General features: G+C 71.3%; 56 protein-coding genes (1 of these 56 only partly in view). 17 read left to right on the forward strand and 39 right to left on the reverse strand.

The features are described 5' to 3' along the window. Positions 1-235: 235 nt before the first annotated feature. Positions 236-997: a CDP-alcohol phosphatidyltransferase family protein gene (locus tag ACFY93_RS31460; RefSeq protein WP_391365303.1), complete on the reverse strand. Its 762-nt coding sequence runs from the start codon at positions 995-997 to the stop codon at positions 236-238. Positions 998-1,171: 174 nt separating this feature from the next. Here ACFY93_RS31460 and ACFY93_RS31465 point away from each other — a divergent pair, with 174 nt between their 5' ends. Continuing rightward, positions 1,172-1,753: a GNAT family N-acetyltransferase gene (locus tag ACFY93_RS31465; RefSeq protein ID WP_391365304.1), complete on the forward strand. Its 582-nt coding sequence runs from the start codon at positions 1,172-1,174 to the stop codon at positions 1,751-1,753. Here the strand turns inward: ACFY93_RS31465 and ACFY93_RS31470 are convergent. The 10 genes from ACFY93_RS31470 to ACFY93_RS31515 form a co-directional block, all read right to left on the reverse strand. Then, entirely contained in the window at positions 1,740-3,443 is a 1,704-nt protein-coding gene (locus tag ACFY93_RS31470) for a TraM recognition domain-containing protein (RefSeq protein WP_391365305.1), read from the reverse strand. The genes ACFY93_RS31465 and ACFY93_RS31470 overlap by 14 nt on opposite strands. Before the next feature lie 111 nt (positions 3,444-3,554). After that, the gene (locus ACFY93_RS31475) at positions 3,555-4,979 is read right to left on the reverse strand and encodes an ATP-binding protein (protein ID WP_391365306.1); all 1,425 of its coding nucleotides are present in this window, start codon (positions 4,977-4,979) and stop codon (positions 3,555-3,557) included. Between the two features lie 8 nt (positions 4,980-4,987). After that, positions 4,988-6,547 carry an SCO6880 family protein gene (locus ACFY93_RS31480; RefSeq protein WP_391365307.1) on the reverse strand — a complete coding sequence of 520 codons (1,560 nt, stop codon included), beginning with the start codon at positions 6,545-6,547 and terminating at the stop codon, positions 4,988-4,990. Next, complete coding sequence (locus ACFY93_RS31485; RefSeq protein ID WP_391365308.1) at positions 6,544-7,884, reverse strand: hypothetical protein; 1,341 nt, start codon at positions 7,882-7,884, stop codon at positions 6,544-6,546. The genes ACFY93_RS31480 and ACFY93_RS31485 overlap by 4 nt, the downstream gene beginning before the upstream one ends. Beyond that, positions 7,874-8,722, reverse strand: coding sequence for a hypothetical protein (locus ACFY93_RS31490; RefSeq protein ID WP_391365309.1), 849 nt, complete (start codon positions 8,720-8,722; stop codon positions 7,874-7,876). The genes ACFY93_RS31485 and ACFY93_RS31490 overlap by 11 nt, the downstream gene beginning before the upstream one ends. Positions 8,723-8,919: 197 nt before the next feature. After that, positions 8,920-9,228 carry a hypothetical protein gene (locus ACFY93_RS31495; RefSeq protein WP_018527881.1) on the reverse strand — a complete coding sequence of 103 codons (309 nt, stop codon included), beginning with the start codon at positions 9,226-9,228 and terminating at the stop codon, positions 8,920-8,922. Positions 9,229-9,508: 280 nt separating this feature from the next. Further along, positions 9,509-10,429, reverse strand: a complete 921-nt coding sequence (gene bla / locus ACFY93_RS31500) for a class A beta-lactamase (RefSeq protein ID WP_391365310.1) — start codon at positions 10,427-10,429, stop codon at positions 9,509-9,511. Then, positions 10,426-10,662, reverse strand: coding sequence for a DUF397 domain-containing protein (locus ACFY93_RS31505; protein ID WP_391365311.1), 237 nt, complete (start codon positions 10,660-10,662; stop codon positions 10,426-10,428). Before ACFY93_RS31505 ends, bla begins: the two co-directional genes overlap by 4 nt. Then, positions 10,655-10,849: a DUF397 domain-containing protein gene (locus tag ACFY93_RS31510; protein ID WP_391365312.1), complete on the reverse strand. Its 195-nt coding sequence runs from the start codon at positions 10,847-10,849 to the stop codon at positions 10,655-10,657. Before ACFY93_RS31510 ends, ACFY93_RS31505 begins: the two co-directional genes overlap by 8 nt. A gap of 9 nt (positions 10,850-10,858) precedes the next feature. Further along, positions 10,859-11,713, reverse strand: a complete 855-nt coding sequence (locus ACFY93_RS31515) for a Scr1 family TA system antitoxin-like transcriptional regulator (RefSeq protein ID WP_391365313.1) — start codon at positions 11,711-11,713, stop codon at positions 10,859-10,861. Positions 11,714-11,901: 188 nt separating this feature from the next. Between ACFY93_RS31515 and ACFY93_RS31520 the strand changes: the two genes are divergently transcribed. Then, the gene (locus ACFY93_RS31520) at positions 11,902-12,348 is read left to right on the forward strand and encodes an ATP-binding protein (RefSeq protein ID WP_391365315.1); all 447 of its coding nucleotides are present in this window, start codon (positions 11,902-11,904) and stop codon (positions 12,346-12,348) included. A gap of 61 nt (positions 12,349-12,409) precedes the next feature. Continuing rightward, the gene (locus ACFY93_RS31525) at positions 12,410-13,195 is read left to right on the forward strand and encodes a trypsin-like peptidase domain-containing protein (protein WP_391365316.1); all 786 of its coding nucleotides are present in this window, start codon (positions 12,410-12,412) and stop codon (positions 13,193-13,195) included. Here the strand turns inward: ACFY93_RS31525 and ACFY93_RS31530 are convergent. Next, positions 13,182-13,757: a hypothetical protein gene (locus tag ACFY93_RS31530; RefSeq protein ID WP_391365317.1), complete on the reverse strand. Its 576-nt coding sequence runs from the start codon at positions 13,755-13,757 to the stop codon at positions 13,182-13,184. The genes ACFY93_RS31525 and ACFY93_RS31530 overlap by 14 nt on opposite strands. Before the next feature lie 88 nt (positions 13,758-13,845). On the opposite strand from ACFY93_RS31530, the gene ACFY93_RS31535 reads away from it, so the two are divergent. Together ACFY93_RS31535 and ACFY93_RS31540 are read left to right on the forward strand one after the other, a co-directional pair. After that, complete coding sequence (locus tag ACFY93_RS31535) at positions 13,846-14,853, forward strand: NlpC/P60 family protein (RefSeq protein ID WP_391365318.1); 1,008 nt, start codon at positions 13,846-13,848, stop codon at positions 14,851-14,853. A 190-nt stretch (positions 14,854-15,043) separates the two neighbouring features. Beyond that, the gene (locus ACFY93_RS31540) at positions 15,044-15,748 is read left to right on the forward strand and encodes a phosphatase PAP2 family protein (RefSeq protein ID WP_391365319.1); all 705 of its coding nucleotides are present in this window, start codon (positions 15,044-15,046) and stop codon (positions 15,746-15,748) included. A 103-nt stretch (positions 15,749-15,851) separates the two neighbouring features. Here ACFY93_RS31540 and ACFY93_RS31545 read toward each other — a convergent pair whose 3' ends face one another. Together ACFY93_RS31545 and ACFY93_RS31550 are read right to left on the reverse strand one after the other, a co-directional pair. Then, entirely contained in the window at positions 15,852-17,420 is a 1,569-nt protein-coding gene (locus ACFY93_RS31545) for an FAD-binding protein (protein WP_391365320.1), read from the reverse strand. Between the two features lie 104 nt (positions 17,421-17,524). After that, positions 17,525-17,686, reverse strand: a complete 162-nt coding sequence (locus tag ACFY93_RS31550; RefSeq protein ID WP_391365321.1) for a hypothetical protein — start codon at positions 17,684-17,686, stop codon at positions 17,525-17,527. A gap of 150 nt (positions 17,687-17,836) precedes the next feature. Between ACFY93_RS31550 and ACFY93_RS31555 the strand changes: the two genes are divergently transcribed. After that, positions 17,837-18,763: a hypothetical protein gene (locus ACFY93_RS31555; protein ID WP_391365322.1), complete on the forward strand. Its 927-nt coding sequence runs from the start codon at positions 17,837-17,839 to the stop codon at positions 18,761-18,763. A 131-nt stretch (positions 18,764-18,894) separates the two neighbouring features. Then, positions 18,895-19,077, forward strand: coding sequence for a hypothetical protein (locus ACFY93_RS31560; protein ID WP_391365323.1), 183 nt, complete (start codon positions 18,895-18,897; stop codon positions 19,075-19,077). Between the two features lie 82 nt (positions 19,078-19,159). Here ACFY93_RS31560 and ACFY93_RS31565 read toward each other — a convergent pair whose 3' ends face one another. Next, complete coding sequence (locus tag ACFY93_RS31565; protein ID WP_391365324.1) at positions 19,160-19,561, reverse strand: metal-sensing transcriptional repressor; 402 nt, start codon at positions 19,559-19,561, stop codon at positions 19,160-19,162. A 293-nt stretch (positions 19,562-19,854) separates the two neighbouring features. Here ACFY93_RS31565 and ACFY93_RS31570 point away from each other — a divergent pair, with 293 nt between their 5' ends. Together ACFY93_RS31570 and ACFY93_RS31575 are read left to right on the forward strand one after the other, a co-directional pair. After that, a complete protein-coding gene (locus ACFY93_RS31570) occupies positions 19,855-20,475 on the forward strand; it encodes a DUF47 family protein (protein WP_391365325.1) in 621 nt (206 codons plus the stop codon). Between the two features lie 6 nt (positions 20,476-20,481). Continuing rightward, positions 20,482-21,480 carry an inorganic phosphate transporter gene (locus ACFY93_RS31575; protein WP_391365326.1) on the forward strand — a complete coding sequence of 333 codons (999 nt, stop codon included), beginning with the start codon at positions 20,482-20,484 and terminating at the stop codon, positions 21,478-21,480. A gap of 173 nt (positions 21,481-21,653) precedes the next feature. Here the strand turns inward: ACFY93_RS31575 and pstB are convergent, their stop codons facing one another. The 11 genes from pstB to ACFY93_RS31630 form a co-directional block, all read right to left on the reverse strand. Beyond that, entirely contained in the window at positions 21,654-22,430 is a 777-nt protein-coding gene (gene pstB / locus ACFY93_RS31580) for a phosphate ABC transporter ATP-binding protein PstB (protein ID WP_391365327.1), read from the reverse strand. Positions 22,431-22,552: 122 nt separating this feature from the next. Then, complete coding sequence (pstA, locus tag ACFY93_RS31585) at positions 22,553-23,620, reverse strand: phosphate ABC transporter permease PstA (protein ID WP_391365328.1); 1,068 nt, start codon at positions 23,618-23,620, stop codon at positions 22,553-22,555. Further along, a complete protein-coding gene (gene pstC / locus ACFY93_RS31590; protein WP_391365329.1) occupies positions 23,617-24,624 on the reverse strand; it encodes a phosphate ABC transporter permease subunit PstC in 1,008 nt (335 codons plus the stop codon). Before pstC ends, pstA begins: the two co-directional genes overlap by 4 nt. Before the next feature lie 111 nt (positions 24,625-24,735). Next, the gene (gene pstS / locus ACFY93_RS31595) at positions 24,736-25,863 is read right to left on the reverse strand and encodes a phosphate ABC transporter substrate-binding protein PstS (protein WP_391365330.1); all 1,128 of its coding nucleotides are present in this window, start codon (positions 25,861-25,863) and stop codon (positions 24,736-24,738) included. Positions 25,864-26,225: 362 nt separating this feature from the next. Then, positions 26,226-26,672, reverse strand: coding sequence for an NUDIX domain-containing protein (locus tag ACFY93_RS31600; RefSeq protein WP_391365331.1), 447 nt, complete (start codon positions 26,670-26,672; stop codon positions 26,226-26,228). Beyond that, complete coding sequence (locus ACFY93_RS31605; protein ID WP_391365332.1) at positions 26,669-27,988, reverse strand: CHAD domain-containing protein; 1,320 nt, start codon at positions 27,986-27,988, stop codon at positions 26,669-26,671. Before ACFY93_RS31605 ends, ACFY93_RS31600 begins: the two co-directional genes overlap by 4 nt. Beyond that, the gene (locus ACFY93_RS31610) at positions 27,969-30,200 is read right to left on the reverse strand and encodes an RNA degradosome polyphosphate kinase (RefSeq protein ID WP_391365333.1); all 2,232 of its coding nucleotides are present in this window, start codon (positions 30,198-30,200) and stop codon (positions 27,969-27,971) included. The genes ACFY93_RS31605 and ACFY93_RS31610 overlap by 20 nt, the downstream gene beginning before the upstream one ends. A 527-nt stretch (positions 30,201-30,727) precedes the next feature. Next, positions 30,728-31,753, reverse strand: coding sequence for a hypothetical protein (locus ACFY93_RS31615; RefSeq protein ID WP_391365335.1), 1,026 nt, complete (start codon positions 31,751-31,753; stop codon positions 30,728-30,730). After that, complete coding sequence (locus ACFY93_RS31620) at positions 31,750-32,703, reverse strand: hypothetical protein (protein WP_391365336.1); 954 nt, start codon at positions 32,701-32,703, stop codon at positions 31,750-31,752. The genes ACFY93_RS31615 and ACFY93_RS31620 overlap by 4 nt, the downstream gene beginning before the upstream one ends. Continuing rightward, the gene (locus ACFY93_RS31625) at positions 32,700-33,758 is read right to left on the reverse strand and encodes an ATP-binding cassette domain-containing protein (protein WP_391365337.1); all 1,059 of its coding nucleotides are present in this window, start codon (positions 33,756-33,758) and stop codon (positions 32,700-32,702) included. Before ACFY93_RS31625 ends, ACFY93_RS31620 begins: the two co-directional genes overlap by 4 nt. Further along, positions 33,755-34,144, reverse strand: coding sequence for a GntR family transcriptional regulator (locus ACFY93_RS31630; RefSeq protein ID WP_391365338.1), 390 nt, complete (start codon positions 34,142-34,144; stop codon positions 33,755-33,757). Before ACFY93_RS31630 ends, ACFY93_RS31625 begins: the two co-directional genes overlap by 4 nt. 254 nt (positions 34,145-34,398) lie before the next feature. Between ACFY93_RS31630 and ACFY93_RS31635 the strand changes: the two genes are divergently transcribed. The 5 genes from ACFY93_RS31635 to ACFY93_RS31655 all read left to right on the forward strand — a co-directional run bounded on the left by ACFY93_RS31635 (position 34,399) and on the right by ACFY93_RS31655 (position 39,284). Then, complete coding sequence (locus ACFY93_RS31635; RefSeq protein ID WP_391365339.1) at positions 34,399-34,941, forward strand: sigma-70 family RNA polymerase sigma factor; 543 nt, start codon at positions 34,399-34,401, stop codon at positions 34,939-34,941. An 88-nt stretch (positions 34,942-35,029) separates the two neighbouring features. Further along, on the forward strand, positions 35,030-35,914 hold the full coding sequence (locus ACFY93_RS31640; protein ID WP_391365340.1) for a zf-HC2 domain-containing protein: 885 nt from the start codon (positions 35,030-35,032) through the stop codon (positions 35,912-35,914). A gap of 70 nt (positions 35,915-35,984) precedes the next feature. Beyond that, the gene (locus ACFY93_RS31645; RefSeq protein WP_391365341.1) at positions 35,985-36,845 is read left to right on the forward strand and encodes an ATP-binding cassette domain-containing protein; all 861 of its coding nucleotides are present in this window, start codon (positions 35,985-35,987) and stop codon (positions 36,843-36,845) included. Next, positions 36,842-38,434 carry an ABC transporter permease gene (locus ACFY93_RS31650; protein WP_391365342.1) on the forward strand — a complete coding sequence of 531 codons (1,593 nt, stop codon included), beginning with the start codon at positions 36,842-36,844 and terminating at the stop codon, positions 38,432-38,434. The genes ACFY93_RS31645 and ACFY93_RS31650 overlap by 4 nt, the downstream gene beginning before the upstream one ends. A 139-nt stretch (positions 38,435-38,573) precedes the next feature. Further along, on the forward strand, positions 38,574-39,284 hold the full coding sequence (locus ACFY93_RS31655; protein ID WP_391365343.1) for an ABC transporter: 711 nt from the start codon (positions 38,574-38,576) through the stop codon (positions 39,282-39,284). Between the two features lie 101 nt (positions 39,285-39,385). Here the strand turns inward: ACFY93_RS31655 and mshD are convergent, their stop codons facing one another. Then, positions 39,386-40,405: a mycothiol synthase gene (gene mshD, locus ACFY93_RS31660; RefSeq protein WP_391365344.1), complete on the reverse strand. Its 1,020-nt coding sequence runs from the start codon at positions 40,403-40,405 to the stop codon at positions 39,386-39,388. A 338-nt stretch (positions 40,406-40,743) separates the two neighbouring features. Here mshD and ACFY93_RS31665 point away from each other — a divergent pair, with 338 nt between their 5' ends. Continuing rightward, on the forward strand, positions 40,744-42,552 hold the full coding sequence (locus ACFY93_RS31665; RefSeq protein WP_391365345.1) for a 5'-nucleotidase C-terminal domain-containing protein: 1,809 nt from the start codon (positions 40,744-40,746) through the stop codon (positions 42,550-42,552). A 124-nt stretch (positions 42,553-42,676) separates the two neighbouring features. Here the strand turns inward: ACFY93_RS31665 and gdhA are convergent, their stop codons facing one another. From gdhA to ACFY93_RS31690, 5 genes are all read right to left on the reverse strand, one after another. Next, complete coding sequence (gdhA, locus tag ACFY93_RS31670; RefSeq protein WP_391365346.1) at positions 42,677-44,029, reverse strand: NADP-specific glutamate dehydrogenase; 1,353 nt, start codon at positions 44,027-44,029, stop codon at positions 42,677-42,679. 186 nt (positions 44,030-44,215) lie between these two features. Continuing rightward, positions 44,216-44,575, reverse strand: a complete 360-nt coding sequence (locus ACFY93_RS31675) for a hypothetical protein (protein WP_391365347.1) — start codon at positions 44,573-44,575, stop codon at positions 44,216-44,218. After that, entirely contained in the window at positions 44,572-45,051 is a 480-nt protein-coding gene (locus ACFY93_RS31680; RefSeq protein ID WP_391365348.1) for a hypothetical protein, read from the reverse strand. Before ACFY93_RS31680 ends, ACFY93_RS31675 begins: the two co-directional genes overlap by 4 nt. 99 nt (positions 45,052-45,150) lie before the next feature. Then, entirely contained in the window at positions 45,151-45,456 is a 306-nt protein-coding gene (locus ACFY93_RS31685; RefSeq protein WP_391365349.1) for a hypothetical protein, read from the reverse strand. Further along, positions 45,453-45,785 carry a hypothetical protein gene (locus tag ACFY93_RS31690; RefSeq protein ID WP_391365350.1) on the reverse strand — a complete coding sequence of 111 codons (333 nt, stop codon included), beginning with the start codon at positions 45,783-45,785 and terminating at the stop codon, positions 45,453-45,455. Before ACFY93_RS31690 ends, ACFY93_RS31685 begins: the two co-directional genes overlap by 4 nt. A gap of 140 nt (positions 45,786-45,925) precedes the next feature. Here ACFY93_RS31690 and ACFY93_RS31695 point away from each other — a divergent pair, with 140 nt between their 5' ends. Both ACFY93_RS31695 and ACFY93_RS31700 read left to right on the forward strand, forming a co-directional pair. Further along, on the forward strand, positions 45,926-46,741 hold the full coding sequence (locus tag ACFY93_RS31695) for a Scr1 family TA system antitoxin-like transcriptional regulator (protein ID WP_391365387.1): 816 nt from the start codon (positions 45,926-45,928) through the stop codon (positions 46,739-46,741). Then, positions 46,738-46,941 (forward strand): DUF397 domain-containing protein, encoded by a 204-nt coding sequence (locus ACFY93_RS31700; protein WP_391365351.1) that lies wholly within the window; start codon positions 46,738-46,740, stop codon positions 46,939-46,941. Before ACFY93_RS31695 ends, ACFY93_RS31700 begins: the two co-directional genes overlap by 4 nt. 10 nt (positions 46,942-46,951) lie before the next feature. On the opposite strand, the gene ACFY93_RS31705 is transcribed toward ACFY93_RS31700, so the two are convergent. From ACFY93_RS31705 to ACFY93_RS31735, 7 genes are all read right to left on the reverse strand, one after another. Next, positions 46,952-47,815 carry an Imm49 family immunity protein gene (locus tag ACFY93_RS31705; protein WP_391365352.1) on the reverse strand — a complete coding sequence of 288 codons (864 nt, stop codon included), beginning with the start codon at positions 47,813-47,815 and terminating at the stop codon, positions 46,952-46,954. Between the two features lie 13 nt (positions 47,816-47,828). Then, complete coding sequence (locus ACFY93_RS31710) at positions 47,829-50,459, reverse strand: hypothetical protein (RefSeq protein ID WP_391365353.1); 2,631 nt, start codon at positions 50,457-50,459, stop codon at positions 47,829-47,831. Further along, the gene (locus ACFY93_RS31715) at positions 50,456-50,878 is read right to left on the reverse strand and encodes a DUF6507 family protein (protein ID WP_391365355.1); all 423 of its coding nucleotides are present in this window, start codon (positions 50,876-50,878) and stop codon (positions 50,456-50,458) included. Before ACFY93_RS31715 ends, ACFY93_RS31710 begins: the two co-directional genes overlap by 4 nt. A 183-nt stretch (positions 50,879-51,061) precedes the next feature. Next, positions 51,062-52,522, reverse strand: a complete 1,461-nt coding sequence (locus ACFY93_RS31720; protein ID WP_391365356.1) for an ATP-binding protein — start codon at positions 52,520-52,522, stop codon at positions 51,062-51,064. Beyond that, positions 52,519-53,250, reverse strand: a complete 732-nt coding sequence (locus tag ACFY93_RS31725) for a response regulator (RefSeq protein WP_391365357.1) — start codon at positions 53,248-53,250, stop codon at positions 52,519-52,521. The genes ACFY93_RS31720 and ACFY93_RS31725 overlap by 4 nt, the downstream gene beginning before the upstream one ends. 145 nt (positions 53,251-53,395) lie before the next feature. After that, positions 53,396-54,643, reverse strand: coding sequence for a trypsin-like peptidase domain-containing protein (locus ACFY93_RS31730; protein ID WP_391365358.1), 1,248 nt, complete (start codon positions 54,641-54,643; stop codon positions 53,396-53,398). Between the two features lie 166 nt (positions 54,644-54,809). After that, positions 54,810-55,518 carry the 3' portion of a substrate-binding domain-containing protein gene (locus ACFY93_RS31735; RefSeq protein ID WP_391365359.1) on the reverse strand. It continues 314 nt past the right edge of the window, so 709 of the gene's 1,023 nt are visible here — the last part of the coding sequence; the start codon falls outside the window, past its right edge — the gene reads right to left on this strand; it ends in the stop codon at positions 54,810-54,812.

Here is a 55,518-nt window from a genome sequence, read left to right on the forward strand (position 1 = left end):
GGGACCCTGTGGGAGAGTAGGACGCCGCCGAACAATCATTGTGGAAATACCCCCGTACCGGGAAACCGGTCCGGGGGTTTTCTGCGTTCCAGAGGCAATTGCGGAGGCCTTCCAGGAACAGCAGGTCGCAACAGCAGGGAGCACTCCAGGGGCAGTTTCATTCGGCTGCCTGCGGCAGAAGAAGGGCGGTGCCCTCCTGGGAGGGCACCGCCGGTCAGGGTGGCTTCCGCAACCGCTACTTCAGCCGGGAAGAGGCCACGATCGAGACGATGTGGGCCGGCACCAGCAGCCACACGATGGCGGTGACGGCCACCGTGGAGACGCGCGTCGCCGTCAGATCGCCGAGCGAGAGGTCGACGACCGCGGCCACGAGCAGCAGCAGGGTGCACTCGATGCCGTTGCACAGGCGGTGGAGCTGGATCGACGAGGCGAGACGGCGCACCCGGGCGAGGCCGCTGGAGCGCGGTACGACGGACTGGTCGGTGGCCTTCTCCATGCCGCTGTCCGAGCGGGCCACATGGACGAGGTCGGAGGACGACTTCAGGAGAAGGACGCCGACACCCGCCGCGAGGCCGGCGACCAGGTACCAGTCGAGGCCGAGCTCGGCGGCGCGTACGCCCATGCCGATCATGACGGCGACGTCGGCGAGGTAGGCGCCCAGGCGGTCCAGGTACACGCCCAGCGGGCTGAACTGTTTCCGCCAGCGGGCGACTTCGCCGTCCACGCAGTCGAGCAGCAGGTACAGCTGCATGAAGAGCACGGAGAGCACCGCGCCGCCGATCCCCGGCAGGACCAGGGCGACTCCCGAGAGCACACCGGCGACGACCATCACGGTCGTGATCTGGTTCGGCGAGAAACGCGTCCCCAGCATCAGCCGGGTCACGCGGAGGGAGATCGCACGCATGTAGAGGCGGCCGGCCCAGTGCTCCGCCCTGCTGTCGAGCTTGCCCGGGGGGTGTATCACGTGCCGGAGCTCGTCGAGTTGGACCTTGGTCATGCTGCGTTCTCCCTGTCGATCATCTGTGGATCACATGGATCAATGTGCGTAATGGGAAGAGCATGACGGTCGCCCTCGCGCCGACGGTCACCGGGATGCCCTGAACGGGTTGAGGCACCGTCCGGTCGGAATATCGGATGAGGGGTGGCGCGGCCCGGTATTACGGTGACCTCCATGGAGTACTTGATCCGGGCGATCCGGGCTGATGAGTGGGCTGCCGTGAAGGAGCTGCGGCTCGCCGCGCTGCGGGACCCCGTCGCACACCTCGCGTTCCTGGAGACCTATGAGGAGGCCTCGGCGAAGCCCGAGGCGTTCTGGCGGGACCGGGCGGCCGGGGCGGCCGAAGGGGCGAGCGAGCGGCAGCAGTTCATCGCGGAGGACACGACCGCCTCGCGTGCGGGCGCCGATGGCGGCTCCGCCGGTCGTGTCTGGGGCGGCTCCGTGACCGTGCTGGTCGAGGAGGCGGACGCCCAGGACCCGTTCGGAAGCATCGTCGGGCAGGACCAGGGGCACCTCGTCGGTGTCTTCGTACGTCCCGAGTACCGGGGGAGCGGGATGACCGGGGTGCTCTTCGACGCCGCCCTGGCGTGGTCCTGGGCGCGGGGGCTGGAGCGGGTGCGGCTGTTCGTGCACGAGCGGAATGCCCGCGCGGAGGCCTTCTACCGCAAGGCGGGCTTCGTCCCCACCGGGCTGACCACACCCGTGCCCGGCGATCCGGACTCTCGTGAGCTGGAGTATGTGATCAAGCGCCCGTAGGGCGGGGGGACGGGAGCTGGACCGGGAGCTCGTACTGCGGCCAGCGGGATCTGCTCTGCTCCCTGGAGCGCAGGAGGGCCAGGGTCGGCATGCCCCGGCCCGCTCCCGTGGACAGCAGGTCCGGGAGGCCGGGGAGTGGGGCCACCGCCGCCACGTCGTCCAGGACGAGGGCGAGTGGTGGGTCGAGGCGACCGGAGGATGACCGTTCGGCCATGCGCCGGCCGCGCTCGACCACGCTTGAGGCGAGGGCCGTCAGCAGAGGCATCGCGCCTGGATTCGACCTGGGGTCCTCGAGAGATTCACCGACCACATAAAGCGTGCCCCCTTCGTTGACGAAGGAATCCAAGGTGAGGCTGTCAGTTCGGTTCGGGTTGCAGGATTCGCGGACGTTGACCGTGAAGAGGGCGGAGAGGGCACGGGCCGTCAGTTGTGTGGCCACGTCCCGGCGTTCGGGGTGCGAGGTGAGGGCCGCCTCCAGCTCGCCCGCGGCGCCGGACGCCGCCTTCGGGTTCGTCCGCAGCGCCCGTACGGCGTCCTGCACCTGGGTGCCCTGCGCCCACCGGTGGACGTGGCGGAACGCCTTGCCCTCCACGGCGGCGGCGTGGAGGTAGCTGCGCATCAGCGTCTCCGCGACGTCGGCGACGGCGCTGTCGATCCTCGCGGTGGGGCGCACCGGGGCGAGGAGGGCGGCCGCTCTGGCCGCGGCGGTGGTCTTGTCCTCGCAGCCTGACACGGGGGACCAGTGCAGCCGGGCCGGGGTGTCGCACAGGTGCGAGGGGTCGTAGAGCAGGACGGGGCCCAGCTTGGCCCGGGCGTCCTTCGTCTCCGACCAGACCGCCGGGTCCGAGGTGATGACCAGGGCGGCGCCCTCGGCGTCCCGCACGGCCTGGATGGCGACGGGCCGGCGTGTGTCGGCGGTGCCGAGGACCACGGGGCCGCGGGGGGCCGGTACGGCCATGGTCGCCGCGCCGACGCCGTCCCAGCCGGCGGTACCGCTCCCGGGGCCGCCGGGGCCGGGCAGCCCCGCTCCGAGCGCGTCGGCGGGCGCGGGCACAGGCGCGGTGGCAGTGGCAGTGACGGTGGCGGCGGACGGGGGCACGGCAGCAGCGGCGCCCTCCGGTCGCGCGGCGGCGGGTGAGGAGGACGCGGTCGTGGGCGCGGCGGCCTGCTCCATCGGACCGGTGCCGGTGGCGGTGCCGGTGGCCGGTGACCGGTCCGCCGTCCCGGTGCCGGTGGTCGTCGGTGGCCGGTCCGCCGTACCGGCGTCCGTGGCCGGTGCGGAGAGGTCCGGTCCCGTGGCCGTCGCCTGGCCCAGCGCCCGCCGCCGCGCGCGTACCGCTCTCCACCGGGCGATCGTCCCCATGGCGAAGACGGTCAGGACGAGCAGCACCATGACCTGTCCGATGAACAGGCCCCAGAACAGCCCGTAGCCGGAGAGCTGTCCGTCCGGGGTGTTCGGCCAGGCGCCGGGCAGGTCGTGGGGGCTGCCGATGAGGTGGCGCATCGCCAGGGGGGTGTGGGCGAAGGTGACGCCGTCGGGCCAGGCGCCCTGGGCGAGCAGGCCGGCGAGACCCGCGGCCGACCACACCAGCAGGGTCATGCCGAGCAGGAACGCCAGCGCGCCCACCAGCAGTCCGTCGGGGATGCCCCGTTCGCCCTCGCGGCGGCGGTCGCGCTCGTCGGGTCTCATCTCACGTCCCCTCACAGCCCCTTACGTCCCTCACATGCCTCGGAACCCCGGCGCCCCATGCGCCGCATACGCCCCGCGCATCCCGCACACCCCACACGTGCCTCACTCCGCTCACGCCACCGTGGACTCGGACGCGTCGCCGTAGTCGCTGAGGTGCTGCTCCATGAAGGCGGCCGCCCGTTCCTCCGCCTCCAGTTCGGCGGCGCGCAGGGCGTCGTCGGTGCGGGGGTCGACGGACGACTCGGTCATGGCGCGGTCGGTGAAGACGAGGGGGCGTTCGGTCTCGGTGATCAGGTGTTTGACCACCTGGACGTTGCCGTTGACGTCCCAGACCGCGATGCCGGGGGTGAGCGTCGGGATGATCTCGACGGCCCATCTGGGCAGGCCGATCACCCGCCCGGTGGCCCGGGCCTCGTCCGCCTTCTGGGCGTAGATCGTCCGGGTCGAGGCCATCTTCAGGATGGCCGCCGCCTCCTTGGCCGCCGCCCCGTCCACGACGTCGGACAGGTGGTGGACGACCGCCACGAACGACAGGCCGAGCCGTCGGCCGAACTTGAGCAGCCGCTGGAAGAGCTGGGCCACGAAGGGGCTGTTGATGATGTGCCAGGCCTCCTCGACCAGGAAGATGCGCTTCTTCCGGTCGGGGCGGATCCAGGTGTGCTCCAGCCAGACGCCCACGATGGCCATCAGGATCGGCATGGCGATGGAGTTGCGGTCGATGTGGGAGAGGTCGAAGACGATCAGCGGGGCGTCGAGGTCGATGCCGACGGTCGTCGGGCCGTCGAACATGCCCCGCAGGTCGCCGTCGACGAGCCGGTCGAGGACCAGGGCGACGTCCAGGCCCCAGGCACGGACGTCGTCGAGGGCGACGTTCATCGCCTCGGCGGACTCCGGTTCGGGGTGCCGCAGCTGCTCGACGATGTCGGTGAGCACGGGCTGGCGCTCGACGATCGTCTCGTTCACGTAGGCGTGGGCGACCTTGAGCGCGAAGCCGGACCGCTCGTCGAGCCCGTGCCCCAGCGCGACCTCGATGATCGTGCGGAGCAGGGCGAGCTGCCCGGTCGTCGTGATCGCCGGGTCGAGCGGGTTGAGCCGGATGCCCATGTCGAGGGCGGCCGTCGGGTCGAGCCGGATGGGCGTTATGCCTAGCTCCTCGGCGATGAGGTTCCACTCGCCGACGCCGTCCTCGCCCTGGGCGTCGAGGACGACGACCTGCCGGTCGCGGAACCTCAGCTGACGCAGGACGTACGTCTTCTCCAGCGCGGACTTGCCGTTCCCGGACTCGCCGAGCACCAGCCAGTGCGGTGCCGGGAGCTGTTGCCCGTACAGCTGGAAGGGGTCGTAGATGTAGCCCTTGCCCGAGTAGACCTCGCGGCCGATGATGACGCCGGAGTCGCCGAGGCCGGGCGCGGCGGTCGGCAGGTAGACCGCCTGGGCCTGACCTGTCGACGTGCGGACAGGAAGCCGGGTCGTCTCGACCTTGCCGAAGAGGAAGGCCGTGAAGGCGTCCGTGAGGACGGACAGCGGATCCCGCATGCGGTGGCCTACCTTCGGATGCCGGTGGCGAACGGGAGGGTGTTGACGAAGGCGCGGTGGTGCTCGCGGTCGCACCACTCCAGCTTCAGGTACGACTTTCCGGCCGAGGCCCTGATCGTCCGCTTGTCGCGGGCGAGGGCCTCCGGGTTTCTCGCGGAAACGGTGATGTAGCCGACGAGGTTGACGCCGGCGGCGCCGCTGGCGAGGTCCTCGCCGCGCTGGTCGAGCCGGTTGTGGGAGGCGACGTCGCGCGGGTCGACCGTGCGGTTCATCTTGGCGGCGCGGCTGGCCTCGGCGTCGTCGTTGGTCTTCTCGGTGAGCATCCGCTCGATGGCGATCTCGGTGGGTTCGAGGTCCATGGTGACGGCGACGGTCCGGATGACGTCCGGGGTGTGCACGAGGAGCGGTGCGAGGAAGTTGACGCCGACCGGGGTCATCGGCCACTCCTTCACCCAGGCCGTGGCGTGGCACCACGGGGCACGGGTGCTGGACTCGCGGGTCTTGGCCTGGAGGTAGGTGGGCTCCATGGCGTCCAGCTCGGCGGGCCAGGCGTTGCGCTTGGTCATCGCCTGGATGTGGTCGATCGGGTGGTCCGGGTCGTACATCGAGTGCACGAGCGACGAGAGCCGTCCCTGGCCGAGCGGCTGCCGTACGCGGATGTCGGCTTCCTGGAGCCGGGAGCAGATGTCCGTCAGCTCGCGGGCCATGACGACGGCGAGGCCGGCGTCCCGGTCGAGCTTCCTGCCGCCCTGCGGGCGCGCCGCGCGGGCCATGGCCTGCGCCTCGGCGGCCAGCTCCCGCGAGTAGTGCATGCAGGCGACGAGGTACGCGCGGTGCTGCTCACTGCTGGTGGACACCATCGACTGGAGCTGGTCGTACGACTGGCGCAGCCAGCCGGGGGCGCGCTCGTCGCCGCGTACGGAGACGTCCTTGGCGTGGGCGTCCGGGTCGGCGGGGAGCGTGCGGGCGAGCATCTGGAGGCGGGTGACGAAGCCGTCGCCGTTCGCCACGTGCTTGAGCAGGGTGCCGAAGCGGTCGACGAGGGCTTCCTGGTCCTCGCTGTCCCTGAGGCCGACGCCGGGTCCCTCGATCTCGATCGCGGCCGTCACCGTGCGGCGGTCGGCGTGCAGGAGCACGGCGATCTCGTCCGGTCCGAAGGGGGCGGCGAGCCAGCTGATGCGGCCGATCCCGGGCGGCGGCCCGACCTCGACCTCACGGCCGTCGAGGCGCGTACCGGCGTCCATGGCCCCGGAGCGGTACGTGGTGCCCCGGCGCAGGTTCCGCTTGTAGCTGCGGTTGATCTCGAACCACTTGTAGAACGTGCGGCGCTTGTACGGGACGTACACGGCGGCCAGCGCGAGCAGCGGGAAGCCCATGAGCAGGACGATCCGCAGGGAGAGCACGGGGACGAGCAGTCCGCACATCATGCCGAGGAACGCGCCCGCGATGATCAGCGCGATCTCGCCGGACTCGCGGTTGCGGCCGACGATCGCGTTCGGCCGGGCGCGGCCGATCAGATATGTACGGCGGGGCGTGACCGGATGGGACACATGGGACTCGGTCGTCAACGCCCTTCACCTCCCGTGCGGTTGTTGCTGCTGTTGCCTGTGGTGCGTGAGCCGGCGTGGGGTGTGTTGGCCGGGCTGGTACGGGGCGGGGGCGCGGCGGAGGGGACGGCTCCGCCGCCGCCCGAGGGCGTACGGGTGCTGTGCGCGGCCACGCCGCCGGAGACCGGGTTGGCGGGGCGGGGCTGGCCGCCGCCGCCTCCTTGGCCCCCGTTGCTCCCGGCGCGGGAGCTGTGGGTCTTGATGCCCTGGGCGACCAGGGTCGCCGGGGAACTGATCACGGCGGCGGCCTTCCCCTCGGCGCCGCGCATGATCCGGTTGTTGCGGCCGTTGGCGATCTCGTCGCCGAAGCCGGGGACGAAGCGGTAGATCATGGCGCTGGCGAAGATGGCCAGCAGGATGATGGCGAGGCCCGACACGATCGCGGCGAGCGAGTCCGGACCGTCGTCCGACGCGAGGGCGCCGGCCAGGCCGAGCACGATGACGATCACCGGCTTCACCAGGATCACTGCGATCATCACACCGGCCCAGCGGCGGACGTGGCCCCACAGGTTCTTGTCCACCAGCCCCGCGTACACGACGACGCCGAGCAGGGCGCCGACGTACAGGAGCACCGCCCGCAGATACAGCTCCAGGTAGAGGACGCCCGCCGCGAGGATCGACACCAGCGACACCAGGATCAGCATGATCGGGCCGCCGCCGATGTCGTTGCCCTTGGACAGCGCCCCGGAGAACGTCCCGAAGAACGTGTCCGTCTGGTTCCCGGTCGACTTCGACAGCACGTCGGAGACACCGTCGGTCGCCGAGACGACGGTGTAGAGGATCAACGGTGTGAACGCCGACGCGAGCACCGTCAGCCACAGGAACCCGATGGCCTCGGACATGGCCGTCGCGAACGGCACGCCGCGCACCGCCCGCTTGGCGACCGCGAGCAGCCACAGCAGCAGCGTCAGGATCGCCGACGCGGCGAAGACGACCGCGTACTGCTTCAGGAACTGCGGGTTCGTGAAGTCGACGTTCGCCGTCTCCTGCACGGCCTCACTGAGCTTGTCGACGGTCCAGGACGCGGCGTCGGCACAGCCCTTGGCGAGCGAGCCGAGGGGGTCGAGGGTGGACGTGAGGGGGTCGGTACCGGCACCTCCGGTGGAGCCACCGGTGCCGGATGAGCCGTCGTCGCGTTCGCAGTAGTCCTTGGCGGGGCCGGCGATCAGCGAGCAGGGGTCGTCGGACGGTTTCGGCTTGGGCGCGGCGTAGGCTCGGGACGCGAGCAGTACGGCCGCGGTCTGTACGGCCGCCAGGACACCGGTCAGCTTGAGCGCGCGGCGCGGGCTACCGGGCATAGGTGAACCCTCCGTACTCCTCGACAGCCTTACCGATCTCGTCGCTTCCCGAGACGGGATTGTCTCCGTTGACCGGGGTCGGGCCGGACTTCTGGCTGGTCTCCAGGACCTTCCAGTCGTCGTCCCAGGTCAGCTTCATGGTCACGGTGAACCAGCTGCTCGTCACGGGGTTCGTGGAGGTCTCGCCCGTAAGCCCGAAGAGGCTGTTGCACCACACCTCGACGGTGGCCGACGTGGTGCCGTAGGACGTGACCTTGGTGCCCACGGGCAGCGTGCGGTTGACGAATGTGCTGCCCGACGGCGCCTCGCCGTTGTCGTCGAGTCCGATTTTGTCGAGGAGGTCGGCCGAGTAGTCGGCGTCGAAGCCGGACTGAAGCTGACCCACCCTGCTGGAAGCGGCGACGGTCTCGACGATTTCGTGTCGTTGAGCCGTGTTGAACATGGCGTCGGAACCCAGCGCCACGGCGTAGTTGGCGCCAGCGCTCTGCGCACCCTTACGGGTGTGGCTGTAGCCCGACGGGATGCCGCCCGTCGTCGTTCTCACCGGCTTGTCGCCGGAGGCCGCTGTCGGGGCCGTTTCCGGCTTGCTGCCGCCCGTGTCGTCCGAGGTGTCGTCGCCGCCGCCTCCGCGGTTCGCGAAGGCGATCGCGGCGATGAGGAGGACGACGACGCCCACGACGGTCACGAGGCTGCGTGACGAGGAGCGCGTACGGGCGCGGCGCGCGTCGCCGTAGGCGTCGGTTCCGTCGTCGGGGAGGCGGGTGCGGGTGTGGCCGGACCCGCCGTAGGCCCCTTCGTCAGGGCGTCCGGAGTCGCCGTAGTCGTCACCATGGCTCATGCCGCGGACGCCCCCTCGACCTCGTACCGAAACGCGTGACAGTACGACGGTAGCCGTGCTGGTTCCCGCGCGGGCGCGGTGTGGTGACTCGACATCAGGGAAACGCAACCTCAGCCGGTGGGCGCGACGGACGGGTGGGTGGTGGGGGCCGGACGGGACCGGCCGGAAACTGACGGTGCGCCGATCCGGCGGCCGGCCTAGACAGCCATGCCGTACACGATGGTGAACAGCGTGCCGAGGGATCCGATGATGAAGACTCCGGTGAGGCCCGCGATGATGAGGCCCTTCCCCTGTTCGGCACTGAAGGTGTCGCGCAGGGCCGTCGCGCCGATGCGCTGTTTGGCCGCACCCCAGATCGCGATCCCGAGGCAGAGCAGGATGGCCACCGCCATCACGACCTCGATCATCACCCGCGCCTCGTTGCCCAGGCTGCCGAAGGGCCCCCAGTCCGGAGCGATCCCGCCGATGATGGTGGTGATGTCGCCCTTTTCGGCTGCAAGAAGCATGTAAGTCACCGCCCCTAGTGGGTTGTTCTGCATCCTCTGCCCACGGTGCGCAGAGGTCGAGCCCCATTGTCGCCGACAATGACGCTGTCGTATGTCGACTTGGCGTCATCGATTGGCGGGTTTCGCGCGAATCTCTTGCCACCGGCCCGCGTGAAGCCCCGGTGGGCCACGCGGGCCGGTGTGTGAAGAATCGTATGGTCACTCTGTGTATCACGGAGTGTCACGCCGGGCAACGAAGAGTCTGCCGGATGCGGAAGCCCCGCTTATGGGTGACCCGGCGTCAGGTCACCGCCCCCGCCAGGATCCCGGCGGCCGCGGCGACCAGCGGGTTGTCGGCGGGTGCATCGGGGTCCGGCTTCGTGGTGAGGACGGCCAGCACGATCGGGGTGCCGTCCGGCGTCCAGGCGATCCCCGCGTTGTTGTTCGTCCCGTAGTCGCCTCCGCCCGTCTTGTCGGCGACCGTCCAGTCCGCGGGCAGTCCCTTTCTGAAGCGGTCGTCACTGGTCGTGTTGTTCAGGAGCCACCCCGTCAGCCGTTCGCGGTCCGCGGGGTTCAGCGCGTCGCCGAGGACCAGCCGGGCGTACGTGCCGGCGAGGGACGCCGGGGTCGTCGTGTCCTCCACCCGCCACGGCTCGCACGTGTTCAGCAACGGCTCCCAGCGGTCCAGGCGGGTCCTGGTGTCCCCCAGCGAGCGGCAGAAGCGGGTGATCGCCCTCGGCCCGCCCAGCTCGCGCAGCATGAGGTTGCCCGCCGTGTTGTCGCTGTAGCGGATCGCCGCGTCGGCCAGTTCCGCGACCGTCATCCCGGCAGCGCGGTTCTCCGGTTTGCTCGTGATCGGCGAGTTCTCCTCGACCATGTCCGCGTCCGTGTAGTGGATGCGCTTCGCCAGGACCTCGCCGTGCCGGTCCAGGTCCCTGAGGATGGCGCCCGCGGCTACCGTCTTGAACAGGGAGCAGATGGGGAAACGTTCCGCCGCGCGGTGCCGGACGGAGGCGCCGGTGGCCACGTTGTAGGCGAACGCGCCCACCCTCGCGCCGTGCCGCGCCTCCAGCTCCCGGAGGCGTGCGCCGGCGTGGGTCCGCGGGGCGCTCCCCGCGTGGGCCTGACCGGCCGTCAGCGCGAGTGCGGTGACGGCGGCGCCGCCCGTCAGAAGGGTCCGCCGCGTCGTGCCGGGTGTCTGTTTCCGTGTACCTGAGATCACGCGTCTCCTAGATCGATGCCTTCCACGAAGTGGTCGAACTCGCCGGCCTGCACTCCGAGCACGAATGCGTCCCACTTCTTCTGAGTGGTAGTGACGATGTTCGTGGGGTCACTGGTTTCCCGGATGTAGACGAGGTCGTCGTCGCCGAAGGCCAGTTCGATCCACGGGCCCGGTCCGGTCTCGCCCTCGGGGGCGGCCCGGGTCCATTCGAGGTCCGGGGGGATGTCAGCCACGGGTCCGGGCCTCCTTGAGTACGTGGACGAGGGTGCGGAAGGCCGCGGGGGCGGCCGTGAGTATGACCGAGCGCGGGTCGCTGCTCTCGGTTATGTACAACGCGTCTCCGGTGGCGTCGCCGCCCACGTGCACACAGGACTCGCCCTCACCGCAGTACGTCGACTTCTGCCAAGACTTGATGGGCACGGCTACCTCTCAGAGGTTCTGGATGATGGTGTGGATGAGGGCACGGGACTCGATCTCGATCAGGCTGAGAGCGGTCAGGCGGTCGAGGATCGTGCGGTACTTCGAGAGCTGACCCTCGGCGTCCAGCAGGACGATCCCGTGCGACTGATCCAGCTGCACGGTGTCGAGCTGCGGCACGGGACCCTCGACGTAGTACATGGGCTGGCCCGACCCGGGGTATCCGCCCGCGTCGAACGGGATCACCAGGATGGAGATGTTGGGATGCTCGCCCATCTTGAGCAGGTGCTTGAGCTGCCGGCGGGCGACTTCCCGGCCACCGAACCGCATGTGCAGTGCTGCCTCGTGGATGACCGCCTGGTACGGGATCATCGGTTGGCTGTGGAACAGGACAGCCTGTCGCTTGATGCGGAACGACGTCCGATGCTCCACCTCGGGAGGGGAGAGCTCGGGAACCACCTGGCGGAAGACCTCGCGGGCGTGCTCCGTCGTCTGGAGCAGACCCGGAATGCCTGACGTGTGAGCTGTGCGCAGTGCCGTCCCGTGGCGCTCCAGCTCGGCCAGGTCCAGCAGGCCCGCGGGCAGGATGTCCCGGTACTCCTCCCACCATCCACGCTTGCGCTCGCCTGTCATCCCGGCGATCGCTTCGACCAGCGACTTGTCCGGGCACTCGTACTGGCAGGCCATGGCCCGTACACGCTCGGCACTCACACCGAGGCGTCCAGTTTCCATGTTGCTGACCTGTGCCTGCTTCATGCCCAAGAGCTGGGCGGCCTGAGTGGAGGTCAGCCCTGCCCGCTCACGCAACTTTCGCAACTCGGCACCGAAACGGAGTTGACGCGCCGTCGGGTTGGTCCTCACGGGCATCCCGTCGCTCCTCTGTACTACCAGTCGCCCAGGCGGGTGGTTCAGTAATTCTGGTTCCGAAAGCGCTAAAGAATATATCCGGAAGCGCTACTTTGGGTCTGGCGCCGCTGCCCAGAAGCACCCCGCTCGACGGAGCGACCTGGTCACTGGGCAACCGTCCAACTTCCCTCAGTGATCGGAGACTTCCGATGGCCACCGTATCGCCGTCCTGGGCCTACACCCTTCAACTCCCGCACGATCCACGCGCACCGGGGATCGCCCGGGCGACGCTCCGTACCGTGCTGGCCGCTCACGGCCTGGCCGGGCTCGCGCCGACCGCCGAACTGCTGGCGTCGGAACTGCTGACCAACGCCCATCTGCACACGAAGGGGCCGTACGCCCTGCGGTTGCGGGCCGTGGGGGAGGACCGGCTGCGTGTCGCCGTGTGGGACTCCGATCCGCGCGTGCCCGACGGTTACGGGGCCGTGCCCGCACGGGCGCGGGAGGAGGACGAGCGCGGACGCGGGCTGCACCTCGTGCGGGTCTGCGCGGACGCGTGGGGCGCGCACGTGTTCGAGGGGTCCCGCGGGGACGGCGGCGTCGTCGGGGGCGGGAAGCTGTTGTGGGCGGAGTGCCAGCGGGGTGACTCGGGGTGATTCCCGCAGGTCACGGCCTTCCGTCAGGACAATCCCCGCTCGCCTGGGCACAGTGGTGGGGATGAAGCGCAGCTCACGTCTCCCCGGTGCACGGCGGCGCGCCCTGTACGGCGCCGCCGTGCTGCTGGCTGTGTCCTGGTCCTCCTGGTCCTCCTCCTCGGCGGCCGCCGAGGACGGCACCGGGCTGCTCGGGGTGACGACGCCGGCCGCCGCGACGGCCGCGAGCGCCCGGGTGGGCGTGCTCTACCGGGAGGGCGGTGGGCACTTCTGTACCGCCTCCGTGGTGCACAGCGCGCGGCACGACGTCATCGCCACCGCAGCGCACTGTCTGGACGGTGACGGCGCCGCCCTGCTCTTCGCGCCCGGCTACCGGGACGGCGCCACGCCGTACGGGGTGTGGCGGGTCGGCAGGACGTACGTCGCCGACGCGTGGAAGCAGAGCCGGGACGAGGACAGCGACATCGCCTTCGCGGTGGTCGCCGAGGCCGGGGGCGACGGCGGCACGGGCGGGCGGGGCGTCGAGGACGCCGTCAGCGGGGGTAACGCGCTGGCCACCGGGCGGGTGACGGGGGCGGCCGAGGTGACCCTCACCGGGTATCCGAAGTCTCTCGACACGCCCGTCACCTGTACGAACAGGCCGACCGTCCACAGCGCCGGCCAGCAGCGCGTCGCGTGCCCCGACTTCCCCGGCGGCACGAGCGGCAGCCCCTGGGTGAACGGGGACGGCGAGATCGTCGGGGTGATCGGCGGCCACGAGCAGGGCGGGGACACCGCCGACGTCTCCTACAGCGTCGTCCTGGGCGACGCGGTCGCCCGTCTCTACCAGGACGCGGTCAGGGCTGGGTGAAGATCATCACGAGGACCCAGCAGAACCACAGCGCCGGTATCACGGCGACGTAGGCGATCGGCCGGTGCAGCAGCAGCTTGCCCTGGTCGAGCCTGATCCCGGCCGGGGAGGGCGAGGGGTGCGCCAGCTTCTTCGCCTTCATGTGGCAGTAGAGGTTCCACAGCAGCGTGAACGGCGTGAAGACGACGAGGGAGAACGGGCTCCACCAGCCGCCCGCCAGCGTCTTCGCCGTCATGTCACGATTGAGCGCGGTCGCGCAGGAGCGGCACAGCGGGCCCTGCATCTTCGAGAACCGCATCGCGATGAGCAGGCCGGTGTGCTGACGGATGGTGATGTCCCCGGCGGGCTGGGCGGCACAGAGACGGCAGACGTACTGCTGGGTGCCCGGGTGACCGCCGTACGCCGGGTTCTGCCCGTATCCGGGGGCCTGCGGCTGGCCGTATCCGGGAGCTTGCGGCTGCCCGTACGCCTGCTGCTGCGGGGGCGTGTTCGGCGCGTGACCGCCTTGCGGGGCGAAGGGGTTGCCAGGGGGCGGGAGGGGGTGCTGGGGCGGGGTCGCCACGTGCCGATTCTCCTTGAACGTGATCATCCCGTGGCGCCGGGCCCGCCTCTACACTTGCGTGGGCGGACTCACGTGCGGCGAGGGGTGGTTGACGGTGCGTAAGGCATGGATCGTAGCGACCGCTCTCGTCGGCTCGGGGCTCGGGTTCGTGATGCTGCTCGTCGTCGGCGTCTACATGACCGCCGGAGGCATCGCGGGCGGCGCCGCCCAGGGGGCCGTGGGGCTCGCGAAGGGCGCCGTGCCCGCCGCGTACCAGCCGCTCGTGCAGAAGTGGGGCAACCTGTGCCCGGCGATCAACCCCGCGCTGCTCGCCGCCCAGCTCTACCAGGAGAGCGGGTTCAACCCGAAGGCGAAGAGTCCCGCCCAGGCCGAGGGCATGGCGCAGTTCATCCCGGGGACCTGGGCCACGCACGGAGTCGACGGCGACGGCGACGGGGACCGCGACGTCTGGGACCCGAATGACGCGATTCCATCGGCCGCCTCCTACGACTGCTCCCTGGCGAAGTACGTGAAGGACGCCCCCGGCGACCCGACGGAGAACATGCTCGCGGCGTACAACGCCGGCGCCTACGCCGTCATCAAGTACGGCGGCGTGCCGCCGTACGCCGAAACGCAGAACTACGTGAAGACGATCACGACGCTGGCGAAGAGCTTCGCCCGGCCCGTGACCCGGGTCGACCCGTCCAAGCAGGCCGCCGGGGCGATCACGTACGCGCAGAAGAAGCTCGGCACGCCCTATCTGTGGGGCGGGAACGGCACCTCTGACCAGGACGGACGCTTCGACTGCTCGGGGCTGACCAAGGCCGCGTACGAGAGTGTCGGTGTCACGCTGCCGCGGGTGGCGAACGACCAGTACAACGCGGGGCAGCACCCCAAGCGCGAGGAACTGCTTCCCGGGGATCTCGTCTTCTTCTCGGACGACCTCGGCAATTCACGGGCGATCCGGCACGTCGGTATTTATGTGGGCGGCGGATACATGATCGACGCACCGAAACCGGGCGCGGTGATCCGCTTCGACCCCATCGACACCCCGGACTACTTCGGCGCGACTCGCGTTACCGAGGATGGCGCGAAAGCGTTGCCCACCTCAGTGTGAACCTGCCCCCTGAGCTGCGGCGATGAGTCTCTCTTCGGTAACGTCTGCGTGATCATTCCGTGGAGAGTGGAACGTAAGGAAGGGGAGTGTGCGTTCCTTGTCGTAGAGCGGAAACCGACCACGGGGGTGGATCGAGCGGCGCACGAAAGGGTGCGGCCGCGGGAGAAGACGACGAAGGGGCCGCAGCGCAATGGCTGGACTCGCCGAATCCGGGTCGAACCCCGACGTCCGCCTGCTTTACGACATCAATGGCCTGGCCAAGGACGCCCCGCGGTGGTTCGACCGCGGCATGGAATTCGTCGGTGAGTACGGGCTGCCGCTCGCCATGGTGCTTCTGGTGCTGTGGTGCTGGTGGAGTGTGCGGCGGCGGGGCGGCGAGGGCGCCGCGGTGTCGGTGGCCGGGCTGCTCTGGGCGCCGGTCGCGGCGGGGATCGCCGTTCTGGTGAACGTGCCGATACGGGGTTTCGTGGAGCGGCCCCGGCCCTTCGTGGACCACCGGGGACTCGAGGTCCTCGTCCCCGGCAAGGACGACTTCTCGTTCGTCAGCGATCACGCGACGCTGACGATGGCCATGGGCGTGGCGCTGTTCGTGGCGAACCGGAAGTTCGGGCTCGTGGGTATCGGGCTGGCGCTGCTGGAGGGCTTCTGCCGGGTGTACATGGGCGTCCACTATCCGACGGACGTCGTGGGCGGGTTCGCCCTGGGCACGGCGGTGGCGCTGCTGCTGTCGCCGGTGGCCATGGCGGGGCTCACGCCTGTGGTGCGGGGAGTCGAGCGGTCCGGGCGGCTGGGGTGGCTCGTGCGGAGTTCCGCCGGGCGGGGTTCCGTGGAGGCGGCGGTCGTGGGGGCGGACGGCGAGGCCGAGCGGGTGGAGGAGCGGGACCTGGCCGCGTGAGCGGGTCCCTGCCGGGTGGGTGACTCGTTGCCCGGCGTCTGCGGGGTGCCGCCGCTGTGCCCACCCGCGCCGCCACAAGCGGCACGCAGGCCCGCAGCGGTGGCTACAGCGACTGGGGGAAGGTGAAGAAGTTCTCCGGGTCGTAGTGGGACTTGACCGATTTCAGGTGCGGGGCCGATTCGGCGTAGTAGGACCGGCGCCAGTCGGTGAGCGTGGGGTCCGTGTAGTTCTGGTAGGCCGTGCCCGCGGCGTGGGGAGCCATGGAACGGTGGGCCGCGTCGAGCCAGGACTGGGCGGTGGAGCCGGACGTGCCCGCGCGCCACGAGGCGATGTACTGGGCCAGCATCCGCGAACGCCGGTGGACGAACGCCGTCGCCGTCGGGTCGACACGGTTGACCGCCCCGCCGAGTGCCGTCAGGGCGACGCTGCCCGCGCCCCCGCGCACCGATGACATCTGGCCCAGCAGCGTGCGGATGCCGGCCGCCGAGAGGGAGCGGTCGAAGAAGTCCGAGCGGGCCGCGTAGGTCTCCCGGCCCAGCGCGCCCTGCGCCGAGCGGCCCGGTGTCGAACCCGGGAGGTGGCACTGGGCGTCCGTGGGGAAGGACGAACAGCCCGCGTAGACCTCCATGGAGTCCGCGTAGGACCGGCGCTTGAGGGAGACGCTGGTCGCGGACGCGCCGATCCGGTCGGCGAGGCGGTCCACCGCGTTCTGCAGCTCGCCGTACGTGCCCAGGGAGAACGCGGCGACGGAAACCGTCGGTGTGCCGCCCGCCGCGCTCGCGAGATGGCACGACGACCAGATCTCGTCGGGCTGGTCGGGGCCCCACTCCTGCCACGCCCCGAGGACGGCGGCGGCCCGGCTCCACGGCCAGCTCATGTACGCGGTGACGCCCTGCGGCGCCGGATGGGTCTTGAAACGCAGCTCGGTGACGACGCCGAAGTTGCCGTTGCCCGCGCCGCGCAGCGCCCAGAAGAGGTCCTTGTTCTCGCCGGAGTCGGCGACCAGCTCCCTGCCGTTCGCGGTGACCAGCGTCGCCTGGACGAGACTGTCGCAGGTCAGCCCGTACGCCCGGGAGACCACACCGTGCCCGCCGCCCAGGGTGAGCCCGGATATGCCCACGGTCGGGCAGGAACCGGCGGGGATGGTGACGCCCTTCGCCGCGAGCGCGCGGTAGACGTCGATCAGCTTGGCGCCGCCGCCGACGACCGCCTCGCCCCCGCTCGCCCGGACCTTGTTCAGCTTGGAGACGTCGACGATCAGGCGGCCGTTGCCCGAGGACCAGCCCGCGTAGGAGTGGCCGCCGTTGCGGATCGCCACCTTGAGATGGTGGGCGCGGGCGTAGGCCAGGGTCGTACGGATGTCCTGCACGTGGGCCACGTACGCGACGGCGTTCGGGCGCAGGGAGTCGAAGCGGGTGTTGTAGAGCTGACGGGCCGTGGACCAGGAGCGGTCGCCGGGGCGGACCAGCGCGCCGTCGAGATCCCTGGAGAGCGCGGTGAGGTTCGCGGCGGCGCGGGCCCCGGTGGTGGTCGTCTTCGTGCCGATCGCGGTGCTGCCCGGTTTCGCGGCGGCGGACGTGCCGGAGCCGCCGTCGCCGTCCCCGCTGCAGCCGCTCGTCAGCGCCGCCGCCACACCGGCAGCGCCGGCCCCGATGAACCTACGCCGTTGCATGTGCGCCTCCCATGGTCTCCCCGGGGAGGAGACGGGCGCATGGCCCCGGAGGTTCCCGGTACGCCGGGGCGGGATGCGGCGCACCGGCGCGCGACGGGCGCCGGTCAGGCCGACGGGTGGCCGTCGGCGTCCGCGCGGGCCAGGCTGCGGGCGCGGCGGGCCGGGCCGCGCCAGCCGCACACGCAGCGGGCCACGCAGAAGCGGCCCTGCTCCACGGTCGTCGTCAGGTGCTCCTGGGGTCCATCGCCCTCGTCCCGCTGCGCCACGCCGGTCACGCTACCCGGTCCGGGTGAACGGCCGGTGACGGCCCGGCAGGCCGTCGGCCGTGTGCTGACGGCCGCGTGACGGGCGCCCCCACGCGTCGTTAAGCGGGGGGACGGAAGGGCCCGGACGGACCGGCTGGGGGTCGGCGGACGATGGTGGCGCAGCAGCACAGGCGGACGAGCGGAGCGGTCGCGACGGCCGCCGTGGTGGCGGGGCTCATGGCCGGCGCCACCGGCTGCGCGGGCGAAGGGGCCGCCGCCGACGGCGCGCACGCGGGCACCGACGCCGTCGAGACGCTGCACCAGGCGGCCGGCACGCTGGTGCGCGCCGGGAGTTCGAAGGCCCGTACGTCGATGGAGATGGCCACCGGCGGCACCCGGGTGACCATCCGGGGCGAGGGGACGTACGACTACCGCAGGCGGACGGGCAGGCTGAAGGTGCTGCTGCCGCAGGACCCGGCCGGGGGCAGCGAACACAAGCCGATCACCGAACTCCTCGCACCGGGTGCCCTGTTCATGAAGAACCGGGGCGCGGGCGTGCCGGCCGACAAGTGGGTGCGAGTCGACACGGCGACACTCTCCGACGGGAACCTGGTGACGGGCGGCGCCACCGACCCGTTCGCGGCGGCCGAGCTGCTGCGCGGGACGCGGACGGCGACGTACGTGGGCCGGACCGAGGTGGCGGGGACGCCGGTGCGGCACTACCGGGGGACGGCCGATCTCGCGCTGGCCGCGAAGGAGGCGTCGGCGGGCAACCGGGCGTCCCTGCGGGCGGCGGCCAAGGGGTTCGCGACGGCGGAGGTGCCGTTCGACGCGTACCTCGACGACGAGGGGCGCGTCCGCAAGGTCCGGCACCGGTTCAGCTTCGTCAACGGACAGCGCGAGGGCACGGTCGCGGTGGCCTCGACGACCCTGCTGTACGACTTCGGGGCGCCGGCCGAGGTGCGGCTCCCCGAGGCGGGGGACATCTACGCCGGGGAGATCGCGGAAGGCGGAGCCGAGGGCCGTACGGACGGGGGGACGGACGGCGGCACCGGCGCGGGGACGGAGAGCGGGACGGAGGGGCCGGGCGAGGGGTGAGCGGGGACGCGGACCGTGCGGGGCGGCCGGAAGATGACCGTCCCTGAGGGGCTGGAAATGGTCCGTCCGTGCCATGCGCGTGGTGTGCACCGCTCCCTACTCTTGGAAGTCGGTGACGGCAGAAAGAGGTGATGCACGTGGCTCCGGTCGGCGGTACGGCAGTTCAGGACCACGTGGCCCTCGCCGAGATCGAGCTGTGCGGAGACCTCATGATCGCCGCGTCGGCGGCCGACGAGGAGCGGCTCAGCCTGGAGAGCATCGACAAGGTGCTGAAGGTGGCCGAGGAGCGCGCCCGCGAGCGACCGCGCTCCTGACTCCGAGGCCGGTACGGACCCGCCCCCTCGCGTCCGCCGGTACGGGTCCCTGGCACGGGTCCGCCGTGACGGGCCGTGCGTCTCAGGTGCGCAGCAGCCGGCCGATCGCCTTCGTCGCCTCCTCCACCTTCGCGTCGATCTCCGTGCCCCCCTTGAGCGCGGCGTCCGCGACGCAGTGCCGCAGGTGCTCCTCCAGGAGCTGGAGGGCGAAGGACTGCAGCGCCTTGGTGGAGGCGGAGACCTGGGTGAGTATGTCGATGCAGTAGACGTCCTCGTCGACCATCCGCTGCAGACCCCGGATCTGGCCCTCGATGCGGCGCAGGCGTTTGAGGTGCTCGTCCTTCTGGTGGTGGTACCCGTGGATGCCGCGGTCGTGGTCGGTGACGATCCCGGACGCGTCGCCGGGAGTACCGTGGCCGCTGTCGGCCGGAACCCCGGCCGGGCCCTCGGAGGGCGTGGGCGCACCGGCCTCTGTGGTCGTCATCGCGTCGTCCTCCCGTTGCCGTGCCCCGGCGCTGCCGTCCCCGGCGCCGGTCCGGCCGTCGGATCGTCACCGGAGCGGCCGGCGAGCGTGCCGGAAACGTCACTTACGTATACCCCTACAGGGTATATGGTTCCGGCCTTCGCCGGGTAGGGAGCCCGGAAACGACGCCGGGGCGGACCCCCTGCCGGAGCACTCATTTCGATGGGTGACACTGGTAGACGGCCCATTAGCCGTGGCCGGATGATGCGCTTAGCATCAGCCTGACCGAAACCGAAGCACCCCGAGGACCCCACGTGCGCTTTCGTCTGACCCCCAGGGAGACGAGCTTCTACGACATGTTCTCCGCGTCCGCGGACAACATCGTCACGGGCTCCAAGCTCCTGATGGAACTGCTCGGTGCGGACGCCTCCGCCCGGGCCGAGATCGCAGAGCGTATGCGGGCCGCCGAACACGCCGGTGACGACGCCACTCACGCGATCTTCCACCAGCTGAACTCCTCCTTCATCACGCCGTTCGACCGCGAGGACATCTACAACCTGGCCTCGTCGCTCGACGACATCATGGACTTCATGGAGGAGGCCGTCGACCTGGTCGTGCTGTACCAGGTCGAGGAGCTCCCCAAGGGTGTGGAGCAGCAGATCGAGGTGCTGGCGCGGGCGGCCGAGCTGACCGCCGAGGCCATGCCGAGCCTGCGGACCATGGACAACCTCACCGAGTACTGGATCGAGGTCAACCGTCTGGAGAACCAGGCGGACCAGATCCACCGCAAGCTGCTCGCCCACCTCTTCAACGGCAAGTACGAGGCCATCGAGGTGCTGAAGCTCAAGCAGATCGTGGATGTGCTGGAGGAAGCGGCCGACGCGTTCGAGCACGTGGCGAACACGGTGGAGACCATCGCCGTCAAGGAGTCCTGAGGCTCCGTGGACACCTTCGCACTGATCGTGACCATCGGGGTCGCGCTCGGATTCACATACACGAACGGCTTCCACGACTCGGCGAACGCCATCGCCACGTCGGTGTCGACGCGGGCGCTGACCCCTCGGGCCGCGCTGGCCATGGCAGCGGTGATGAACCTCGCCGGTGCCTTCCTCGGCAGCGGTGTCGCGCACACCGTGAGCAAGGGCCTGATCGAGACGCCCGACGGCTCGAAGGGGATGGGCATCCTCTTCGCCGCGCTGGTCGGCGCGATCATCTGGAACCTCGTCACCTGGTACTTCGGTCTTCCGTCGTCCTCGTCCCACGCGCTGTTCGGCGGCATGGTCGGCGCGGCGCTGGCGGGCGGTACGGACGTCATCTGGTCCGGGGTCGTGGACAAGATCATCATCCCGATGTTCCTGTCGCCGGTCGTCGGCCTGATCGTCGGTTATCTGGTGATGTGCATCATCCTGTGGCTGTTCCGCCGCACCAACCCGCACAAGGCCAAGCGCGGCTTCCGGATCGCGCAGACGGTGTCGGCGGCGGGCATGGCGCTCGGTCACGGTCTGCAGGACGCCCAGAAGACGATGGGCATCGTCGTGATGGCGCTGGTCATCGGCGATGTGCAGAGCGCCGACGCCCCGATCCCGGTGTGGGTCAAGCTCGTCTGCGCGCTGATGCTGTCCCTGGGCACGTACGCCGGTGGCTGGCGGATCATGCGGACGCTCGGGCGGAAGATCATCGAGCTTGACCCGCCCCAGGGATTCGCCGCGGAGACGACCGGTGCGGGGATCATGTTCGCCACGGCGTTCCTGTTCAAGGCGCCCATCTCCACGACGCACGTGATCACGTCGGCGATCATGGGTGTGGGGGCCACGAAGCGGGTGAACGCCGTGCGCTGGGGCGTCGCGCGGAACATCATCCTGGGGTGGTTCATCACGATGCCGGCGGCCGGAGTGGTCGCGGCGGTCAGTTTCTGGATCGTGGATCTGGCGGTGTTGTAGCGGGTCTCCGCGGCGGCCCCCGTGGGGCTTCTGGCCGTGGGCTCCGCTTCGTGCCCCGCTCCTCGAACGCCGCAGGGGCCGTACGTCACAAGGCCCGCTCCCCGGAATTCCGGGGAGCGGGCCTTTCGTGTCCTCGCGGTGGCACCGCCATGCAGCACCGCGAGGGGACCGGGTCAGCCGAAGCGGCCGGAGATGTAGTCCTCGGTGGCCTGGACGGACGGGTTGGAGAAGATGCGCTCCGTGTCGTCGATCTCGATCAGCCTGCCGGGCTGGCCGACCGCGGCCAGGTTGAAGAAGGCGGTGCGGTCGGAGACGCGGGCGGCCTGCTGCATGTTGTGCGTCACGATGACGATGGTGAAGCGCTCCTTCAGCTCGCCGACCAGGTCCTCGATGGCGAGGGTGGAGATCGGGTCGAGGGCCGAGCAGGGCTCGTCCATGAGCAGGACCTGCGGCTCCACCGCGATCGCGCGGGCGATGCACAGCCGCTGCTGCTGGCCGCCGGACAGCCCGGAGCCGGGCTTGTTCAGGCGGTCCTTGACCTCGTTCCAGAGGTTCGCGCCCTTGAGGGACTTCTCGACGATGTCGCCCAGCTCGGACTTCTTGTACGAGCCGTTCAGCCGCAGGCCCGCCGCGACGTTGTCGAAGATCGACATGGTCGGGAACGGGTTCGGGCGCTGGAAGACCATGCCGACCGTGCGGCGCACGGCGACCGGGTCGATGCCCTGCCCGTAGAGGTCCTCGTCGTCCAGGAGCACCTTGCCCTCGACCCGGCCGCCGGGGGTGACCTCGTGCATCCGGTTGAGGGTGCGCAGGAAGGTGGACTTGCCGCAGCCGGACGGGCCGATGAAGGCCGTCACCGAGCGGGGCTCGACCGTCATGGAGATGTCGTCGATCGCCTTGTGGGAGCCGTAGTAGGCGGAGAGGCCGCTGACGTCGATTCGCTTGGCCATGGGGATCACTGCTTCTTTCGAAAGGGGAAGGCTGGTCGCTGCTGGGCCGCGTCAGCGGCCGGCCGCCGTGCGGGCTCTCCCAGGGGCTCCGGGGAGGAGAGAAAGCCGCCGCACGGCACGCTCTAGCGGTACTGGGGGGCCTTCCAGCGGGCGATGCCGCGGGCCGCCAGGTTGAGGATCATGATGAACGCGATCAGCACGAGTGCCGCCGCCCAGGCCCGGTCGTACGCCGCCGGGCTGCCGCCGCTCTGCTGGTACTGCTGGTAGATGAAGAGCGGCAGCGAGGACTGCGGACCGGAGAAGGGGTCCGGGTTGATCAGCGGGTTGCCCCAGACCAGGAGCAGCACGGGCGCGGTCTCACCGGCGATGCGGGCCACGGCCAGCATCACACCGGTCGTGATGCCGCCGACCGACGTCGGCAGGACGACCTTGAGGATCGTGCGCCACTTCGGGACGCCGAGCGCGAGGGACGCCTCGCGCAGCTCGTTCGGCACGAGCTTGAGCATCTCCTCGGTGGAACGGACCACGACCGGGATCATCAGGATCGACAGGGCCATCGACCCGGCGAAGCCGGAGTAGTCGAAGTCCAGGATCAGGATCCAGAAACTGAGGACGAACAGGCCCGCGACGATCGACGGGACACCCGTCATCACGTCGACGAAGAAGGTGACGGCCTTCGCCAGCGCCCCGCGGCCGTACTCGACCAGGTAGATCGCGGTGAGCAGGCCGATCGGTACGGAGATCAGGGTGGCGATGCCGACCTGCTCCAGGGTGCCGATGATGGCGTGGTAGATGCCGCCGCCGGGCTCGGTGTCGGCGACGACGCCCATGGAGTGGCTCAGGAAGTAGCCGTCGAGGACGTCCACCCCGCGGCTGACGGTCTCCCAGACCAGGGAGGCCAGCGGGATCACCGCGAGGATGAAGGCGACCCAGACGACGCTGGTCGCGACCCGGTCCTTGGCCTGGCGCCTGCCCTCGACGCGGGCGGCGATCCCGTACGTGGCGAGGACGAACAGGAGCGCGGCGATCAGGCCCTGCTGGACGGTGCTGCCGAGCCCGGCGCCCAGGCCGATGGCCACGGCGACGGCGACGGAGCCGGCGGCGATCGCCCACGGGGACCACTTGGGCAGGCGCGCGCCGCGCAGCGAGGAGGCGGGGCGGCGCGTGTCGGTGATGGTCGCGTGGCTCATGCGTTGGCCCCCGAGTACTCCTTGCGGCGGGCGATGATCGCGCGAGCCGCGCCGTTGACGATCAGCGTGATGACGAAGAGCACGAGACCGGAGGCGATCAGCGCGTCACGGCCCTGCTCGCTCGCCTCGCTGAACTTGGCGGCGATGTTCTGGGCGAAGGTGCCGCCGCCCGGGTCGAGCAGGCTGGCGTTGATGAAGAAGCTGGGGGACAGGACGGTGGCGACGGCCATCGTCTCGCCGAGGGCGCGGCCCAGGCCCAGCATCGAGGCGGAGATCACGCCGGAGCGGCCGAAGGGCAGCACCGACATGCGGATGACCTCCCAGCGGGTGGCCCCGAGCGCGAGGGCGGCCTCCTGGTGCATCAGGGGCGCCTGCCGGAAGACCTCACGGCTGACGTTGGTGACGATCGGCAGGATCATGATCGCCAGCAGGATGCCGACGGCGAGCAGGGTGCGCGGGGCGCCGCCCTGCCACTCGAAGATGCCGGTCCAGCCGAAGTACCGGTCGAGCCGGCCGTAGAAGCCGGTGAGGTTCGGCACCAGGACGAGGGCACCCCACAGGCCGTACACGATCGACGGCACGGCGGCCAGCAGGTCGATCACGTAGGCGATGGGGCCGCCGAGCCTGCGCGGCGCGTAGTGGGTGAGGAACAGCGCGATGCCGACGGCGACGGGGACCGCGATGGCCATGGCGACGACCGAGGAGACGATCGTGCCGAAGGCGAGGACCGCGATGCCGAAGACCGGCGGGGTGGCGTTGGCGTCCCACTCGAAGGTGGTGAGGAAGTTGCCCTCGTCCTTGCTGAGGACCAGCGAGGCCCGGTAGGCGAGGAAGGCCGCGATGGCAGCCATGATCACCAGGAGCAGGATGCCGGAGCCCCGGGAGAGCCCGAGGAAGATCCGGTCGCCCGGGCGGGTGGCTCCGCGTGCGGCGCGCGTGCGCGTCGCCCCGGCGGAGCGGTCGGTGGGCTTGGGGGGAGCGGTCGGCTGTGTGGATATGTCCATGGGGTTCTCCGGTCTGCGGAACCGCGGGGTCGTGTCCCGTGGTTCCAGGCGGCGGTGCACCGGACGGTGCGGTCCGCCCGCTCGTGTGAAGCGGGCGGACCGCACGCTGGGTCAGCTCAGGCCGGCGACGGTCTCGCGGACCTTGGTATTGATCTCGGCCGGGATCGGGGCGTAGTCGAGTTCCTTGAGCGAGCTCTGGCCGTCGTCACCCGCGGTGTAGGTGAGGAAGGACTTCACGGCGGCCAGGGTGTCGGCCTTGTTGCCCTTCTCGCAGACGATCTCGTACGTGACCAGGGTGATCGGGTAGGCGCCGTCGGCCTTGGTCGCGTAGTTCAGCTCCAGGGCGAGGTCCTTGCCGGTGCCGACGACCTTGGCCTCGGAGATGGCCTTGGTGGCGTTGTCGGCGGTGGCCGCGACCGGCTCGGCGGCACCCGTGTCCAGGGCGACCGTGCTGATGCCGTCCTTGGCGTAGGAGAGCTCGAAGTACGAGATCGCGCCGGCGGTCTGCTTGACCTGCTGGGCCAGACCGGAGGAACCCTGCGCGGACTGGCCGCCCTTGGCCTGCCAGGCCTTGCCGCCCTCGTACTTCCAGTCGGCCGGGGAGGCGGCCTTCAGGTACTTGGTGAAGTTGTCCGTGGTGCCCGAGTCGTCGGAGCGGTGGAACGCCTGGATCTTGGTGTCGGGCAGCTTCGCGTCGGGGTTCAGCTTCTTGATCGCGGCGTCGTCCCACGTGGTGATCTTGCTGTCGAAGATCTTGGCGAGGGTCTTGGCGTCCAGGACGAGGTTGTCGACGCCCGGGACGTTGTAGCCGACCGCGATCGGCCCGCCGACCATCGGGAGGTCGATGGCCTGGCTGTCCTTGCAGACCTCCTTGGACTTGGTGATCTCCTCGGGCTTCAGGGCGGAGTCCGAGCCGGCGAAGGCGACCTGGCCCTGGAGGAACGCGGTGACACCGGCACCGGAGCCCTCGGGCTTGTAGTTGATCTGCACGCCCTTGCACTGGGCCGTGTAGGCCTTCGTCCAGGCCTGGATGGCGTTGGCCTGCGCGGAGGAGCCGTTGGACAGCAGCTGGCCCTTGGCGTCCTCGCACTTGATGTTGCCCGCCTTCGCCGTGGCGCCGCCGGAGCTGTCACCGCCGCCGCTGGTGTCGTCGGAGCCGCACGCCGTGAGGGCCAGTGCGCCGGAGACCGCGAGAGCACCGAGGGTGAGGGCCCGCCGGTTCATGCGCTGAAGCTTCACTTTCGGGAGTTCCTTCCAGGAGCCGCCGTACCCGTCTGGTGGCGGCGTGCGAAGTCTGGCGCGATGCGCGGGCGGCGTTCAGGACGCGCCACGCACCGTGTAAGGCCGAAATTAGGCAGAACAGGTGAAGCCGCCGATGGGCGTGAGTGAACGGGGGGTGAACCCCTGCGGACGGTGCGGTGAGGTCACAGAACGCTTACGTCCGGGGCACGGAAAGGCAGGGGCCGGAAGGGGCGCTGGGAGGCGGGAGGAACCGGGAGGAGCCGGTGGGGGTGGTGGGGCCGGTGGGGCCGATGGGGCCGGTGGGAGTGGCGGGGGTGGCGGGACCAGGGGGAACGCGGGGGGCAGGGGGGACCGCGGGGTCAGGAGTGGTGCAGTGCCGTGAGCAGGGCGTCGACCAGGTCGCGGTCCCGGGGCTGGGTGATGCGGCGGCGGGCCGCGGCGGGGGCCAGCCACAGCACGCGGTCCACCTCGCGGCTCGGGACGAAGGCGCCGCCCCGGGACTCGGCCGCCCAGTAGCTGACCTGCTTGGGGCGGCCGTTCGCCTCGTAGTACGCGGTGGGCAGGACGGGCCCGGGGACACAGTCCTGGCCGGTCTCCTCCTTGACCTCGCGCACCGCGGCGTCCCACGCGGACTCGCCCGGCTTCAGCTTGCCCTTGGGGTGGGACCAGTCGTCGCCGTACTTCGGGCGGTGGACGAGGCAGATCTGCAGGGTGCCGTCGAGCGGGGAGCGGCGCCACAGGACGCAGCCGGCCGCGAGAACGGTTCCGTTCCCCTCCGTTCCCGCCTCCGCGTGCTCGTCGCTCATCGGGAGTTCACCGCTTCCTTCAGCCAGGACTGCTGGAAGGCGAAGCGCGCCGCCTCGACCTCGTGACGCTGGTCGGCGTGGAGGACCCCGAGGGCGTACGCCGTCGCGGGGGCGATGCGCGGAGTGCGGGCCGCCGAGGCCGCCGCCGCGGCGGCCTCGGCCGCGTCCCGGTGCCGGTCGAGGGCCTCGCCCGCGTGCCGCAGCGGGCCTCCGCCGTGCGGGCCGGAGGCCGGACGGTCGTCGTGCAGGGCCTCCAGGGCGTAGCGGTGCAGCCGGAGCAGCAGGCGGACCTGGTGCCAGGGAGCGTCCTGGGGGTGCGGCGCGGTGTCGGGGGACAGGCCGTGGACGAGGGCCTCCGCGTTGTAGGGGTGCCCGGCGGTCAGGAGCGGCAGGGCCGCCACCGCGTCGCGGAGCCGTTCCTCGGCGGCGGCGGCGAGGGGCAGCGGATCCGTGCCGGCCGCCGCCGGAGTCAGCGGGACCTCGCTGGCGAGGACGGCCACGCTGTCCGCGACGGCGTGGAAACGGGAGGAGCCGAGCGCCTGGAGGGCGGCGGAGTGGGCCCGGCTCCTGGCGAGGGACAGTTGCCGGTCCAGCAGCGCGCCCGCCTTCGCGGCGCCCACGGTGAGGCTGCCCCTGGGGGGAGTGGGGGCCGCCGTGCCGCCGTTCACCGGGGTCCCGTCGACGGTCACCGCGCCCCCGTCGGCCGTCGCGCCGGTCACCGCGGTGCCTGCCGACGTGCCCCGGTCCGCCCTCCCGGACGCCGCACCCGATGCCACGGCGAGCGTGCCGCTCGCGGGTGGGGCGGCGGCGGGCTGGAGCGGGACGGCGGGGGAACCCGACAGCCGGTGCAGGGCCGTGAGGAGGCGTTCGAGGCGGGCCGCGCAGGCGTGCTCGTGGGCCAGGGTGCCGGACAGCCAGGCCAGTTCGGGCCGCATGGCCTCCGACCAGCCCGGGTCGAGCAGCGGCCGGAAGGTGTGCAGCGTGCCGCTGATGCGGCGGGCCGAGCGGCGCAGGGCACGCACCGCGTCGACCGGCTCCGCCGGACCGTTCTCCCCCGCCCGGGCCCGTACCCGGCCGGTCGCACCGCTCTCCCCGCCCGCCTCCCGGTGCAGCCGCAGCGAGCGCAGGAACTCCGTGGCCTGCGCCCGCAGATAGCCCGCGAGGGCGTCCGCCCCCACGGGCCCGCCGTCCGCGCCGCCGGGCCCGGAGCCGAAGGGCTCACGGCCGACGGACCCGGTGGGGCCGACCGGCTCGGTGAGGCCCTCGGGCTCGGTGGGGCCTATGGGCTCGGTGGGGTCAAGGTGTCGCTGTGCCACGCCGGCGCCTCCGGGCGTCTATGAACATCTCCTGGACGTTGCGCAGGGGCTGCCCGTCCGGATCGGTCGCGTGCCGGGTCCACTCGCCGTCGGGGCCCAGGTGCCAGGAGGCGGTGGTGTCGGACATGCCGGTCTCCAGCATCCGGTTGAGGGTGGCCCGGTGCGCGGGGTCGGTGACGCGGACCAGGGCCTCGATCCGGCGGTCGAGGTTGCGGTGCATCATGTCGGCGCTGCCGAGCCACACCTCCGGTTCGCCGCCGTTGCCGAAGGCGAAGACACGGGAGTGTTCGAGGAAGCGGCCGAGGACGGAGCGCACCCGGATGTTCTCGGACAGGCCGGCCACGCCCGGGCGCACCGCGCAGATCCCGCGCACCCACACGTCGACGGGCACACCGGCCTGGGACGCCCGGTAGAGGGCGTCGATGATGGCCTCGTCCACCATGGAGTTGACCTTGATGCGCACGTACGCGGGCCGCCCGAGGAGATGGTGCTGCGCCTCCTTGTCGATCCGGGCGATCAGCCCGTCGCGCAGGGACCGGGGAGCGACCAGCAGCCGTCGGTACGTCTCGCGGCGGGAGTAGCCGGAGAGGCGGTTGAAGAGGTCGGACAGGTCCGCGCCGACCTGCGGATCGGCGGTGAGCAGCCCCAGGTCCTCGTAGAGCCGGGCGGTCTTCGGGTGGTAGTTGCCGGTGCCCACGTGCGAGTAGCGCCGCAGCGTCTCGCCCTCCTGGCGGACCACCAACGACAGCTTGCAGTGGGTCTTCAGGCCGACCAGCCCGTACACGACGTGGCAGCCCGACTCCTCCAGCTTGCGGGCCCACTTGATGTTGGCCTGCTCGTCGAAGCGCGCCTTGATCTCGACGAGGACGAGGACCTGCTTGCCGGACTCGGCGGCGTCGATCAGGGCGTCGACTATGGGGGAGTCGCCGGACGTCCGGTACAGCGTCTGCTTGATGGCCAGCACGTCCGGGTCGGCGGCCGCCTGCTCCAGGAAGGCCTGGACGGAGGTGGAGAAGCTGTCGTACGGGTGGTGCAGCAGGACGTCGCGCTCGCGCAGGGCCGCGAAGATGTCCGGAGCGGACGCCGACTCGACCTCCGCGAGATCGCGGTGGGTGCCCGCGATGTACTTGGGGTACTTCAGCTCGGGCCGGTCGAGGGCGCCGATGCCGAACAGGCCGGTCAGGTCGAGGGGGCCGGGCAGCGGGTACACCTCGGCCTCGCTGATCTTCAGCTCCCGTACCAGCAGGTCGAGTACGTACCGGTCGATGGACTCCTCGACCTCCAGCCGCACCGGCGGGCCGAAGCGCCGCCGCATGAGCTCCTTCTCCAGCGCCTGGAGCAGGTTTTCGGTGTCGTCCTCCTCGACCTCCAGGTCCTCGTTCCTGGTGAGCCGGAACGTGTGGTGCTCCAGGACCTCCATGCCGGGGAACAGCTCTTCGAGGTGCGCGGCGATGACGTCCTCGATCGGGACGTAGCGGTCCGGGGAGGCCTCCAGGAACCGGGAGAGCAGCGGCGGGACCTTGACGCGCGCGAAGTGCCGGTGGCCGCTGACCGGGTTGCGGACGACGACCGCGAGGTTCAGCGACAGACCCGAGATGTACGGGAAGGGGTGCGCGGGGTCGACGGCGAGCGGGGTGAGGACCGGGAAGATCTGGTGCCGGAAGAGCGTGAAGAGGCGGGCCTGCTCCTTCTCGGTCAGCTCGCTCCAGCGGACCAGGTGGATGCCCTCCTCGGCGAGCGCCGGGGACACGTCCTCCTGGTAGCAGGCGGCGTGCCGGGCCATGAGTTCGCGGGAGCGGGCCCAGATCATCTCCAGCACCTCGCGGGGCTGGAGGCCGGACGCGGACCGGGTGGCGACACCGGTCGCGATGCGCCGCTTCAGACCGGCCACGCGGACCATGAAGAACTCGTCCAGGTTGCTGGCGAAGATCGCGAGGAACTTGGCCCGCTCCAGCAGGGGTGTCTCCGGGTCCTCGGCGAGCTCCAGCACCCGTTCGTTGAACGCGAGCCAGCTGCGCTCCCGGTCGAGGAACCGTCCCTGCGGCAGGGGGGCGTCGTCGTGCTCGGACTCCTCGTACGTGTCGAGGTCCGCGTCGAGATCGGGCTCCAGGTCGGAGACGGCGGCCGCGACGGTGTGCGGGCGGTGCGCGGCGAGGGAGCCGACGGACGGCTGCGGGTGCTGGACCTTGGCCTGGGCGCTGGGCTGGTTCATGGAACCATTCTTCCGCGCCGGGCGCGATACAGGCGCGTCGGAGAGGGCGGGAGCCGGCGAGGCCGGGCGGACGGTGCGGCGGGGGCGTCTGTGCGGCGTCGGCAGGGCCCCGTCCGTCCGAGCGGCGGCCCGCGGTGGCACGGTCCGGTCCGTGGCCGGGGGGCCTTGCGGTGGCACGGGGCGGTCCGTGGCCGCGGGTCCCTGCGGTGGCACGGGCTCGTTCTCCGGCGGAGGCGAAGGCTCTGGCACAGCGGGCTTCATTCGCCGAGCTTCGCAAGCTTGTCTGAATCGACGGTTACGGCGACATGACGTGCGGGATAGCGGGGGGCGGATGGGGAGCGGATGGAGGGTGGGCGGCGGGGGCGGATGAGGGCGGACGGGGAGCGGACCGGATCGTCCGCGCGAACGGCGAGGCGGGCCCGGCGGTACGCCCCTCGCGGGGAGGGGAGAGAGGGGAGGGGCGTACCGGAGTCAGGCGGCCGTGCGGCGGTCGGACGGCCGTACCGCAGTACGGCGGCGGGCCGCGGTCAGGCGGCCGTGCGTCGGCGCAGCAGCGTGAACGCGGCGGCGGTGGCGAGCGCCGCGACGCCGAGGACGACCGCCGTCTCGGTGAGCTGGAGAGGCCAGAAGTCCGACTTCGGGTGGTAGGTGGCCCAGAAGTCGGTCAGCCCGGTGCGCGCCTTGCACCGCCGCAGGTCGGCCGCGCTGTCGGAGCCCACGCAGGCCATGTCGTCGCCGATGCGTTCGCCGCCGGCGGTGACGGCGCCGTTCTCGAGCTGCTGGACGCTGCGCGGCAGGTCCAGGGCGTGCGGCCCGGTGACGGTGGTGGCGGGCCACAGGCTCGCGCGGAACCACTCCAGCGCGTTGTGCAGGAGCAGCGCCGCCGCGAGGGCCAAACCCGCTCCCGTGAGGGTCCTGCGGGTGAGCAGCCCGGCGAGCGCGCCCAGGGCGAGTCCGGCGAGGACGTGGGCGACGGCGACCGGGCCGGTGGAGACGAAGACGTCGGGGGCGTACCAGTCGCCGACGAGGTTCGGGTCACCGTCCTGCTGGGCCCGGACGACGAGGAGGACCACCGCGGTGGTGCCGGCCGTCAGCAGCGCCGCCGGGAGGGCGAGCCGGCTGGCGAGCCAGCGCGTGGGGGTCATGGCCTGGGTCCAGGCGAGGCGGGCGGTGCCGGACTCCAGCTCGTGGGCGACGAGCGCGCCGCCTGCCCAGGCCGCGACCGGGAGGATCAGGTAGGACAGGGCGGTGCCGACGAAGGCGAGGGTGGCGCTGTACGTCTCGTCGGCGGTGATCGCCTCCCGCGCGGTGCAGCCCGGCAGCGTGGTGGACGGGTAGCCGCAGGCGGCGGTGCCCCTGCGGGCCTCGTCCCCGATCGCGTACATCCACACCAGCGCCACCACGGCGGCGAGCAGCGCCAGGCCCCACAGGACCAGCGCGGTGCGGTGCAGGCGCAGTACGGCCCAGGTCGGACCGGACGGGCGGACGGGGGCGGGGAGCCGGGGGGCGCGGCGGCCGAGTGGAGTGGGCGGGGTGGGCAGGGTGCTGGTCATGCCGCGGTCACCCTCCTGTTCAGGACGGCGAAGGCGACGGCCACGACGATCGCCGTGAGGGCCAGGAGGACGCCCGTCTCCAGCAGCTGGCGGGGCCAGTAGTCAGGGGAGGGCAGGTACTCGCGGGTGTAGCCCACGATGCCGTGCCGGTCGGCGCACTTCCGGTCGCCGTAGCAGTACGGGTCACGGATGAGCGTGCCGCCGGAGGTGAGCGCTCCGCCGTGCACGGAGAGGTCGGGGAGTGCGCCGTAGACCGGGTTGCGCTGGAGGGGCCAGAGGCGGTCGCGGAACGCGGTGATCAGGTACTGGATCCCGGCGGCGACCCCGAGGGCGGGCAGCGCGCGGCGCATCAGCAGGCCGGTGAGGGCGCCGACGGCCAGGCCGAGCAGCGGGAGGGCGACGGTGGCCGGGCCGATGGAGAAGTACAGCGCCCGGGGCGCGAACCCGGCGATCAGCAGACCGCTGTGGGCGGCCCACAGGATCCGGTAGAGCACGACGAGCAGGGTCGTGCCGGCGGTGATGAGGACGGCGGGCACGGTGAGCCGCGCGGCGAGCCAGCGGGCGGGGGCGACGGACTGCGCCCAGACGAGGCGGGCGGTGCCGGACTCCAGTTCGCGGCCGATCAGCGCGCTGCCCGCGAAGAGCGGGACGACGAACGTGGCGAGGGCGATCAGGGTGGCCGGCGCGTGGAACAGGCTGTCGTAGGCGTACTTGTCCGAGTCGACGCCGCCGGGCGGGTAGTACCCGTACGTGTCGAAGGCGCGCTGGGAGGCGTTCGCGCCCGGCCCGAGGAGCCACAGCAGCAGGCCCGCCGTGAAGACGACGAACGCCGTCCAGGACCACAGCGCGGCCCGGTGCACGCGCAGGACGGTCCAGGCCAGGCCGCCGGTGCGCGGGAACGCGCGGCGGGCGGGCGCCGGGGCGGGACGCGTGAAGGTGCCGGTGCTCATGCCCGCACCGCCACGGGGGCGTCGGCCGGGGTGGTGCCGGGGGTGATCAGGGGCGGGGTGCCGGGGGAGCGGAGGTGGGCGAGGATCAGCTCCTCCAGGGAGGGTTCCTCGGTCTCCCAGCCGCCGCCGGCGCGGACCTGTCCGGGGGAACCGGACGGACCGCTGACGTCGGTACGGCTCTCGCCTGGACCGGACGGACCGCCGTCGTGGGCGCGGCTCTCGCCGGAACCGGCCGGACCGCCGTCGCCGAAGGGGCCGTCGCGGCGGATCAGGGCGGTCAGTCCGCGGCCGGTGGCGCGGGACTCGACGACGGTGTGCGGGGCGAGGTCGGCGGGCGTGCCGCGGCCGGTCACCAGGGTGTGCGCGGCGAGCAGGTCGTCGATGCCGCCGCCGAGCCGGATGCGGCCGCCGCCCAGGAGCAGCAGGTGGTCGCAGACGTCGGCGAGTTCGGTGACGATGTGCGAGGACATCAGCACCGTCGTACCGCGTTCGGCGGCGTCCGCCATGAGGGTGCCCAGCAGTTCGTGGCGGGCGAGCGGGTCCAGGTCGGCCATCGGCTCGTCGAGCAGCATCAGTTCGGGCCGCTTGCCCAGCGCGAGGGCGAGCGCGACCCGGGTGCGCTGGCCGCCGGAGAGGCCGCGGACCCGGGTGGCGGGGTGGAGTGCGCCCTGTTCGACGATGGCCGCCGCGTAACGGGCGTCCCAGCGGGCCGGGTTGAGCTCGGCACCCATGCGCAGGGTCTCGGCGACGGTGAGCTGCGGGTACAGCGGTTTGTCCTGGGAGAGATGGGAGACCCGGTCGCGGTGGGTGCCGGGAGGCGCGCCGAGGACGGTGAGCGTGCCCGAGGTGGGCCGCAGCAGTCCGGCGGCGAGGGCGAGGAGGGTGGACTTGCCCGCCCCGTTGGGGCCGACCAGCGCGCTGATCCGGCCGGCGGGCAGACGGAACGAGCAGTCGTCGAGGGCCGCGGTCGCGCGCCTGCCGAACCGGCCTCCGTACCGCTTGCCGAGTCCGCTCGCCTCCAGGGCGACGGCCGGGGTGCTGCCGGTGGAACTCACTGGTCCTCCTTCGGGAAGTGTGTGTCGAGTACGGAGGCGAACAGCGCGTCCGCGTCCTCGCGGCCGAGCCCCGCGGCCCGGGCGCGTCCGGCCCAGGCGTCGAGCTCCGCGCGCAGCGGCGAGTCGGCTGGGGCGGCGGTGCCGAGGGCCTTGCGGACGAAGGTGCCCAGCCCCCGGCGGGCCTCGACCAGGCCTTCGCGCTCCAGCTCGCGATAGGCCTTGAGAACGGTGTTCGGGTTGATGGCGGTGGCTTCGACGACCTCGCGGGCCGTGGGCAGCTTGTCGCCGGGTTCCAGCAGCCCGAGGCGGAGGGCCTGTTTGGTCTGCTGGACGATCTGGACGTAGGTGGCGACGCCGGAACGCCGGTCGATGCGGTACTCGACCACTCTCCACCACCCTTTCACTAATTGAGTAGTGAAAGGGTGGTGGAAGGGTGAGAGGAAGTCAAGTCCGTGCGGTGGTGGGGGAGGTGGGCTGGGGGCCGTTCCGACTGCCGTTCCCCCCGGCCGCCTTCGCTGGCGTTCCCACCGCCGTACCCACTGCCGCTCCCTCTCCCGCTGCCGTTCCCGTTGTCGTTCCCGCTGTTGTTTCTGTGATCGTTTCCGTGAACCGATCGGTGGGGCTCGTCCGATGAGGGGGTGTGAGGGAAACGAGAAGCGACGGAGAGCTGCTGCGTGCCGTCGCGGCGGACGCCGACCGGCGCGCCTTCGAGGAGCTGTTCCGGCGGTACGCGCCGTGGCTGACCGCGCGGCTGCGCGGGCGCTGCGCGGACGCCGGGATCATCGACGACGTCGTGCAGGAGACGTTCCTCGCGGTGTGGCGCGGCACAGCGAAGTACCGGGAGGAGGGCGACGTCGCGGGCTGGCTGTGGCGCATCGGCTCACGGCGGCTCATCGACGCCCTGCGCGGCGACGGGGCGCGCGGCCGGCTGCGGCAGGCGCTCGCCCGGCTGCGCCACCGGGACGAGGCCTCCGCCGAGGAGCGCGTCCTGGCAGGCGTCGAGCACGGGGACCTCGCCGGCGCGCTGACCCGGCTGTCGCCCGAGCTCCGGGCGGTCCTCCAGGCCACCGTCATCGACGGGCTCACGACCCGGGAGGCCGCCGTCCTGCTCGGCATTCCGCCCGGCACGGTCAAGACACGGGCGCTGCGGGCCCGGAAGCAGTTGCGGGAGGCGCTGGCATGAGCGGAACCAGCAGAAGTGCCGGTGCCGGTACCGGTATCGGTCCCGGAACGGGAACCGGCGGAAGCGGAAGCGGACGGAGGGCGACGGCATGAGCGACAGCGACAGCGACACGACGTGGCACGTGCCCGAGGACGACCTCGGGGCGTACACGCGAGGGGAGCTGACGCCCCCCGTCCTCTGGTCCACCGACACCCACCTCGCCGCCTGCGCGCGGTGCCGGGAGACGATGGCGGGCCTCACCGACCAGGCCACCCTCGACCGGGGCTGGGAGCGGCTCGACGCCGAGCTGGACGCGCCGCGCCCCGGGCGCGTCGAGTCCCTGCTGCTGCGCCTCGGCGTCACCGACACCACGGCACGGCTGCTGACCGCCACACCGGTACTGCGCCGCTCCTGGCTGGGCGCGGTCGCCGCCGTCCTGGTGATGACCGTGGTCGCGGCGAACACCGTCCCGGCCGCGCACTCGCCCGCCCTGTTCCTCGCCCTCGCCCCGCTGCTGCCCCTCGCCGGAGTCGCGCTGTCCTACGGGCCCGCGCTCGACCCGACGTACGAGATGGCCGTCGTCTCCCCGCTGCACGGATTCCGCCTGCTGCTCATCCGCACCGTCGCCGTCCTCGCCGTGGGCCTCGGACTGAACGGGCTCGCCACCCTCGCGCTCCCCGGTTACGGGCTGCGCGCGCTGGCCTGGCTGCTGCCCGCGCTGGCCCTCACCGCCACCGGGCTCGCCCTGACGCCCCGCCTCGGGCCGGTCCTCGCGCCCGCGCTGACCGGCGGGGCATGGGTCGGCCTGCTGGTCTTCGCGGAGGCGACGACCGGGGCCACCGAGACCCTGGCGCCGTTCACCGCCGTCGGCCAGGGCGTCGCCGCCGTGGTGGCCGCGCTCTCCGCCGGGCTGCTCTACCGGGCCCGCGACCGCTTCGACTCGGTGTCGGCGCACGTGCCGTTCACCGGCTTCACGGACGGGGGCGCCGCGTGACCTCCGCCGCCGCGCCACCCCACCCCCTCTCACTCGTGCACGTATCCGAACCCTCTTCCTGGAGTGCTCCATGACCCCGACCGTCTCGGCCGAAGGCCTGACCCTCCGGTACGGAGGCAAGGCCGCCCTCGACGACGTGTCCCTGCGGCTGGGCCACGGTGTCACCGGGCTGCTGGGCCCCAACGGCGCCGGCAAGACGACGCTGCTCCGGGTGCTGGCCACCGCCGTCCGCGCCGACCGGGGAGCCTTCACGGTGCTCGGCCACGACCCCGCGACCACCGAAGGCCGGCAGGAGGTGCGGCGCGCGCTCGGCTATCTGCCGCAGACCCCCGGCTTCCACCCGGACTTCACCGCGTTCGAGTTCGTCGACTACGTGGCGATCCTCAAGGAGCTGTCGGACCGCGGCACCCGGCACCGCGAGGTGCGGCGCCTCCTGGACGCGGTCGACCTCTCCGACGTCCGCGGCAGACGGCTCAAGAGGCTGTCCGGCGGGATGCGGCAGCGGGTCGCTCTCGCCGCCTCGCTCGTCGGCGACCCCGGATTCCTCGTCCTGGACGAGCCGACCGTGGGACTCGACCCGGAGCAGCGCATGCGGTTCAGGGAGCTGATCGCCCAGGCGGGCGAGGGGCGGACCGTCCTGCTGTCCACCCACCAGACCGAGGACGTCGCGATGCTCTGCCACCGCGTGATCGTCATGGCCCGCGGCAGCGTCCGCTTCGAGGGCACCCCCGCCGAGCTGACCGCCCGCGCGGCGGGCCACGTCTGGAGCAGTGAGGAACGGGACCCCGCCGCCCGCGCCGGCTGGCGTACGGGCGCCGGCTCCTTCCGCAACGTCGGCGACCCGCCCGAGGGCGCCGACCTCCTCGAACCCACCCTGGAGGACGGGTACCTGCTCACGCTGGACGGCGCGACGGCGGAGGTGCCGGCATGAACGCGCGTGTCGACGTCGACCCCGTGACCGACGGGACCCCCGTAAGCGTCCGGCAGCCCGGCGGGTCCCGGCGGCGCCCCGCCGCCTCCGTCCTCGCCCTGGCCCGCTTCGAGGCACGCGAGCTGCTCCTCCAGATCCCGGTGTGCCTCTTCCTCGCCCTGTACATCGGCTACACCGCCTGGACGATGTTCTCCGGCTCCCAGGACGGCGATGTCGGAGGCACGGGCGGCGAGTTCCCCGTCCTCCAGAACGCCGACAGGGCCACGCAGACCGGCCCTCTGCTCTTCGCCATCGCGCTCCTCCTCTGCGTCAACCGGGCCGTCCTGCGCTCCCGCCGGCACGGCACCGACGGGCACTTCGACGTCCTGGTCGTCGAGCCCTGGCGGCGCACGGTGGCGCACGTCCTCTCCGTCGTGCCGTTCGCGCTGGCCGTCGCGGTGGTCGTCGGTGCCGAGTTCGGCCGGTCCGCGCTGCGGCCGGGCGCGGTCGGCCACGGCTCGCCCGCCGAGCTGGCCGTCGGCCCGCTTGCGGTCATGCTCGCCGGTGCCCTCGGTGTGCTGTTCGCGCGGCTGTTGCCGACCTCGTTCGCCGTCCCGCTGTTCGTGGTCGGCGGATACGTGCTCGCCACCCTCGCGGTGGCGAGCACGGACGACGCGCACTGGCTGCGGTGGCTCGCGCCCGTGGTCAACGACGTGGGCGGCCCGTCGCTCCCCTCCGGTCTGATAGGCCGCCCGGCCGGCTGGCACGTGCTGTACCTGTCCGGGCTCGTCGTGTTCCTGCTGGGCGTCGCCGTGCTGGTCTCCGGCGGCCGTACGGTCCGGATGCGGGCGGTGACCGCCCTCGCCCTCGCCACGACGGTCGTGGGCGCCGTCGGGCAGGCCCCGGGCGACTCCTCCGAGCTCACCGCCGCCCGTGCGAAGGCGTCCCGCTTCCCGGAGAAGGTCCAGACGTGCGTGCGGCACGGCCGGTCGACCTTCTGCGCCTTCCCGGAGTGGACCGGCCGCACCGCCGACTGGGCCGCGGTGGCCGACCGGGTCCAGTCCCTCGCCGGGGGTGCGGCCGGAGGCCGGGCGCTGACCGTCCGCCAGCGCGTCGAAGCGCGCTACGGGCTGGACAGCGACTCCGCGCTCTCCGGATCCCACACGCGGGACCTGGTCACCGTCAGCACGGACTGGGGCGGCAACCGCATCCCCGAGTTCGCCGTCGGTGTCGCCTCCGTCCTGGTCGCGGGCGACGAGTCCAGCGGCAGCGAGGTGTGCGACGCGCGCGGCGTCACGGTGATGTGGCTGGCGCTGGGCAGGCAGCCCGACCCGGTGTCCACGTTCCGCGACCTGCGCCTCGACGACAGCGACGAGGGCCCCGCCATCATCCTGGCCCCCACGAACCCGCTCGCCCTGACCGCAGAGCAGACCACCGTCGTGAAGGAGCTGCTGAAGAAGCCGCGGTACGGCGTCACCGCCAAGGTGAAGGCCCACTGGTCGGAGCTGACCTCACCGAAGACGTCCACGGCACGGGCGGCGGAGCTGCTGGGCGTGCCGGTGCCGAAGGCGGAGAAGGACACGGAGGACGGTGACGAGTGTGAAGCGTGAGGATCACCGCGGGAGCGGGAGCGGGAGCGGGAGCGGGAGCGGGAGCAGGGGTGGCCGCGCAGGCGGACGCGGGCTCGAGCCCGGACCCGGGGGCGCGCGTGAGGACCGGGCCGGCACCGGCCGCGACCGGTGGCGCACCGTGATCCCCGGCCTGCTGCGCCCCGTCGGCCGGACGCTTCCCCGGCGGGCGCTCGCGGCCGCCGCCGTGCTGGGGCTGCTGCTCGCGGCGGCCACCCGCCTCGTCTCCGGCCGGTCCGGGGAGTGGCTCTGCCTCAACCTGCTGAGGTCCGCCGCGCTCGCCTTCGGGCTCGGCCTGGCCTTCCTGCTGGACGACCCCGCCCGGCACACCACGGCGGCCGTGCCGACCGGACGGCCGGTCCGCGTCGCGATACGGGTGGCGCTGGTCGCCCCGCTCGCCGCCCTGTGGTGGACGGTCGTGCTGCTGCTCGCGCCGGAGCGCATACGCCCGCCGGTGGGCGCCCTCACGCTGGAGGCGGCGGCCATCGCCGTCTGCGCGCTCGCCGCCGCGGCGATCGCCGTCCGCCGCACGGACGAAACCGAGCCGGGCACGGCCGCGGCCGCCGCGCTGCTGGGCGCCGGGATCGTCGTCCGTCTGTGGCACACCGAGCATTTCTCGCTTCTCGTGGCGGTCGGAGACCCCGCGTGGGACGCGTCCCACGCACGCTGGGCCGCGGTCCTGGCCGTCGCGGCCCTGGTCTGCGCCTACTGCGTGAAGGAGCCGCTCATGCGCACACGCGGAGCGACCCGGCGCGGCGGGAATTCGGCCTCGCGAGGCGGGGACACGGCCTCGGGCGGCGGGGGCGTGGTCGAAGCCCCTTGCGGTACGTGAGGCGGTTCCCTGCGGTCGCGAGGCCGGAGGGTGGCTGCGGTACCCGAGGCCCTGGGATCGCTGACGTCCCCGAGGCCTCGGGCCTTCGCGGTGATGGGAAGTCAGGACTCCGTGCGGTACATGAGGTCGGTCTCGTGGGTGGCGAAGCCGAGCCGCTCGTAGACGGTGACCGCCGGCTTGTTGTCGGCGTCGACGTAGAGCATCGCCGTCGGCAGGCCCTGCGCGGCGAGATGGCGCAGGCCGACCGTGGTGAGCGACTTGCCGAGACCGCCGCCCTGCATGCCGGGACGCACGCCGAGGACGTACACCTCGCCGAGCTGCTCCTCCGCGTGGACCTTGGTCCAGTGGAAGCCGACGAGTTCGTCCCCGGAGCCGGAACCGGAGCCGGAGCCGGAACCGGAGCCGGTGCGGAAGCGGGCGTCCGTGCCGGAGCCTTCGCTGCCGTCTCCGCCGCCGCCCTCGCGCACGGCCAGGAAGAAGCCCGCCGGGTCGAACCACGGCGCGGCCATGCGGTCGTCCAGGTCGCGCTGGGTCAGGGAGCCCTGTTCGGGGTGGTGGGCGAAGGCGGCGGCGTTCACCGCGAGCCAGGCCGCGTCGTCCTGCCCCGGCACGAAAGCACGGATGGACACACCCTCGGGGAGCTTCGGCTCGGGCAGGTCGAGGCCGACCAACGGGCGGCGCATCTGACGCAGTTCGCGGAAGAGGGTGAGGCCGAGGACCTGGGCGAGATGCCGGGCCGCGGAGTGACCGCCGTGTGCCCAGACCCGCAGCCGCTTGCCGGACTCGGCGAGCAGCGCGGAGCCCAGCGCCCGCCCGTGCCCCCGGCCGCGCTGCCCCGGGTCCACGACCAGCTCGGCCGCCGGCGCCTCCACGGGATCGGTGTCCTCCAACTGCGCGTAACCGACGAGCGTCTCACCGGCCCTCAGCAGCAGATGCCGTACGCCCTCTCGTGCCCCGCCCCGCAGCTGCAGCCGCCCCTGCTCGGACACGGCCTGCTGCCCGTCGTTCCGGGCGGCACGGTCGAGCAGCGCGAGCACGGCGTCGGACTGCTCGGGACTCAGTACGGAGAGCGTCTCGATCGAGCGGGAGAGCGCGGGCGTCGAGGTGTCGTCGCTGGTCATGGATACGAGGGTACGGGGGAGGGAGCGGAGGGCAGCTGTGGACCGGCGAGTCCGTGACGGGTGGTGTCAATGCCGCCCGGATCAGCCTCCGGTGTCCGTGGGGGCAGCGGTGGGGCCGTAGCCCGGGGTGCCGATGGTCGCCCGGTCCAGCTCCTTGTCCCCACGGGTTCGTCCACGGCGTCGAAGGAGAAGCTCTCCGGGTGGGCGCCTGCCCGGATTGTCCCCTTCGCGCCCGAAGGCAACCGGCTCGTAACCCTGAACCCCCTGTTGCGCTACGCGCGTTGAATCTAGGCTGCGCGACAGTCACAGCCGTTTCACGAACTCCCACAGGGGGACTCATGCCGCTGACGCCCCGGCACAGACGTACACATCGCCTGCTCGCCGCCGCCGCGGGTCTGGCCACCGTCGGTGCGCTGACCGCCGCCATGCCCGCCAGTGCCCACGCGAAGCCGGGCCACGGCCACGGAAAGCCGGGTCACGGTCACAGCAGCCGTTACCAGGACGTACAGCTGCTGTCGTTCAACGACCTGCACGGCAACCTGGAGCCGCCGAGCGGCTCGTCCGGCCGGGTGACGGAGCAGCAGGCGGACGGCACCACCAAGACCGTCGACGCGGGCGGCGTCGAGTACCTCGCCACGCACCTGCGCCAGGCCCGCAAGGGGCACCCGTACTCGATTACCGCCGGCGCCGGTGACATGGTCGGCGCGTCCCCGCTGCTGTCGGGTCTCTTCCACGACGAGCCGACGATCGACGCGCTGAACAAGCTCGACCTGGACGTGACCAGCGTCGGCAACCACGAGTTCGACGAGGGCGCCAGGGAACTGGCCCGCCTGCAGAACGGCGGCTGCCACCCCGAGGACGGCTGCTACGACGACAGCCAGAAGTTCGAGGGCGCCGACTTCCCCTACCTCGCGGCGAACGTGACGGACGAGAAGACCGGCAAGCCCATCCTGAAGCCCTACTGGGTGTGGAAGAAGAACGGCGTCAAGGTCGGCTTCATCGGCGTGACGCTGGAGGGCACCCCGAACATCGTGTCCGCCGAGGGCGTCAAGGGCCTGAAGTTCGGCGACGAGGTCGAGACGATCAACAAGTACGCCAAGGTGCTGCGCAAGCAGGGCGTGAAGTCGATCGTCGCGCTGGTCCACGAGGGCGGTGTGCCGGCCTCGACGTCGTACAACTACGACTGCGACAGCCCCGGCCCCGGCGACGGCATCTCCGGGCCGATCGTCGACATCGCCAAGAACGTCTCGCCCCAGGTCGACGCGCTGGTCACCGGTCACACGCACCAGGCGTACGCGTGCACGATCGACGACCCGGCGGGCAACCCGCGCATGGTCACCTCGGCGTCGTCCTTCGGGCGTCTCTACACGGACACCACGCTGACGTACGACCGCCGTACCGGCGACATCGCGCGTACGGCCGTGAAGTCCGCGAACCACGTCGTCACCCGTGACGTCGCCAAGGCCGCCGACATGACGAGCCTGATCGCGAAGTGGAACGCCCTCGCCGCGCCGATCGCCTCCCGCCCCATCGGCTACATCGCGGGCGAGATCGGCAACCAGGGCACGGAGTCGCCGCTCGGTGACGTGATCGCCGACGCGCAGCTCGCGTACGCCAAGTCCGTCGACCCCGAGGCCGACGTGGCGTTGATGAACCCGGGCGGCATCCGGGCCGGGCTCACCTACACGGCGAGCGGCAGTGAGGGTGACGGGGTGGTGACGTACGGAGAGGCGTACACGGTCCAGCCGTTCTCGAACACGGTGAACCTGGTGGATCTCACCGGCGCGCAGCTCGTCACCGGGCTCCAGCAGCAGGTCAGCGGGGCGAACGAGGCCTCGCCGAAGATCCTGCAGATCTCCGGCGGCCTGACCTACACCCTGGACCTGACGAAGTCCGGCGCGGACCGTGTCGTCGCCGACTCCGTCAAGCTGAACGGTGCGGCGATCGACCCGGCGGCCACGTACCGCGTCGCGATGAACTCGTTCCTCGCGGGTGGCGGTGACGGCTTCACGGAGCTCGGCAAGGGCGCGAACGTCCGCGTCGGCGGCGACGACCTGGCCGCCTTCGAGTCCTACCTGACGGCGAACTCGTCGGCCGCGTCCCCGTACCCGGTCCCGGCGGCGGACCGGATCACGGTCGTGAAGTAGCGGTACCGAGGGCGCCGGCGGTGACGGCGGCGCCCCGACCGGCACGGCCCGCACGGACGGAACGGGGTGCGCATCGTCTTCCCGACGACGCACACCCCTTCTGTTCGCGCGGGCCGTGCGCGCGTCAGATCAGGCCCTGGGCGATCATCGCCTCGGCGACGAGTTCGAAGCCGGCGATGTTGGCGCCGGCCACGTAGTCGCCGGGGCGGTCGTAGCGTTCGGCGGTCTCGTAGCAGGTGTCGTGGATGTGCTTCATGATCTCCACGAGGCGCTGCTCCGTGTGCGCGAAGGTCCAGGAGTCGCGGGAGGCGTTCTGCTGCATCTCCAGGGCGCTGGTCGCGACGCCGCCGGCGTTGGCCGCCTTTCCGGGGCCGAAGGGGATGCCGGCCTGCTGGAAGACGCGCAGGGCCTCGGGGGTGGTGGGCATGTTGGCGCCCTCGGCGACCGCCTTCAGGCCGCCCTGGACGAGGGCGGTCGCGTCGGCCTCGGAGAGCTCGTTCTGGGTGGCGCAGGGCAGCGCCACGTCCGTCGGCACCTCCCACAGGGACGCGCCCGCGACGAACGTCGCGTGCGCGCCGCGCCGCTCCGCGTACTCCGAGACCCGGCCCCGCTCGACCTCCTTGACCTGCTTGAGCAGATCGAGGTCGATGCCCTTCTCGTCGTACACGTACCCGGTGGAGTCCGAGCAGGTGATGACGTGCGCGCCGAGCTGGCGGGCCTTCTCCATGGCGTAGATGGCGACGTTGCCGGAACCGGAGACGGAGACGCGCTGCCCGTCCAGGTCCTCCCCGCGGTGCCGCAGCATCTCCGCGGTGAACAGGACCGTCCCGTACCCGGTGGCCTCCGTACGGGCCTGGGCGCCGCCCCAGCCGAGTCCCTTGCCGGTGAGGACGCCGGACTCGTAGCGGTTGGTGATCCGCTTGTACTGGCCGAAGAGGTAACCGATCTCCCGGCCGCCGACACCGATGTCTCCGGCGGGGACGTCGGTGTACTCGCCGAGGTGCCGGTACAGCTCGGTCATGAAGGACTGGCAGAACCGCATGACCTCGGCGTCGGAGCGGGCCTTCGGGTCGAAGTCGCTGCCGCCCTTGCCGCCGCCGATGGGCATGCCGGTGAGGGCGTTCTTGAAGACCTGCTCGAAGCCGAGGAACTTCACGATCCCGAGCGACACCGACGGATGGAAGCGGAGCCCGCCCTTGTACGGTCCGAGCGCGCTGTTGAACTCCATCCGGAAGCCCCGGTTGATGTGCACCTCACCGGAGTCGTCGGCCCACGGCACCCGGAAGATCAGCTGGCGTTCCGGCTCACAGATCCGTTCGATGACCTTGGCCTCGGCGAACTCCGGCCGCTGGACCAGCACGGGCCCGAGCGACCCGAGCACCTCCCGGACGGCCTGGTGGAACTCGGTCTCGCCGGGGTTGCGGTGCAGGATCTGCGAGTAGATCGACTCGATCGTGGGGTGCGCTGACACGGGCATCCGGTACGGCTCCTTCGCGGCGGGGTGCGGCGGGCGTCGCCTTACGCGTCGATCTTCTCAAGATACGAGCGGTTCCTCACCGCCCCGCCCCGTGATCTGCGAGACGCCCACCCACCCCGTCTCACCACCTGAGACCGCCCCGACGATCCGGTACCCGCCCGCTCACGCAGCGCACGCGTCGACCTCTCAGCAGCGGTCTGTGGCACGCGGATGCCCCGTGCCGGCGAATGTGATCCAGCAGGTGTCGCGCGCGGTGTCCACGAGGTACCAGACGCGTCCGCCGCCGGTCACCTCGAGCTGCCACTGCTCACAGATCTGTCCGCGGTGTCTGCCATGAGCCAGACTTCCCTTGAGCCTGTGGTGGCGGGGTGTCCCGGTGGCCGGCCTGGGGTCCGTACGCATGATGACCCAGGCCCGGTAGGTGTTCTCGCGCGCCTGCTGAGCAAGGCTCTCCCAGCCCTTGGCCGAGGCCGCGTCCGCGAAGCGGACTTCCCAGTGCCCTGCGGGTGCCAGCGGCGCGGCGCGATCGCCGCGACCCGCGTTCACGCGATGTCCCGCGGGTCCGGCACGGGGCCATAATCCTCACCGTGGTCACTGGTCAGCGCGGCCAGCAGCTCGGGGTCGGAGTGGATCTCGGCCGTGTGCTGCCACGCGATGAGCATCTGGGCGACCGACGCACTGTTGCCCACGGAGTCGGCGGCCCGCATGGTGTCGACCAGCTCGACGGCGAAGGCGTGGACGTCGGCCTCTGGGAGAAAGCGGGCCCAGGGAAAGGCATCCGGCAGTATGTCGAGGAGCAGTTCCATACTGCCGGGCTCCCGGCGCGCCATCGCGCCCAGCATCCTGGTGGCGGCCGACACCACGGTCTGGTCCTGCTCGGCCCGAGCCGCTGTCGTGAGGACCAGGTCCTCCCCGTCTCTACGGTGCAGCAGCAGCCGCGACGACTTCTTGAGCCGGGCGAGCGTCTGCTTGTTCTTGTTGACCAGCTCGGAGAAGTTCACTGCCGCGTTGTCGGTGGCCATGACTTCGAAACTACTTTGAAATTCCCCTCGCCGGTATCACCTGGAAGGGTGGCGTAAGCCCTCGCATCCCCCATCCCCCATCCCGCACCTGCACCCTTCCTATCCCCGCTCGCCTCTGCTCTCCGCGATCCGGAGCGCCTCCCCCAGGGACTCCACGGCCCGGGTGAGGGCGAAGCGCACGGCGCGCTCGCCTGCCCCGGCGTCCGCGAGCACCGCCCGCGCACCCGCGAGTACCTGCGCACCGGAGTCCAGCTGGGCCGCCTCCACGTCGTCGGCGAGCAGCGAGAGCCGGCTGTCGCGCCGGTCGGTGCTGAGGTAACAGGGCCGTCCGTCCGGAGTCGTCCACGGCAGCAGCCGCAGCGACGCGCGTCCCGCGACGGTCGGGGTCTCCTCGGGGGCCGTCATACGGGGACCTCCACTCCGTGGATCCGGCGAGGCCCGATGTCGACGCCGTGCACGGCGAGCCACAGGGCCCGGCGCCGACGCCGCTGCGACTGCCGCTCGCGCCGCGCCTCGGGGGTGAGGAGGTACGGGCGTACCAGAGGGGTGTCCCATACGTACTGCCCCGCGTCGATGGGGCGGCAGCGGTGGTGCACCGGCCGGGGCGCGGCGACAGGGGGTCTGTCCGGCGGGGCGCCGGCCGCCGGTGCCCGATGACGTCCCCGCGCGGGCAGCAGGGTTCGCAGCAACGCCCGTAACAGCGACTCGTACAGCTCCGTGATCCACGCACCCATGGCGGCGCTCCTCCTCAATACGGCCTTGACGAGCGGTGATTACCGTTCGTGCTCCGATGGTCACCGAGTCGGCGTACGCTCCGGAAGGGGTCTGGTGTTGCCCAGCCGCCCAGGCAACGGGGAGGAGTGACGTGGGGGAAATGGTTGACGAAGAGGGGGAGTCGGGCCTCGCGGGGTTGGGCCGGACGCTTCGGTACCTGAGGGACAAGGCGGGCAAGTCGCTGGGGCAGCTCGCCGAGGAGACCGCGTACGACAAGAGCTATCTGAGCCGCCTGGAATCGGGGAAGCGGCTGTCCAAGCTGGCGGTCATGGAGGACCTGGACCGTTACTACGGGTCGGGTGACCTGCTGGTTCAGCTGTGGAAGGTGGCGCGGCACGACGCCTTCAAGGACAAGTACAAGGAGTTCATGCGACTGGAGTCGACGGCTCGGGTCATGCATGTGTGGACTCTGGGCGTCCCGGGGCTGTTGCAGACGGAGGAGTTCGCTCGCGAGGTGTTGTCTGGCGGTCAGGCAACGGTTGAGAGGGACGAGGTGATTGAAGAACAGGTAGCGGCACGCCTGGGGCGGCAGTCACTGTTGCGTCGGCATCCCGTGCCTAACGTCCGCTTCATTATTGACGAGTACGCGTTCCGGCGGCGGTCGGCCACTGAGGAAACCTGGGACGAACAGCTGCTCCGTATCGAGGCAGTGGCGATGTGGCCCAACGTCGCCCTCCAGGTGCTCCCCTTCGCCACCAGGGTGCATCACCTCATGGAGGGATCGCTGACCCTGCTCTGGGACAGGGACGGAACCGCCGTTGCCTACGCAGAAGGCAACGGCGGTGGGGAGTTGATCGACGATCCAGAGGAGGTTCTGCCTCACCGCTTGTCCTACGATCGGCTCCGAGACACGGCGCTGTCCCCGCTGGACTCGTTGGCGTTCATCCGGGGCCTACTGGAGGAGCACAGAGCGTGAAGCGGACCTTTGATCTCGGCACCGATGTCGCCTGGCGCAAGTCGGCGTACAGCGACGGGGGAGCCAACAACTGCCTCGAGGTCGCCGACGGTGTCGCCGGTGCCGTCCCCGTCCGGGACAGCAAGGTCCCGGACGGTCCGGTGGTCGTGTTCGGGGCGTCCTCATGGGCGTACTTCGTGACGGGGGTCAAGGCCGCTTAGCAGCGACCGTTCACATGTCGATCTCTCCTCGCCAGGCGAAGTTGAGGATCGACTTGGGGAGGTATGCCGACTCGACGTTGATAGGGAATCCGGAGTCAAGGGCGAGGCAGGCGATGGCGAGGGGGCCGAGGGCGACGAAGCCGTCGCTGGTGATGGCGCGGTCCTCGTCCGCGCTCCAGTAGCTCTTGTGCCAGCGCAGCGCATCCACCAGTGCGTCGTTGAACTCGTCGTGGTCCTCGCGCAGGTAGTGGTAGAAAAGGATGATCGGCGGGTGGAGGATTTTGGACAGGAACTCCTGGTCGGCGTACTGAGCCGAGTCGGGGCCGGTGCCCTGGACGGCCGCGACAAGATTGTCGCCCACATCCGTCCGGCCGAGCCAAAACCCCTGCAGAGTTTCCACCCAGGAGTAGATGTACTCGTCGAAGACCGCTCCAGAAGCACGCAGTAGGGAGACAGGGACTTCGGCGAGTTCACGCAGGCGTTCCTTCTCATGGCAGATCAGAGCCAAGTAAAAGGAGGTCACCCAGGTCCCCGCGTTCACGTACGACTGAGACCCGGTGGCCGGGAGGTGGAACTCCTTTTCCTTGATGCGGCACGTCACCGTGGAACCTTCGGGAGCCGTGGCCATGGCGAACCGGGCGGATCCGACCTGCATGGCCGTGACCCACGCCTCCCAGGTCTCGAACTGGTTCGCGTTGGGGTCCACGGCGCAGCGCGTCTTGGCGTGGGTCAGCGTAGTACCCAGGGCTTTGGCACGAGCAACGTCCGATCGGTCCAGGCGCTCCAGGGCCCAGTCCACTGCTCGCACCAGCCCTTCAACGCCCAGAGTCGTATCGATCGCCGAGTGATCATGGCGGGGAATGCTCGTGATCACGCATTCTCTCCTTTTAGTAGAGCTTGAAGTGTTCCAGTGTCGCGCCGGCGTAAAGGCCCGTGTTCTCCTTGGCCTTTACCATGACGTACTGCAACTTCTCGTTTTCCAGCGCGTCGGCCAGTTGTTCCGCGAGGTCACTGTTTGTCACCGGCTTCCCCGTGCTGTCCAAGATCGGATTCCCGGCCCCGTCCCGGGCCACGAGCCCTCCCTTCGACTCCATCATCTCAATGATGGTCACGATGTAGTCGCGGCTGCCTTGCTTGACCATCCAGCCTTGAGCGGCCCCGGCACCCTTGCGCCAGATGAGGCTGGCCTTGGGAGCCTTCGCCTCGACGATAAGGAGGCTGCCGTCGTCTCGCTTGTACAGCTGGTCGAACATATTTGCCCCGTTGGGTGTCTTCGGTAGGTCGACCCACTGGGCGTCCGGGAAGCGCTGCGGTATGACGTGGCGCCGGGCGGCCTCCTCACCTAGCGCCTCAGCTATGGAGCTGTTGTTCGGCTGCCCTGGCAGCTGCTTGTCATAGGCCCTCTGGGCCGCTTCAAGGGCGCTCTTGTTCGCGGCAGAGGGGTCATCCGCGAATGCTCTCTCAGCAGCGGTAAGTTGCTTTGACAGGTGGCGATTCTTCGATGCTTTGTCAAGGGGGTCGATCTGGTCGACGTGCTTGCCCAACAGGGACTTACGATCGAACTTGCCCGGATCGAGCGTACTCGTCCCGGACGGCTTCGGCGGCAGTGAGTCCTTGGCGATCCAGTTGCCGTGCTCGTCCTTGGCAAGGAGGGGAAGTTCGTGGCCGTTCTCGTCGAGCCTCGGTACCTCGTTGCCGTGGCTGTCGGTCACGTTGACGTGCCTGCGGTGGCCGTCCGAGCGGTAGTACTTGTCGAACCAGGACTTGTCCGGGTCGTTCGCCTTGGCGATCTGGTCGTCGATGATCTTCTTCTGCTCTTCGGGCGTCCGCTCGCGCGGTGTGTCCTGCCCGTTGTCGGCCGCACCGCCGCCGTTGTCCGGGTGGCCGCCGGGCGGGACGGCGTCGTCGCCCGCGTTCCCCACGTCGCCGAGGCCGTCGTCGCCCGCGTGCCCCAGGTCGTCCAGCCCGCCCAGGCCACCTGAACCACCCGAGCCGCCGTGACCGCCCGAACCACCACTGCCGCCCCTGCCGCCCGCACCCGCGAGGTCGTCGCCGCCGCGGCCCACCGCTCCCGCGGTGTCGCCGACGTGCGCGCCCACCCCGGCGAGTTGGCGCCCACCCTGGGCCGGGACCTCGCGGCCGGCCGGCGTCTCGTGCGACGCGGTGGCTCCGCGTTCCGCCGCCGTGCCCTCGTGGGCCATGTCGGCCAGCGACTGGCGCACCGTGCCGTCGGCGTTGTGGAGGAGCAGGGTCTTGGTGTCGAGGTAGACGACCTTGCCGCCCTCGGTCTCCATGCGGACGGTGTTCTCGGGGGTGAGGCCTTCGGGGAGGTCGTCGAGTTTGAGGGGCTGGTCGGCGCTGATCTTGAAGGTGTCGTCGACGAGGCGGACGTAGGTGCCGTTGGTGACGTTGCGCAGGCTCGCCATCACGTCGCTGATCTTGACGGCGCCCGCGCCGATGCCCTTGGCGATGTAGGTCATCGGGTCGACGATCCTGCCGGCCTTGCCCGCGAAGGAGATGGCCTTGGCGATCGCGCCGGTTTTCGCGGCGGTGCCGGAACCGCCGGTGAAGATCGTGGTGAGGACGTTGAAGGTGACCGCGCCGGCCGCCCGGGAAGGGTTCTTGCCCCACTCGTCGTAGGCGATCAGCGCCTTGCCGGTCTCGACGACGGCGGTGCGTGAGTCGCGCAGCCAGGAGGGGAGTTTGTCGTCCGGCGCCAGCCAGTACGCCGTGCTGACCACGGGTACGGCGGTGATGACGATGCCGGTCAGCAGCTTGCCCAGGCCGGTCCAGGCCTGGCCCGCCGCGCTCCATCCGTCGAAGCCGACCAGGGTGCCCAGGCCCTTGATCGTGCCCCAGACACCGTCGACGAAGAAGCCCTTGGTGAAGTCCCACAGGTGCTCATGGATCTGGTACCACCGCGTGGACTCCGTGACCGGGTCGCCCCAGGGCAGGCCCTCGGCGTGTTCGAGGTCCTCGGCCCGGTAGCCGTACATGTTCTCTTTGTTGGTGCCGTCGTTCAGGATCAACGGGTCGCCGCCGTACAGGGCGACGATCTTCGCGTAGCAGGTGCTCTCGGCCGCCTGGAACGCCGTCCACGTCTTGTTGACCTCGGCCCAGCGGTTGTTGTTCTCGTCGCAGTTGTCGGGGTCCTCGCGCCAGTCGTCGTGGCTGGCGACGTTCGCCCGGAAGGCGCGCGCCTCTTCCCGCAGGTCGTCAAGCCGCTTGACCAGCGGGCGGATCTCGTTGAGGTAGGCGCCCAGCGCCGAGGAAATCGTGCCCAGTTCGGTGCAGAGCGCGTCGCCCTCCGTGGCCACCTTCCCCGTGGTGGCGAACAGTTTCTCCGCCTCGGGTGCCTTGTAGTACGAGGACAGGCCCTGGAAGGTCGTGTCGATGTCGGAGCCGGCCGACCAGAGTGAGGACCCGTCCGTGCTGAGCGCGGAGACGTCCTTCTCCAGTTGTTCCAGGTTGCCGGTGAACTGCGGTATCTGCTCGGGGTCGAGTGCCGTCTCGCTCACTTGCCGCCCCCGGCGCCCGTCTTCTTGCCCGGCATGTCGATCTTGGGCTCCTTGAGCGCCTCACGCTGCGCGTTCGCGGCCATCTCCAGGTTGCCCTGGTTGTAGGCGTTCGTCGCCTTGACCGTGCCCTCAACGGAGTTGGCGGTGCGCTTGGCCATGAAGGCCAGCTTCGTCTGGCGCTCCGTCATCCACTGGCTGAGCGCGGAGGCCACAGGGCCCACCGGGTTGCGGGGCGTCCCGGGGACGACGGGACCGATCATGGGCCCGTGGTAGCCCGGCACGGCCGTCCCCGCCGACGACGCCGCGCTGGCCAGGTCCGACACCAGGGAGTTGGCGGCCTTCTCCAGCCGCCCGCCCGCCTCACCGACCATCGTGAGCGTGGCCTGCACGCCCGTGGGGTCAATGTCCCAAGCCGTCATGCTTACCCCCGTAACGCTTCTGACGGATACGTTTCTTCACTTGTCACTCACGTACACCCGGCCCCACCGGGTTCCCGCTGGGACAGAACCGTGGCACTTCCCACATGACAATACGATCATTGGTACCAAACGGGCGTGCGCGCGGGCAACGCGGTTTGGGCCAGTGTCAGTTGGTGCCGCTGGTCACGGCAGTTCGGGTGGCGGTGTGCTCGCGCCCGGCAGGCGGATCGTCGCCGCCGTGCCGCCCCCCTCGGCGGGTGCCAGGGCCACCTCGCCGCCCGCCTGCTGCACGGTGCGGGCGACGATGGACAGGCCGAGCCCCGAGCCGGGCAGGGCGCGGGCGGACGGGGAGCGCCAGAACCGGTCGAAGACGTGCGGGAGTTCGTCGGCCGGGATGCCCGGGCCGTGGTCGCGGACCGTGAGGACGCCCTCGGACAGGCGGACCTCGATGGTGCCCGCCTCGGGGCTGAACTTCACCGCGTTGTCCAGGATGTTGACGACGGCCCTCTCGAGCGCGGCCGGCTCCGCCCGTACGTACCAGGGCCGCACGTCCGCCGTGATGGTCAGCTCGGGCCCGCGCAGCCGCGCCCGGCGCAGCGCCGCCTCGACGGTGTCGTGCAGCGCGATCACCGTGAAACGGTCCGCGTGCTGGCCGGAATCCGTACGCGACAGGGTCTGCAGATCGCCGATGAGCGCGGCCAGTTCCGTCATCTGCGCCTTCACCGAGTCGAGCAGCGCCTTCCGGTCGGCCGGGGGGAGGGGCCGGCCCGTCTCCTCGCTGCGCGTGAGGAGTTCGATGTTGGTGCGCAGGGAGGTGAGGGGCGTGCGGAGTTCGTGGCCGGCGTCCGCGATGAGTTGCTGCTGGAGTTCGCGGGAGGAGGCGAGCGACGACGTCATCGAGTTGAACGAGTGCGACAGGCGGGCGATCTCGTCCTCGCTGTCCTGCTCCACCGGGATGCGGATGCTCAGGTCCTCGGTCCTGGCCACGTGTTCGACGGCCTCGGTGAGCTTGTCGACGGGGCGCAGGCCCGCGCGGGCCACGGCGAGACCGGCGGCCCCGGCACCGACCACGCCGATGCCGGAGACCAGGAGGAGCAGCAGGGCCAGCTCGTTGAGGGTGCCCTCGGTGTCCTTGACGGGCACGGCGACGACCAGGGCCGTGTCGTTCACCAGCCCCCGGCTGCCGGGGCCGTTCTCGACGATCACCGGCACGGTCATCACCCGGACCGGGCTGCCGTCGCTGTCGACGCCGTCCCGGTACCTCTCGACGCCGGGCCGCGGGTCCCGTGCGACGGCCCTGTCGACGCCGGAGACCTTGACCGTGCCCGCGGAGAGCGGAAAGACGCAGGCCGTGCCGTCGGCCTTGACCAGCTGGCTGTAGACGGTGTTCTGCTGCGGGCCGCGCCGGTCGTCGGCGGACGGCGACTGGCTGCAGTCGTTCAGGACGCTGCTGACGTCGATCTGCCGCAGGGACGTGTTCGTCGCGTGCAGGTTCTCGTCGATCTCCGCGTACAGCTTGCCCTGGACGATGATCCAGCACGTCACCGAAACCGCCGCCACCCCGAACGCGACCGCCGCCGCGACCAGCAGGGCCAGCCGGGAGCGGATGGGCAGGGAGCGGAAGCGGCGCAGGACCCTGTTCACTCGGCGCCGCCGGACCGCAGGACGTACCCCACTCCCCGCACCGTGTGGACGAGGCGCGGCTCGCCGCCCGCCTCGGTCTTGCGGCGCAGATACATGACGTACACGTCGAGGGAGTTGGACGACGGTTCGAAGTCGAAGCCCCAGACCGCCTTCAGGATCTGCTCACGGGTGAGCACCTGACGCGGGTGGGCGAGGAACATCTCCAGGAGCGTGAACTCGGTGCGGGTCAGCTCGACGGACCGCGCGCCCCGGGTGACCTCGCGCGTGGCGAGGTCCATCCGCAGGTCGGCGAAGGTCAGCGCGTCGTCCTCCTGCGCGCCGACCGCGTTCGCCGCGTAGGAGCTGCGCCGCAGCAGGGCGCGGATGCGGGCGAACAGCTCGTCCAGCTCGAACGGCTTGACCAGGTAGTCGTCGGCGCCCGCGTCGAGGCCGGTGACCCGGTCGCCGACCGTGTCGCGGGCGGTGAGCATCAGGATGGGCGTGGTGGTGCCCGCGCCGCGCATCCGGCGGGCGGCGGTCAGGCCGTCCATCCGGGGCATCTGGATGTCGAGGACGACCAGGTCGGGTTCGTAGGCGGTGGCCTTCTCCAGGGCGTCCGCGCCGTCCACGGCGACCTCGGTGCCGTACCCCTCGAACGCGAGGCTGCGCCGGAGCGCCTCGCGTACGGCGGGCTCGTCGTCGACGATCAGGATGCGCTGCGGTTCACGGTCGCCTTCGGCGGGGCTCATCGCTGGTTCCTCGGGTGCGCTGGGACGGGACGGGGACGTGACGGGCCGGACGGTGGCCGGACGTTTTCAGCCTCGCACGTTTCCGTCAGGGGCAGGCCGGGGCGCCGCCGGGCGGTGCGGGCCTCGGCCGGCGGCCGCCGGGGGCTCAGCTGCCGGAGCCGCCGGCGCGCAGGGTGCCGAGGTCGGCCTTGACCGTGTTGACAGGGATGGCGAAGCCGAGGCCCACGCTGCCCGCGCCGGACGAGCCGCCCGAGGAGTCCGACGCGGCCGAGTACATCGCGGAGTTGATGCCGATGATGTTGCCGTTCATGTCGATGAGCGCACCGCCGGAGTTGCCCGGGTTCAGCGAGGCGTCCGTCTGGAGGGCCTTGTACGTGGTCGTGGACGAGCCGGTGTCCCCGTTGAACTCCTGACCGCCGTACTCGAACGGCCACTGGCCGCTGCCGCCGCCCTGCTGCTGCCCCTGGCTCTCGTCGGTGGAGACGGTGACGTCGCGGTCGAGCGCGGAGACGATTCCGCTGGTGACGGTGCCGGTCAGCCCCTCGGGGGAGCCGATCGCGACGACCTGGTCGCCGACCTTGACGTTGCCGGAGTCGCCGAGCGTCGCGGTCTTCAGGCCGGACGGCGCGTCCTTCAGCCTGATCAGCGCGAGGTCCTTCTTGCTGTCGGTGCCGACCACCTCGGCGGTGTAGGACTTGCCGTTGCTCGTCGTCACCTTGATCGAGGAGGCGCCGGAGACGACGTGGTTGTTGGTGACGATCTCGCCGCCGCTCGTGATGATCACGCCGGACCCGGTGGACCGGCCCGCGTTGGAGGAGGCGCCGATCTCGACGATGCTCGGGCTGACCGCCGCGGCGACGCCGGCGACGGTGCCCTTCTGGCTGGTGGCGACGACGTTCGTGCTGGTGCTGCTCGACGCGGTGTCGTGGCCGGTCAGCTCCTGGAAGGCGTACGCCGTGCCGCCGCCCACCGCCGCGGCCGCGATCGCCACGGCGGCCAGCAGGGCCATCGGCCCCTTGGCGCGCTTGCGGGGAGCGGGGGGAACCAGGGGAGCGGGGGGAACGGGAGAGGCGGCCAGGGGGATGGTGACGGTACCGGGAGCGCCGGGGCCGCCCGCACCCGCACCGAACGCGTCGAAGGCGGCGTCCGGGACGGCCGGCCGGTACGCGGGCGGCGGGGGCGGCCACTCGGGGTTCACGGGGGAGGGGATGTGCTGCCGCGGGGCAGTGGGGGCAGCCGGGGCACCGGGGGCAGCCGGGGCATCGGCCGGCTGCCCGGCGTATGCCGGCCGCGCGGGGTATGCCGACTGCTGCTGGTTGCCCGGGTGATCACCCTGGTTGCCCTGCTGGTCATCCTGGGGGTACTCGCCGTCGTGGCGGAAGCTCTCGGTCATGGAACAGAGCCTCTCCCCGGATCATGAGAGCTCCCTGAGTCCCGGCTGAGAAGCCCGGCAGAACCTCGTATGCCCGATATAAGGGCCGAGGCGCGGAGGTGCGGGGTGCCGTGGCGCGGAGGTGCCCGGGGCCGGGGTGCCCGCTCGGGCACCCGGGAGGGAGCCGTCAGCCGCAGCCGCAGGAGTGGCGCACGACGAGCCGCGACGGGAACTGCTTCAGCCGCTCGCGCCGGGATCCGGCGACCCGCAGCCCGTCGTCGAGGACCAGGTCGACGGCGGCGCGGGCCATCGCCGAGCGGTCGGAGGCGATCGTGGTCAGCGGCGGGTCCGTCAGCCCCGCCTCCTTCACGTCGTCGAAGCCGGCCACGGCCAGATCCCCGGGGACGTCGATGCGCAGCTCGCGGGCGGCCCGCAGGACGCCGATCGCCTGGTCGTCGGTGGAGCAGAAGATGGCCGGGGGCCTGTCAGGGCCGGCCAGCAGCTGAAGGGCGACCTGGTACGCGTCGTAGCGGTTGTACGGCGCTTCGAAGAGCCGGCCCTCGGTGGGCAGCCCGGCCTCCTGCATCGCGCGCCGCCAGCCCTCCACGTGGTCGGAGACGGGGTCACCGACGGCGGGGGTCTCCGCGGTGCCGCCGAGGCAGGCGACATAGGCGTTGCCGTGTTCGAGGAGGTGGCGGGTGGCGAGCTGGGCGCCGCCGACGTCGTCGGTGACGACCGCCACGTCGTCGAGCGCCTCGGGCCGCTCGTGCAGCAGGACGACCCGGGCGTCCCACGCGTCGATCTCGGCGGCGGCGTGGTCGTTGAGGGCGTGGCTGACCAGGATCAGCCCGGAGACCCGCATACCGAGGAAGGCCCGCAGGTAGTGGACCTCGCGC

It is taken from the genome of Streptomyces sp. NPDC008313, from assembly GCF_042956125.1.
Lineage (GTDB): Bacteria > Actinomycetota > Actinomycetes > Streptomycetales > Streptomycetaceae > Streptomyces.

Excerpts from the sequence above, each read along its gene's own strand:
- ACFY93_RS31460 (WP_391365303.1), bottom strand. The coding sequence starts at position 997 with ATGACCAAGGTCCAACTCGACGAGCTCCGGCACGTGATACACCCCCCG.
- ACFY93_RS31465 (WP_391365304.1), top strand. The coding sequence starts at position 1,172 with ATGGAGTACTTGATCCGGGCGATCCGGGCTGATGAGTGGGCTGCCGTG.
- ACFY93_RS31470 (WP_391365305.1), bottom strand. The coding sequence starts at position 3,443 with ATGAGACCCGACGAGCGCGACCGCCGCCGCGAGGGCGAACGGGGCATC.
- ACFY93_RS31475 (WP_391365306.1), bottom strand. The coding sequence starts at position 4,979 with ATGCGGGATCCGCTGTCCGTCCTCACGGACGCCTTCACGGCCTTCCTC.
- ACFY93_RS31485 (WP_391365308.1), bottom strand. The coding sequence starts at position 7,884 with ATGCCCGGTAGCCCGCGCCGCGCGCTCAAGCTGACCGGTGTCCTGGCG.
- ACFY93_RS31490 (WP_391365309.1), bottom strand. The coding sequence starts at position 8,722 with ATGAGCCATGGTGACGACTACGGCGACTCCGGACGCCCTGACGAAGGG.
- ACFY93_RS31495 (WP_018527881.1), bottom strand. The coding sequence starts at position 9,228 with ATGCTTCTTGCAGCCGAAAAGGGCGACATCACCACCATCATCGGCGGG.
- ACFY93_RS31515 (WP_391365313.1), bottom strand. The coding sequence starts at position 11,713 with ATGCCCGTGAGGACCAACCCGACGGCGCGTCAACTCCGTTTCGGTGCC.
- ACFY93_RS31520 (WP_391365315.1), top strand. The coding sequence starts at position 11,902 with ATGGCCACCGTATCGCCGTCCTGGGCCTACACCCTTCAACTCCCGCAC.
- ACFY93_RS31525 (WP_391365316.1), top strand. The coding sequence starts at position 12,410 with ATGAAGCGCAGCTCACGTCTCCCCGGTGCACGGCGGCGCGCCCTGTAC.
- ACFY93_RS31540 (WP_391365319.1), top strand. The coding sequence starts at position 15,044 with ATGGCTGGACTCGCCGAATCCGGGTCGAACCCCGACGTCCGCCTGCTT.
- ACFY93_RS31545 (WP_391365320.1), bottom strand. The coding sequence starts at position 17,420 with ATGCAACGGCGTAGGTTCATCGGGGCCGGCGCTGCCGGTGTGGCGGCG.
- ACFY93_RS31555 (WP_391365322.1), top strand. The coding sequence starts at position 17,837 with ATGGTGGCGCAGCAGCACAGGCGGACGAGCGGAGCGGTCGCGACGGCC.
- ACFY93_RS31560 (WP_391365323.1), top strand. The coding sequence starts at position 18,895 with ATGCACGTGGCTCCGGTCGGCGGTACGGCAGTTCAGGACCACGTGGCC.
- ACFY93_RS31565 (WP_391365324.1), bottom strand. The coding sequence starts at position 19,561 with ATGACGACCACAGAGGCCGGTGCGCCCACGCCCTCCGAGGGCCCGGCC.
- pstB (WP_391365327.1), bottom strand. The coding sequence starts at position 22,430 with ATGGCCAAGCGAATCGACGTCAGCGGCCTCTCCGCCTACTACGGCTCC.
- pstA (WP_391365328.1), bottom strand. The coding sequence starts at position 23,620 with ATGAGCCACGCGACCATCACCGACACGCGCCGCCCCGCCTCCTCGCTG.
- pstC (WP_391365329.1), bottom strand. The coding sequence starts at position 24,624 with ATGGACATATCCACACAGCCGACCGCTCCCCCCAAGCCCACCGACCGC.
- ACFY93_RS31600 (WP_391365331.1), bottom strand. The coding sequence starts at position 26,672 with ATGAGCGACGAGCACGCGGAGGCGGGAACGGAGGGGAACGGAACCGTT.
- ACFY93_RS31610 (WP_391365333.1), bottom strand. The coding sequence starts at position 30,200 with ATGAACCAGCCCAGCGCCCAGGCCAAGGTCCAGCACCCGCAGCCGTCC.
- ACFY93_RS31615 (WP_391365335.1), bottom strand. The coding sequence starts at position 31,753 with ATGACCAGCACCCTGCCCACCCCGCCCACTCCACTCGGCCGCCGCGCC.
- ACFY93_RS31620 (WP_391365336.1), bottom strand. The coding sequence starts at position 32,703 with ATGAGCACCGGCACCTTCACGCGTCCCGCCCCGGCGCCCGCCCGCCGC.
- ACFY93_RS31640 (WP_391365340.1), top strand. The coding sequence starts at position 35,030 with ATGAGCGACAGCGACAGCGACACGACGTGGCACGTGCCCGAGGACGAC.
- ACFY93_RS31645 (WP_391365341.1), top strand. The coding sequence starts at position 35,985 with ATGACCCCGACCGTCTCGGCCGAAGGCCTGACCCTCCGGTACGGAGGC.
- ACFY93_RS31650 (WP_391365342.1), top strand. The coding sequence starts at position 36,842 with ATGAACGCGCGTGTCGACGTCGACCCCGTGACCGACGGGACCCCCGTA.
- mshD (WP_391365344.1), bottom strand. The coding sequence starts at position 40,405 with ATGACCAGCGACGACACCTCGACGCCCGCGCTCTCCCGCTCGATCGAG.
- ACFY93_RS31665 (WP_391365345.1), top strand. The coding sequence starts at position 40,744 with ATGCCGCTGACGCCCCGGCACAGACGTACACATCGCCTGCTCGCCGCC.
- gdhA (WP_391365346.1), bottom strand. The coding sequence starts at position 44,029 with ATGCCCGTGTCAGCGCACCCCACGATCGAGTCGATCTACTCGCAGATC.
- ACFY93_RS31680 (WP_391365348.1), bottom strand. The coding sequence starts at position 45,051 with ATGGCCACCGACAACGCGGCAGTGAACTTCTCCGAGCTGGTCAACAAG.
- ACFY93_RS31685 (WP_391365349.1), bottom strand. The coding sequence starts at position 45,456 with ATGACGGCCCCCGAGGAGACCCCGACCGTCGCGGGACGCGCGTCGCTG.
- ACFY93_RS31690 (WP_391365350.1), bottom strand. The coding sequence starts at position 45,785 with ATGGGTGCGTGGATCACGGAGCTGTACGAGTCGCTGTTACGGGCGTTG.
- ACFY93_RS31695 (WP_391365387.1), top strand. The coding sequence starts at position 45,926 with ATGGTTGACGAAGAGGGGGAGTCGGGCCTCGCGGGGTTGGGCCGGACG.
- ACFY93_RS31715 (WP_391365355.1), bottom strand. The coding sequence starts at position 50,878 with ATGACGGCTTGGGACATTGACCCCACGGGCGTGCAGGCCACGCTCACG.
- ACFY93_RS31725 (WP_391365357.1), bottom strand. The coding sequence starts at position 53,250 with ATGAGCCCCGCCGAAGGCGACCGTGAACCGCAGCGCATCCTGATCGTC.
- ACFY93_RS31730 (WP_391365358.1), bottom strand. The coding sequence starts at position 54,643 with ATGACCGAGAGCTTCCGCCACGACGGCGAGTACCCCCAGGATGACCAG.